53 protein-coding genes and 1 pseudogene (2 of these 54 only partly in view) are annotated in these 56843 nt (G+C 65.4%); 34 read left to right on the forward strand and 20 right to left on the reverse strand.

Features of this window, described 5'->3' with window-relative positions:
• Positions 1–2852, forward strand: partial view of a bifunctional cytochrome P450/NADPH--P450 reductase gene (locus E4K64_RS04620; RefSeq protein ID WP_135162374.1) — the 3' portion only. 382 nt of this gene lie to the left of the window's left edge; 2852 of the gene's 3234 nt are visible here — the last part of the coding sequence; the start codon falls outside the window, past its left edge; its stop codon occupies positions 2850–2852.
• Positions 2853–2882: 30 nt separating this feature from the next.
• A complete protein-coding gene (locus E4K64_RS04625) occupies positions 2883–3557 on the forward strand; it encodes a spermidine synthase (RefSeq protein ID WP_135162375.1) in 675 nt (224 codons plus the stop codon).
• On the opposite strand, the gene E4K64_RS04630 is transcribed toward E4K64_RS04625, so the two are convergent.
• On the reverse strand, positions 3554–4468 hold the full coding sequence (locus E4K64_RS04630) for an alpha/beta fold hydrolase (protein WP_135162376.1): 915 nt from the start codon (positions 4466–4468) through the stop codon (positions 3554–3556). The genes E4K64_RS04625 and E4K64_RS04630 overlap by 4 nt on opposite strands.
• A 160-nt stretch (positions 4469–4628) precedes the next feature.
• Between E4K64_RS04630 and E4K64_RS04635 the strand changes: the two genes are divergently transcribed.
• The 16 genes from E4K64_RS04635 (at position 4629) to E4K64_RS04710 (ending at position 18838) form a co-directional block, all read left to right on the forward strand.
• The gene (locus tag E4K64_RS04635; RefSeq protein WP_126256460.1) at positions 4629–5012 is read left to right on the forward strand and encodes a hypothetical protein; all 384 of its coding nucleotides are present in this window, start codon (positions 4629–4631) and stop codon (positions 5010–5012) included.
• Complete coding sequence (locus tag E4K64_RS04640) at positions 5009–6091, forward strand: PHA/PHB synthase family protein (protein ID WP_135162377.1); 1083 nt, start codon at positions 5009–5011, stop codon at positions 6089–6091. The genes E4K64_RS04635 and E4K64_RS04640 overlap by 4 nt, the downstream gene beginning before the upstream one ends.
• Positions 6088–6681, forward strand: coding sequence for a GNAT family N-acetyltransferase (locus E4K64_RS04645; RefSeq protein ID WP_167771803.1), 594 nt, complete (start codon positions 6088–6090; stop codon positions 6679–6681). The genes E4K64_RS04640 and E4K64_RS04645 overlap by 4 nt, the downstream gene beginning before the upstream one ends.
• A 204-nt stretch (positions 6682–6885) precedes the next feature.
• Entirely contained in the window at positions 6886–7341 is a 456-nt protein-coding gene (locus E4K64_RS04650) for a phasin (RefSeq protein WP_135162379.1), read from the forward strand.
• Between the two features lie 218 nt (positions 7342–7559).
• Entirely contained in the window at positions 7560–8846 is a 1287-nt protein-coding gene (locus E4K64_RS04655) for a DUF445 domain-containing protein (RefSeq protein WP_135162380.1), read from the forward strand.
• Between the two features lie 200 nt (positions 8847–9046).
• Positions 9047–9817: an esterase/lipase family protein gene (locus tag E4K64_RS04660; RefSeq protein WP_135162381.1), complete on the forward strand. Its 771-nt coding sequence runs from the start codon at positions 9047–9049 to the stop codon at positions 9815–9817.
• A gap of 98 nt (positions 9818–9915) precedes the next feature.
• Entirely contained in the window at positions 9916–10782 is an 867-nt protein-coding gene (gene paaX, locus E4K64_RS04665) for a phenylacetic acid degradation operon negative regulatory protein PaaX (protein ID WP_135162382.1), read from the forward strand.
• Positions 10783–10858: 76 nt separating this feature from the next.
• Positions 10859–11851, forward strand: coding sequence for a 1,2-phenylacetyl-CoA epoxidase subunit PaaA (paaA, locus tag E4K64_RS04670; protein ID WP_167771804.1), 993 nt, complete (start codon positions 10859–10861; stop codon positions 11849–11851).
• A 10-nt stretch (positions 11852–11861) separates the two neighbouring features.
• A complete protein-coding gene (paaB, locus tag E4K64_RS04675; RefSeq protein ID WP_015687593.1) occupies positions 11862–12149 on the forward strand; it encodes a 1,2-phenylacetyl-CoA epoxidase subunit PaaB in 288 nt (95 codons plus the stop codon).
• Positions 12150–12286: 137 nt separating this feature from the next.
• Complete coding sequence (paaC, locus tag E4K64_RS04680; RefSeq protein WP_135162384.1) at positions 12287–13063, forward strand: 1,2-phenylacetyl-CoA epoxidase subunit PaaC; 777 nt, start codon at positions 12287–12289, stop codon at positions 13061–13063.
• Positions 13057–13560: a 1,2-phenylacetyl-CoA epoxidase subunit PaaD gene (gene paaD / locus E4K64_RS04685; RefSeq protein WP_135162385.1), complete on the forward strand. Its 504-nt coding sequence runs from the start codon at positions 13057–13059 to the stop codon at positions 13558–13560. The genes paaC and paaD overlap by 7 nt, the downstream gene beginning before the upstream one ends.
• 2 nt (positions 13561–13562) lie before the next feature.
• Entirely contained in the window at positions 13563–14645 is a 1083-nt protein-coding gene (gene paaE, locus E4K64_RS04690; RefSeq protein WP_135162386.1) for a 1,2-phenylacetyl-CoA epoxidase subunit PaaE, read from the forward strand.
• 101 nt (positions 14646–14746) lie between these two features.
• Positions 14747–15196: a hydroxyphenylacetyl-CoA thioesterase PaaI gene (paaI, locus tag E4K64_RS04695; RefSeq protein ID WP_167771805.1), complete on the forward strand. Its 450-nt coding sequence runs from the start codon at positions 14747–14749 to the stop codon at positions 15194–15196.
• Between the two features lie 48 nt (positions 15197–15244).
• Positions 15245–16576, forward strand: coding sequence for a phenylacetate--CoA ligase PaaK (gene paaK, locus E4K64_RS04700; RefSeq protein ID WP_126256448.1), 1332 nt, complete (start codon positions 15245–15247; stop codon positions 16574–16576).
• A 178-nt stretch (positions 16577–16754) separates the two neighbouring features.
• A complete protein-coding gene (locus E4K64_RS04705; RefSeq protein ID WP_135162388.1) occupies positions 16755–17759 on the forward strand; it encodes a quinone oxidoreductase family protein in 1005 nt (334 codons plus the stop codon).
• A 2-nt stretch (positions 17760–17761) separates the two neighbouring features.
• On the forward strand, positions 17762–18838 hold the full coding sequence (locus E4K64_RS04710; protein ID WP_135162389.1) for a YeeE/YedE family protein: 1077 nt from the start codon (positions 17762–17764) through the stop codon (positions 18836–18838).
• Between the two features lies 1 nt (position 18839).
• Here E4K64_RS04710 and E4K64_RS04715 read toward each other — a convergent pair whose 3' ends face one another.
• From E4K64_RS04715 to E4K64_RS04730, 4 genes are all read right to left on the reverse strand, one after another.
• Positions 18840–20063, reverse strand: a complete 1224-nt coding sequence (locus tag E4K64_RS04715) for a bifunctional alpha/beta hydrolase/OsmC family protein (RefSeq protein ID WP_135162390.1) — start codon at positions 20061–20063, stop codon at positions 18840–18842.
• Positions 20064–20088: 25 nt separating this feature from the next.
• Positions 20089–20751 (reverse strand): sulfite oxidase-like oxidoreductase, encoded by a 663-nt coding sequence (locus E4K64_RS04720; RefSeq protein ID WP_126256444.1) that lies wholly within the window; start codon positions 20749–20751, stop codon positions 20089–20091.
• A gap of 116 nt (positions 20752–20867) precedes the next feature.
• Positions 20868–22088, reverse strand: coding sequence for a cytochrome P450 (locus tag E4K64_RS04725; protein WP_135162391.1), 1221 nt, complete (start codon positions 22086–22088; stop codon positions 20868–20870).
• Between the two features lie 57 nt (positions 22089–22145).
• On the reverse strand, positions 22146–22355 hold the full coding sequence (locus E4K64_RS04730; RefSeq protein WP_028135239.1) for a ferredoxin: 210 nt from the start codon (positions 22353–22355) through the stop codon (positions 22146–22148).
• A gap of 158 nt (positions 22356–22513) precedes the next feature.
• Here E4K64_RS04730 and E4K64_RS04735 point away from each other — a divergent pair, with 158 nt between their 5' ends.
• Complete coding sequence (locus E4K64_RS04735) at positions 22514–23161, forward strand: TetR/AcrR family transcriptional regulator (protein ID WP_135162392.1); 648 nt, start codon at positions 22514–22516, stop codon at positions 23159–23161.
• 97 nt (positions 23162–23258) lie between these two features.
• On the opposite strand, the gene E4K64_RS04740 is transcribed toward E4K64_RS04735, so the two are convergent.
• From E4K64_RS04740 to E4K64_RS04755, 4 genes are all read right to left on the reverse strand, one after another.
• Positions 23259–23909 (reverse strand): aspartate/glutamate racemase family protein, encoded by a 651-nt coding sequence (locus tag E4K64_RS04740; RefSeq protein ID WP_135162393.1) that lies wholly within the window; start codon positions 23907–23909, stop codon positions 23259–23261.
• 145 nt (positions 23910–24054) lie between these two features.
• Positions 24055–25068 carry an amino acid ABC transporter substrate-binding protein gene (locus tag E4K64_RS04745; RefSeq protein ID WP_135162394.1) on the reverse strand — a complete coding sequence of 338 codons (1014 nt, stop codon included), beginning with the start codon at positions 25066–25068 and terminating at the stop codon, positions 24055–24057.
• 10 nt (positions 25069–25078) lie between these two features.
• Positions 25079–26428, reverse strand: coding sequence for an aspartate aminotransferase family protein (locus E4K64_RS04750; protein ID WP_135162395.1), 1350 nt, complete (start codon positions 26426–26428; stop codon positions 25079–25081).
• A 2-nt stretch (positions 26429–26430) separates the two neighbouring features.
• Positions 26431–27303 (reverse strand): MurR/RpiR family transcriptional regulator, encoded by an 873-nt coding sequence (locus E4K64_RS04755; protein WP_135162396.1) that lies wholly within the window; start codon positions 27301–27303, stop codon positions 26431–26433.
• Between the two features lie 87 nt (positions 27304–27390).
• Between E4K64_RS04755 and E4K64_RS04760 the strand changes: the two genes are divergently transcribed.
• A complete protein-coding gene (locus E4K64_RS04760) occupies positions 27391–28575 on the forward strand; it encodes an amino acid ABC transporter permease (protein WP_135162397.1) in 1185 nt (394 codons plus the stop codon).
• Positions 28576–28577: 2 nt separating this feature from the next.
• Positions 28578–29684 carry an amino acid ABC transporter permease gene (locus E4K64_RS04765; RefSeq protein ID WP_135162398.1) on the forward strand — a complete coding sequence of 369 codons (1107 nt, stop codon included), beginning with the start codon at positions 28578–28580 and terminating at the stop codon, positions 29682–29684.
• Between the two features lie 148 nt (positions 29685–29832).
• Here E4K64_RS04765 and E4K64_RS04770 read toward each other — a convergent pair whose 3' ends face one another.
• Positions 29833–31254 carry an amidase gene (locus E4K64_RS04770; protein WP_235884542.1) on the reverse strand — a complete coding sequence of 474 codons (1422 nt, stop codon included), beginning with the start codon at positions 31252–31254 and terminating at the stop codon, positions 29833–29835.
• A gap of 140 nt (positions 31255–31394) precedes the next feature.
• Positions 31395–32171, reverse strand: coding sequence for an SDR family oxidoreductase (locus tag E4K64_RS04775; RefSeq protein WP_135162400.1), 777 nt, complete (start codon positions 32169–32171; stop codon positions 31395–31397).
• Between the two features lie 154 nt (positions 32172–32325).
• Here E4K64_RS04775 and E4K64_RS04780 point away from each other — a divergent pair, with 154 nt between their 5' ends.
• Complete coding sequence (locus E4K64_RS04780) at positions 32326–33399, forward strand: tartrate dehydrogenase (RefSeq protein WP_135162401.1); 1074 nt, start codon at positions 32326–32328, stop codon at positions 33397–33399.
• 183 nt (positions 33400–33582) lie between these two features.
• On the opposite strand, the gene E4K64_RS04785 is transcribed toward E4K64_RS04780, so the two are convergent.
• The 5 genes from E4K64_RS04785 to E4K64_RS04805 all read right to left on the reverse strand — a co-directional run bounded on the left by E4K64_RS04785 (position 33583) and on the right by E4K64_RS04805 (position 38704).
• Positions 33583–34224 carry a suppressor of fused domain protein gene (locus E4K64_RS04785; protein WP_135162402.1) on the reverse strand — a complete coding sequence of 214 codons (642 nt, stop codon included), beginning with the start codon at positions 34222–34224 and terminating at the stop codon, positions 33583–33585.
• Between the two features lie 155 nt (positions 34225–34379).
• The gene (locus tag E4K64_RS04790) at positions 34380–35453 is read right to left on the reverse strand and encodes a malate/lactate/ureidoglycolate dehydrogenase (RefSeq protein WP_135162403.1); all 1074 of its coding nucleotides are present in this window, start codon (positions 35451–35453) and stop codon (positions 34380–34382) included.
• 11 nt (positions 35454–35464) lie between these two features.
• Positions 35465–36376: an NAD(P)-dependent oxidoreductase gene (locus tag E4K64_RS04795; protein WP_135162404.1), complete on the reverse strand. Its 912-nt coding sequence runs from the start codon at positions 36374–36376 to the stop codon at positions 35465–35467.
• Positions 36377–36388: 12 nt separating this feature from the next.
• Positions 36389–37639: a Zn-dependent hydrolase gene (locus tag E4K64_RS04800; protein ID WP_135162405.1), complete on the reverse strand. Its 1251-nt coding sequence runs from the start codon at positions 37637–37639 to the stop codon at positions 36389–36391.
• A gap of 147 nt (positions 37640–37786) precedes the next feature.
• Positions 37787–38704, reverse strand: a complete 918-nt coding sequence (locus E4K64_RS04805) for a LysR family transcriptional regulator (protein WP_135162406.1) — start codon at positions 38702–38704, stop codon at positions 37787–37789.
• Between the two features lie 119 nt (positions 38705–38823).
• On the opposite strand from E4K64_RS04805, the gene E4K64_RS04810 reads away from it, so the two are divergent.
• From E4K64_RS04810 to E4K64_RS04835, 6 genes are all read left to right on the forward strand, one after another.
• The gene (locus tag E4K64_RS04810; protein WP_135162407.1) at positions 38824–39639 is read left to right on the forward strand and encodes a putative hydro-lyase; all 816 of its coding nucleotides are present in this window, start codon (positions 38824–38826) and stop codon (positions 39637–39639) included.
• An 89-nt stretch (positions 39640–39728) separates the two neighbouring features.
• Entirely contained in the window at positions 39729–40973 is a 1245-nt protein-coding gene (locus E4K64_RS04815) for an ABC transporter substrate-binding protein (RefSeq protein WP_135162408.1), read from the forward strand.
• A 150-nt stretch (positions 40974–41123) separates the two neighbouring features.
• The gene (locus E4K64_RS04820) at positions 41124–42002 is read left to right on the forward strand and encodes a branched-chain amino acid ABC transporter permease (protein WP_135162409.1); all 879 of its coding nucleotides are present in this window, start codon (positions 41124–41126) and stop codon (positions 42000–42002) included.
• A complete protein-coding gene (locus E4K64_RS04825; protein WP_126256423.1) occupies positions 42002–42985 on the forward strand; it encodes a branched-chain amino acid ABC transporter permease in 984 nt (327 codons plus the stop codon). The genes E4K64_RS04820 and E4K64_RS04825 overlap by 1 nt, the downstream gene beginning before the upstream one ends.
• Positions 42982–43713: an ABC transporter ATP-binding protein gene (locus tag E4K64_RS04830; RefSeq protein ID WP_028135253.1), complete on the forward strand. Its 732-nt coding sequence runs from the start codon at positions 42982–42984 to the stop codon at positions 43711–43713. Before E4K64_RS04825 ends, E4K64_RS04830 begins: the two co-directional genes overlap by 4 nt.
• Positions 43697–44401 carry an ABC transporter ATP-binding protein gene (locus E4K64_RS04835; protein WP_135162410.1) on the forward strand — a complete coding sequence of 235 codons (705 nt, stop codon included), beginning with the start codon at positions 43697–43699 and terminating at the stop codon, positions 44399–44401. The genes E4K64_RS04830 and E4K64_RS04835 overlap by 17 nt, the downstream gene beginning before the upstream one ends.
• 370 nt (positions 44402–44771) lie before the next feature.
• On the opposite strand, the pseudogene otnC reads toward E4K64_RS04835, so the two are convergent.
• Positions 44772–45455, reverse strand: a pseudogene (otnC, locus tag E4K64_RS04840) (3-oxo-tetronate 4-phosphate decarboxylase); the annotation flags it as partial.
• Here otnC and ltnD point away from each other — a divergent pair.
• The 5 genes from ltnD to E4K64_RS04865 all read left to right on the forward strand — a co-directional run bounded on the left by ltnD (position 45454) and on the right by E4K64_RS04865 (position 52352).
• Positions 45454–46479 (forward strand): L-threonate dehydrogenase, encoded by a 1026-nt coding sequence (gene ltnD, locus E4K64_RS04845; RefSeq protein ID WP_283812311.1) that lies wholly within the window; start codon positions 45454–45456, stop codon positions 46477–46479. The pseudogene otnC and the gene ltnD sit on opposite strands and share 2 nt — an antisense overlap.
• A 14-nt stretch (positions 46480–46493) precedes the next feature.
• Positions 46494–47276, forward strand: coding sequence for a 2-oxo-tetronate isomerase (gene otnI / locus E4K64_RS04850; RefSeq protein WP_135162412.1), 783 nt, complete (start codon positions 46494–46496; stop codon positions 47274–47276).
• Complete coding sequence (gene otnK, locus E4K64_RS04855) at positions 47273–48562, forward strand: 3-oxo-tetronate kinase (protein WP_135162413.1); 1290 nt, start codon at positions 47273–47275, stop codon at positions 48560–48562. The genes otnI and otnK overlap by 4 nt, the downstream gene beginning before the upstream one ends.
• 171 nt (positions 48563–48733) lie before the next feature.
• Positions 48734–50425, forward strand: coding sequence for a methyl-accepting chemotaxis protein (locus E4K64_RS04860; RefSeq protein WP_135162414.1), 1692 nt, complete (start codon positions 48734–48736; stop codon positions 50423–50425).
• Between the two features lie 232 nt (positions 50426–50657).
• Positions 50658–52352, forward strand: a complete 1695-nt coding sequence (locus tag E4K64_RS04865) for a methyl-accepting chemotaxis protein (protein WP_135162415.1) — start codon at positions 50658–50660, stop codon at positions 52350–52352.
• A 91-nt stretch (positions 52353–52443) separates the two neighbouring features.
• Here the strand turns inward: E4K64_RS04865 and E4K64_RS04870 are convergent, their stop codons facing one another.
• A complete protein-coding gene (locus E4K64_RS04870) occupies positions 52444–53958 on the reverse strand; it encodes an acetyl-CoA acetyltransferase (RefSeq protein ID WP_135162416.1) in 1515 nt (504 codons plus the stop codon).
• Positions 53959–54143: 185 nt separating this feature from the next.
• Positions 54144–55277 (reverse strand): nitronate monooxygenase, encoded by a 1134-nt coding sequence (locus tag E4K64_RS04875; RefSeq protein ID WP_135162417.1) that lies wholly within the window; start codon positions 55275–55277, stop codon positions 54144–54146.
• Between the two features lie 375 nt (positions 55278–55652).
• Here E4K64_RS04875 and yghU point away from each other — a divergent pair, with 375 nt between their 5' ends.
• Positions 55653–56534: a glutathione-dependent disulfide-bond oxidoreductase gene (yghU, locus tag E4K64_RS04880; protein ID WP_135162418.1), complete on the forward strand. Its 882-nt coding sequence runs from the start codon at positions 55653–55655 to the stop codon at positions 56532–56534.
• Positions 56535–56649: 115 nt separating this feature from the next.
• Here the strand turns inward: yghU and E4K64_RS04885 are convergent, their stop codons facing one another.
• Positions 56650–56843, reverse strand: partial view of an acyl-CoA dehydrogenase family protein gene (locus E4K64_RS04885; RefSeq protein ID WP_128967436.1) — the 3' end only. The gene runs 1084 nt beyond the window's last position; the window shows 194 of its 1278 coding nt (coding positions 1085–1278); its start codon lies beyond the right edge, outside the window; the stop codon is at positions 56650–56652.

Below are 56843 nucleotides of genomic sequence, written 5' to 3' on the forward strand. Positions count from 1 at the left end.
CCGAGCAGCTGGTCCAGAAATGGGAGCGGCTCAACGCCGACGACGAGATCGACGTCGTGCACGACATGACCGCGCTGACGCTGGACACGATCGGCCTGTGCGGCTTCGACTATCGCTTCAATTCGTTCTATCGGCGCGACTACCATCCCTTCGTCGAGTCGCTGGTGCGCTCGCTCGAAACCATCATGATGACGCGCGGCTTGCCGTTCGAGCAGCTCTGGATGCAGAAGCGGCGCAAGACGCTGGCCGAAGACGTCGCCTTCATGAACAAGATGGTCGACCAGATCATTGCCGAACGGCGCAAGAGCGCAGAGGCCATCGACGACAAGAAGGACATGCTCGCCGCGATGATGACCGGCGTCGACAGGGCGACCGGCGAGCAGCTCGACGACGTCAACATCCGCTACCAGATCAACACGTTTCTCATTGCGGGCCACGAGACCACCAGCGGCCTGTTGTCGTACACGCTCTATGCGCTGCTCAAGCACCCGGACATCCTCAAGAAGGCCTATGACGAGGTCGATCGCGTCTTCGGCCCCGACGTCAATGCGAAGCCGACCTATCAGCAGGTGACGCAGCTCACCTACATCACGCAGATCCTGAAGGAGGCGCTGCGGCTGTGGCCGCCGGCGCCGGCCTATGGCATCTCGCCGCTGAACGACGAGACGATCGGCGGCAGATACAAGCTTCGGAAGGGCACGTTCACCACGATCCTGGTGACCGCCCTGCATCGCGATCCCTCCGTCTGGGGTCCGAATCCCGATGCCTTTGATCCCGAGAATTTCAGCCGTGAGGCGGAAGCGAAGCGGCCGATCAATGCCTGGAAGCCGTTCGGTAACGGCCAGCGCGCCTGCATCGGCCGCGGCTTCGCCATGCACGAGGCCGCGCTTGCGCTCGGCATGATCCTGCAGCGCTTCAAGCTGATCGATCACCAGCGCTACCAGATGCATCTGAAGGAGACACTGACGATCAAGCCGGAGGGCTTCAAGATCAAGGTGCGTCCGCGCGCCGATCGCGAGCGCGGTGCCTATGGCGGACCGATTGCGGCCGCCGGTTCGGCGCCGAAGGCCCCGCGCCGGCCGACGGCCCGGCCCGGCCACAACACGCCGATGCTGGTGCTCTATGGCTCCAATCTCGGCACCGCCGAGGAGCTCGCGACGCGCATGGCCGACCTTGCGGAGATCAACGGCTTTGCCGTGCATCTCGGCCCGCTCGACGACTACGTCGGCAAGCTGCCGCAGGAGGGCGGCGTGCTGATCATCTGCGCATCCTACAACGGCGCGCCGCCCGACAATGCGACGCAGTTCGTCAAATGGCTTGGCGGCGATTTGCCGAAGGAGGCCTTCGCCGGCGTGCGCTACGCCGTGTTCGGTTGCGGCAACAGCGACTGGGCCGCGACCTATCAATCGGTGCCTCGACTGATCGACGAGCAATTGTCGAAGCATGGCGCCCGTGCGGTCTATCCGCGCGGCGAAGGCGATGCGCGCAGCGATCTCGATGGCCAGTTCCAGAAATGGTTCCCCGCCGCCGCCCAGGTCGCGACCAAGGAATTCGGCATCGACTGGAATTTCACCCGCACCGCGGAGGACGATCCGCTCTATGCGATCGAGCCGGTCGCGGTCACGGCCGTCAACACCATCGTTGCCCAGGGCGGCGCGGTGGCGATGAAGGTGCTCGCCAACGACGAGCTTCAGAACAAGAGCGGGCCCGATCCATCCGAGCGCTCGACGCGCCACATCGAGGTGCAGCTGAGGGCCAACGTCAGTTACCGGGTCGGCGATCACCTCAGTGTCGTCCCGCGCAATGATCCGACGCTGGTGGATTCGGTGGCCCGTCGCTTCGGTTTCCTTCCGGCCGACCAGATCAGGCTGCAGGTTGCCGAGGGGCGCCGCGCGCAATTGCCGGTCGGCGAGGCCGTGTCGGTCGGCCGCCTGCTCAGCGAGTTCGTCGAGCTGCAGCAGGTCGCAACCCGCAAGCAGATCCAGATCATGGCGGAGCACACGCGATGCCCGGTCACCAAGCCGAAGCTGCTGGCCTTTGTCGGCGAGGAGACCGAGCCGGTCGAGCGTTACCGCGTCGAGATTCTCGCCAAGCGCAAATCGGTGTTCGACCTGCTGCTCGAATATCCGGCCTGCGAATTGCCGTTCCACGTCTATCTGGAGATGCTCTCGCTGCTGGCGCCGCGCTATTATTCGATCTCGTCCTCGCCGTCGGTCGATCCCGCGCGTTGCAGCATCACGGTCGGCGTGGTCGAAGGGCCGGCCGCCTCCGGGCGCGGGGTCTACAAGGGCATCTGCTCGAACTATCTCGCCAATCGCCGCGTCGGCGACGTCGTCTACGCCACCGTGCGTGAAACCAAGGCCGGCTTCCGGCTTCCCGAGGATCCGTCGGTGCCGATCATCATGATCGGCCCGGGCACGGGCCTCGCGCCGTTCCGCGGCTTCCTCCAGGAGCGCGCCGCGCGCAAGGCCAAGGGCGCGACGCTTGGGCCATCCATGCTGTTCTTCGGCTGCCGCCATCCCGACCAGGATTTTCTCTACGCCGACGAGCTGAAGGCGCTAGCCGCCAGCGGCATCACCGAGCTGTTCACGGCGTTCTCGCGCGCCGACGGACCGAAGACCTATGTACAGCACGTGCTGGCCACGCAGAAGGACAAGGTCTGGCCGCTGATCGAGCAGGGCGCGATCATCTATGTCTGCGGCGACGGCGGCAAGATGGAGCCCGACGTCAAGGCGGCGCTGGTCGCAATCCACCGCGAGAAGAACGGCGGTGACGCGGCCGCCAGTGCCCGCTGGATCGAGGAGATGGGCACGAAGAACCGCTATGTGCTCGACGTCTGGGCGGGTGGGTGATTGTTCGTCCGATCGTGCTAAACGTCGGGGATGATTCCCTGGGAAAAGATCGACACCGCCAGGATTCCCGGTTCCGACGAGGAGCTCCGGCTGATGCGGCGGGGCAAGGAATTCTCCATCAAGCTCGGCACCAACGAGCTGATGAACAATCGCTTGTCCGGCTCGGAAGCCGCGCTCGCAACGCTCGCGGCGAAGCAGATCGAGAAGGTCGCCAAGCCCGTCGTCCTCATCGGCGGCCTCGGCATGGGCTTTACGTTGCGTGCGGCGCTCACCGTGCTTGGGCCCAAGGCGAAGGTCGTGGTGTCCGAACTGGTGCCGGCGGTGGTGGCCTGGGCGAAAGGTCCGATGGCGGAGGTCTTCGGCGACAGCCTGGATGATGGCAGAGTGAAGATCCGGGAAATCGACGTTGGCGAAATCATCCGCGCGCAGCGGTCGGCCTTCGACGCCATTCTCCTCGACGTCGATAACGGGCCGGAAGGGCTGACCCGCAAGGGCAATGACGCGCTCTATAGTGCGAGCGGGCTCTCGGCAGCGAAGACGGCGCTGCGCCCGGGCGGCGTGCTCGCGGTCTGGTCGTCGGGACCCAACCCCGCCTTCACCAGGCGTCTCCGCACCGCCGGCTTGGTCGTCAACGAAGTCAATGTCCGCGCCACCGGGCGAGGCGGTGGCGCGCGCCATGTAATCTGGATCGCGAAGAAGAGTTAAGCGGCCTGCGCGGCCGCGCCATGGGCGTGCTTGTCGATGGCGTCGATGATCTCCGGCCAGAACCGCATCGGCAGCGCGTGGCCCATGCCTTCGATCATCAACAATTTGGCGTTCGGGATTGACGCCGCCGTGTCCTTGCCGCCTTCGGGGCGGACCAGCGGATCGACGGTGCCGTGAATGACCAGTGTCGGTGTGATCACCGCGTGCAGCCGCTCCTTCCGGCTGCCGGACGCCAGCACGGCGCGGAGCTGACGGCCGACGCCGGCCGGATTGAGTCCGCGCGCGAACACGCGCTCGGCACGCTCGGGGTCGAGCGCTTCCTCCTCCGGAAAATGTCCGGCGCGCAACACCTTCCAGGTCTGGCCATAACGGACGATGAACTCCTCCTTGCTGCGCGGCGGCGGCGCCATCAGCATTGCGGCGGCTTCGCGCGACGGCGGCGGGATGCGCGGATTGCCTGTGGTCGACATGATCGATGTCAACGAACGGACGCGGTGCGGAAACGACAGCACCACCTCCTGGGCGATCATGCCGCCCATGGACGCGCCGACCAGATGCGCCGACTTGATGTCGAGCGCATCCATCAAGGCGACCGTGTCCTTCGCCATGTCGATCAGCTTGTAGGTCGTGGCGACCGGAATCCTGAGGAAGCGCAGCTTCAGCAGCTCGAGCGGCGTCAGGCGCTTGCCGCCGGTGAGATGGCTCGACTTGCCGATATCGCGATTGTCGAAACGGATCACGCGGAAACCCCGCGCGGCAAGCTGCTCGCAGAACGCATCGTCCCAGTGGATCATCTGCGCTCCCAAACCCATGATCAGCAGCAGCGGTTCGGCATTGTCGTTGCCAAAGATCTCGTAGCAGATGTCGATGCCGTTGGCGCGGACGGTCTGGGGCGGCTGATGGGTGGTCACGGATCCCTCCTGCTGATCGGTGTTGTATCGCACGGTTTCCCGCCGCAAAGAAGCGGCGCGCCGAGCAGCGAGTGCGCTTGCCGGTTGACCGGCACCGCGCAACGGTGTGGTATGGCGGGAAAAGAAGGGCATCGCAGCTCTCGATTTCAGGAGGACGCCGATGACCGACAAGACCAACGACCCCGTTGCCACGTGGCAGAAGATGGTCGGCGAGATGGAGAAGGGGTTCAACTCTTTCGCCAACCAGGCGATGTCGTCGCCGGAATTTTCACAGGCGATGAACCGCGCCGGCGGAGTTGCTGCAGGTGCTCAGAAGCAGCTCGGCGAACTCATGGAGAAATATCTCGTCACGATGAACCTGCCGAGCCGGGAGCAGGTCACTGGTCTTGCGGAACGGCTCCAGTCGGTCGAGGCGCAGATCGGCGAGATCAAGGCGATGCTGAGCCAGATGGCGGCGAATTCCGGCATCACGCAAGGCTTCGATAGCACCCCGCGGCCGCCACGGACGAAGCGCCCGCCTTCCGAGCCCGGAGAGCCGACATGAACGGGCCGGCGGGACTTGATCTCGCGTCCATCCCGGAGCGGATCCAGACCGAGGTGCAGCGCGCGATCCAGCGCAGCATCAAGGGCGTTGAATATTTCTCGACCTCGGGCCCTTCGCTCGGCTCGACGCCGAAGGACGTGCTGCATTCGCGCGGCACCATGAACCTTTATCACTACCGGCCGATGTCGGACGAGATCTACCGGGTGCCGGTGCTGATCGTGATGGCGACCACCAATCGCGGCTACATCCTCGACCTCGTCCCCGGGCAGAGCTTCATCGAGTTCCTGCTCAAGCGCGGATACGACGTCTACATGCTCGACTGGAGCGCGCCGCGGCCGGAGGAGAAGAGCCTGCGGATGGAGGACTATGTCCTCGACTTCATCCCGGACTGCGTCCGCCGCGTGCAGGCGGACTCCGGAGAGCAGGACGTCTCGGTCATCGGCTATTGCTTCGGCGGCGTGCTGTCGCTGCTGTACGGCTCGATCCACAAGGACGGGCCGATGAAGAACCTGATCTGCTTCACCACGCCGATCGACTTCCGCGAGATGAAGCTGTTCTCGAACTTCTCCGACCGTCGTTATTTCGACGTCGACCGTCTCGTCGACAGCGTCGGCAACGTGCCGCCGGAAATGATCCTGTCTTCGTTCGAGATGCTGCGCCCGGCCTCGCGCACGGTGAGCCAGATCCAGCTCTGGGAGAACATCTGGAACGACGAGTTCGTCAAATCCTACCGCATGTTCGACCGCTGGGCGACCGACACGCTGCCGCTGGCCGGCGAATATTTCCGCACCATCACCAAGGACCTGATGTGGGACAACAAGCTGTTCAACGACGCCATGTCGGTCGGCGGCCGTGCGGCGAAGCTCGAGAGCATCAAGGTGCCGATCCTGCACGCGGTCGCCGAGCACGACCACATCGTGCCGTATGAGGCCGCCAAGCACCTGATCGCGAAGATCGGATCTGCGGACAAGGAAGAGGTGATCCTGAAAGGCGGTCACGTCTCGCTGGTCGCGGGCGCCAACGCCGTGAAGCGGCTATGGCCGAAACTGGATTCCTGGCTGGGAAAGAGATCGATATGAGCGAGCAGCGTTCCTATCCGCGTCACGTCAAGACCGACGCCGGCGATATCGAGATTCGTCTGATGGCGCCCGCGGACGAGGCCGCGGTGCTCGCCTTCGGCAAGGGTCTGCCAACCCACGATTTGCTGTTCCTGCCGCGCAATATCAGCGAGCCGAAGGTGCTGTCGGCCTGGGTCAAGGAGATCGAGCGGGGCGCGATCACGAGCCTGCTCGCGGTCAGGGACGGCAAGGTCGTCGGCTGCGGCACGCTGGTGCGCGATCCCCATTCCTGGTCGCCCCATGTCGGCGAGATCCGGATGGTGGTCTCGCTCGATGTGCGCGGGAAGGGGGTGGGGCGGGCGCTGTCGCAGGAGACCTTTGCACTCGCACTCGGGGCGGGCCTGGAAAAGCTCTCGGTTCAGATGACGGTCGATCAGCAGGCGGCGATCGCCGTGTTCGAGAGCCTCGGCTTCAAGGCCGAAGCGTTGCTGCGGGCCCACGTTCGGGACGTCGACGGCAAGACCCACGACATCGTCGTGCTCGGTCACAACATCGCGCAGGTCCAGGCCCAGATGGAGGCCTATGGGCTGCCGGGCGCGGTGCAGCACTAGGGATCGCCAAAAGGGGGTCGGTAGGGGCCAAGTGGCCAAGGAGGCATCAGGATGCCTCTTATTCAGCTTGATCACGATTTCGTGATATCGCAGTGCAATATGAATATTGCATCGCACAATTAACTATGCCATATAGGTCGTGCCCCGGGCCAATGCGGACGGGGTGAGCCCATAGCTCAGAGCAATGAGGATGGAGAGAACCCCATGACCACTGAAACCAACACCGCTTTCGAGGGCTTCAAGGACGCTTTCAAGAACATCCAGAATCTGGAAGTTCCCGAGGCTGCCCGCGAGTTCGTCAAGAAGACCGCCAACACCGCCAAGGACCGTGCTGCCGAGGCTTTCGCAGGCTCCGAGCGCGTGACCGCCGCCGTCGAGAACGCGGTGACCGAATCCGTCGCTGAAGCCGGCAAGATCAGCCGCAACATCCAGCAGGCGATCTACGAGGACGCCGAGGCGTTCCTCGCGAGCATCGACAAGCTCGCGTCCGCCAAGTCGTTCAGCGAGGCCGTCGAGATCCAGTCGGGCCTGCTCCGCTCGCGCGGCGAAGTGTTCGTCTCGCGCGCCAAGGCGACCGCCGACTATTTCGGCAAGCTCGCTGCCAACGGTGCGAAGTCCGCTCAGGACAATTTTGCCAAGGTCTACAACAAGACCGCCTGATCTGGCGCCCTGAGCAGAAAACTGAATTTGAGGCCCGCTTCGGCGGGCCTTTTGTTTTTGGTCGGCGTTCCCCGGATCAGCAGTGCGCACCGCCGTCTTGCGGCGGGGTGCACTGCTGATCCGGGGTCCATCGTTTGCCTGGTCCCGGCTCTGCGGCGCATCGCTTCGCGCTGCACCGCGTCCGGGACACGGGCAGATCGACGCGCTAAGTATCTACAATGAACGCACCCGCCACCTTCACCTTCGACACCCCCGGCGACGCCGAACGCGCGGCCGAGCTGCGCCGCGTCAAGGCGCTGGCGACGCTGGTGCTTGCCTCGACGCTTGCGCTCTTCATCGTGGCAAAATGGCTCCTGCCGGTGCATCCGTTGTTCGGCTTCATCGCCGCCTTCGCGGAAGCCGCGACCATCGGCGGCCTCGCCGACTGGTATGCCGTGGTTGCCCTGTTCAAGCGGCCGCTCGGCCTGCCGATCCCGCATACCGCGATCATCCAGAGCAACCAGGCCCGCATCGCCGACAAGCTCGGCGAGTTCATCCAGGTGCATTTCCTCGAGGCCGGTCCCGTCGAGGCCAAGCTGAAGGAAATCGATTTCGGCTCCTTCATTGCCGACTGGCTGCGCGACCGCAAGCGCAGCGATGATCTGGCTCGCTTCGCGCTCCGCCTGTTGCCCGAGGCCTTCTCGGCGACGGAGACCTCCGGCTTGATGACCTTCATCATCCGCCGCATGTCATCGCAGCTCCAGGCGATCGACCTTGCGCCGCTTGCCGCCGGCACGCTGCGCGGCTTCGTGGCGGAGGGGCGGCACCAGATTCTGTTCGACGATCTCCTGCGGGTGATGCACGAGACGCTGAATCAGAAAGAGACGATGGCGATGATCCGCGAGAAGGTGCGCGCGGAATTGCCGACCCTGCTCAGGCTCTACCGTGCCGACAAGTTTCTGGTGAACAAGATCGTCGCGTCCGCCACCGCGTTCTTCAACGAGGTGCGCAGCGATGCCAAGCACCCGTTCCGCAGCGAGTTCGATCGCATGGTGCTGAGCTTCGTCGACCGGCTCGGCACCGATCAGGCCTATATCGACCGCATCGCCGGATTGAAGCGTGACCTGCTGGCGCGGCCCGAGCTCGCCGATCTTGCCCGCACGGTCTGGGCCAACACACGCTCGTTCATCGAGCGCAGCGCGAGCGGCGAAACGCAGGTGCTGCAGCATCATCTCGCCGGCATGTTCGTCGCGGCAGGCGAAGCGCTTGCCGGCGATGCCGAGCTGCGCGGCGAGATCAACAAGGGCCTGGTGACGGTGTTGCGCAGCTTCATTGCCGATCAGAAGAGCGGCGTTTCGATCTTCATCTCCGATCAGGTCAAGGCGTGGGATATGGCGCAGCTGATCTCGCTGATCGAAATCAACATCGGTCGCGATCTGCAATACATCCGCTTCAACGGCTCGCTGATCGGCGGCCTCGCCGGCCTGGCGCTCTACTCCGTAGAATTCCTGCTCCGATGGCTGTGACTTTTGCGTCACGGCTTCCGGCATTAGCACACAAGCCTATTGTCGCCTGGGGTCTGCCCGGCTTCAATGCCGGGAACCGACGGCGCAGCTGATTCATGTTGCAATGCGGAACGATCAAGAAGCCGGAGAGTTAGAATTCAGACCTATTTGCCGGCCTCGTTCTGGCGTCCTTTATCCAGTTCTTCCCAGGGGAAATATTGATGACCGCTACTGCCCAGACGCTGCGTCCGCCGTCCCGCACCTTGATGTTTCTGGAGGGACGCGCGATCCACGAGTTCGGCGCATTCCTCGGCGCACTTCCGCTGCTGAGCCTCGCGCCGCGCGGCGATGGGCACCCCGTGCTGGTGTTGCCGGGCCTCGTGGCTTCGGACGCGTCCACGCGTGCGCTGCGTTCATTTCTGACCAGCAAGGGCTACGCGGTGAGCGGTTGGCGCCAGGGCCGCAATTACGGCCTGCGCGACGGCGTGCAGCACGCGATGGTCGATCTGGTCGAGGAGCTCAGCGAAACGCACGGCCGCAAGATCAGTCTGGTCGGCTGGAGCCTCGGCGGCCTCTATGCCCGTCAGCTCGCCAAGATGATGCCCGACCGCGTGCGCCAGGTGATTACGCTCGGCAGCCCCTTCGCCGGCAATCCCCGCTCCACCAACGCCTGGCGCGTCTATGAATGGGCCAGCGGAAGGAAGGCCGATGAGGTCGATCCGCGGTTTGGCGGCGAGCTCGCCGTCCCGCCGCCGGTGCCGACCACCGCCATCTTCAGCCGCACCGACGGCGTCTGCGCCTGGCAGGGCTGCATGGAGAAAACGGGAGCGCAGACCGAGAGCATCGAGGTCGAGAGCAGCCATTGCGGCATGGGCCATCATCCGGCCGTGGTCTATGCAGTGGCCGATCGCCTCGCGCAAAAGGAAGGCCAGTGGCGTCCGTTCGATCGCAGCGGCTGGCGCAGCCTGGCGTATCCCGATCCGCACCGGTGATTCCTTCTTCGCCTCGCCCGTAAGAACGGGGAGAGGGAGACTAAGAGCGTCGCTCGCGTCCATTGTCGCGCCGGCGCCAAACGCGCTATGCCTTTGGCATGGCGCATCCGCTCTCCCGCATCATCGACCAGCTCAAGCGTGAACCGTCGCGCACCGGCTCCATCGTCATCACCGTGTTCGGCGATGCCATCGTGCCGCGCGGCGGCGTGGTGTGGCTCGGCACGCTGCTGGAATTCTTCGAGGGTCTGGACATCGACAGCGGCGTCGTCCGCACCGCGATGTCGCGCCTTGCGGCCGACGGCTGGCTCACCCGGGAGAAGGTCGGCCGCAACAGTTTCTATCGGCTTGCCGACAAGGGACGCCAGACATTCGAAGCCGCCACGCGCCACATCTACGACCCGCCGCCGTCGGACTGGACCGGGCGCTTCGAGCTGCTGCTGATCGGCAACGGCGAGGATCGTGACGTCTCGCGCGAAGCGCTACGCAACGCCGGCTTCGGCAGTCCGTTGCCGGGGGTGTGGGTTGCGCCGTCGGGTGTGCCGGTGCCGGAGGAAGCCGCGGGCGCCATCCGGCTCGAAGTCTCGGCGGAGGACGACAGCGGGCGTCGTCTGCTCAGCGCGAGCTGGCCGCTGCAGCGCACTGCGGACGCCTATCTGAAATTCATGAAGACGTTCGAGCCGCTGCGCGCCGCGATCGCGCGCGGCACGGAGCTGTCCGAGGCCGAGGCCTTCACCGCGCGCATCCTGCTGATCCACTATTATCGCCGTGTCGTGCTGCGCGATCCGCTGCTGCCCGAAAGCCTGTTGCCGGCGGATTGGCCGGGCAGGGCGGCCCGCGAGCTTTGCGGCGAAATCTATCGCGCGCTGCTCGCTCCGTCCGAGCAATGGCTCGATGGTCATGGAACCAATGAAAAGGGGCCATTGCCGCCGGCGCGAAAACTTCTGGAACGGAGGTTCGAGGCCTGATCTTTATGTTACAGAAATATCTTGCATGAGCTAGTTCTTGTTATATATTGCCTCTCAATGAAATGGGAGGATGCGCATGTATACCCAGGCGCTGAACACGGCCGAGACCGACGACCGCGGTCTTGAGGACGCGGCCAAGGCTGCGCAATTCCAGGCCCGCATCGACGCCGAGGAGCGCATCGAGTCGAACGACTGGATGCCGGCGGCCTATCGCAAGACACTCACCCGCCAGATCTCCCAGCACGCCCATTCCGAAGTCGTCGGCATGCTGCCGGAAGGCAACTGGATCACGCGCGCGCCGACCCTGCGCCGCAAGGCCGCGCTGCTCGCCAAGGTGCAGGACGAGTGCGGTCACGGCCTCTATCTCTACGCCGCTGCCGAGACGCTTGGCGCCTCGCGCGAAGAGCTGGTCGACGCGATGCTCGCCGGCAAAGCCAAGTACTCCTCGATCTTCAATTATCCGACGCTGACCTGGGCCGATATCGGCACCATCGGCTGGCTTGTCGACGGCGCCGCTATCATGAACCAGATCCCGCTGTGCCGCTGCTCCTACGGCCCCTATGCGCGCGCGATGATCAGGGTCTGCAAGGAGGAGTCCTTCCACCAGCGCCAGGGCTACGAGATCATGCTGACGCTGTGCCGGGGCTCGGACGAGCAGAAGGCGATGGCGCAGGACGCGCTGAATAGATGGTGGTGGCCGGTGCTGATGATGTTCGGCCCGCCCGATGCGGCGAGCCAGCACAGCGACACCTCGACGAAGTGGAAGATCAAACGCTTCTCCAATGACGAGCTGCGCCAGAAATTCGTCGATGCCACCGTGCCGCAGGCGCAATATCTCGGCCTCACCATTCCCGATCCGGGCATGACGCAGGATGCCGACGGGCACTGGCGCTACAGCGAGATCGACTGGGCCGAATTCAAGCAGGTGCTCGCCGGCAACGGCCCATGCAATCGCGACCGCATCGCGGCGCGACGCAAGGCCCATGCGGAGGGCGCCTGGGTGCGAGAGGCGGCCGCAGCCTATGCGGCCAAGCGCGCGCAACGCCAGACCGCGCAAGCCGCGGAATAGGGAGACCAATATGGCCACGCCGAATACGCCGCTGTGGGAAGTCTTCATTCGAAGCCGCAACGGGCTCGCGCACAAGCATGTCGGCTCGTTGCATGCGAGCGACGCCACCATGGCCCTGCAAGCCGCCCGCGACATCTACACCCGCCGCGGCGAAGGCCTGTCGATCTGGGTCGTGCCGTCGAGCGCGATCACCGCGAGCGATCCCGCCGAGAAGGGCATGATGTTCGAGCCGGCGGAATCGAAGATCTATCGCCACCCCACATTCTACGAGGTGCCCGAGGAAGTGGGGCATATGTAGCGCTCTCTCCCCTCATGGTGAGGAGCGCGAAGCGCGTCTCGAACCATGAAGGGCCGTGAACTGCGGCCATCCTTCGAGACGGCGTTGCGCGCCTCCTCAGGATGAGGTCGGAACAAGTGGCAAGATGGATAGGACAGATGCCCGTCGCCAACATCCAGGTTTCAGAAACGCCGCTGGTGCTCTACACGCTGCGCCGCGCCGACGATGCGCTGATCCTCGGCCACCGGCTGTCGGAATGGTGCGGACATGCGCCGATGCTGGAAGAGGACATGGCGCTCTCCAACATCGCGCTCGACCTGATCGGTCAGGCGCGCGAGCTCTACAGCTACGCCGCCAAGGTCGAAGGCAAGGACAACGACGAGGACAAGCTCGCTTACTTGCGTGACGTCAGGCAGTACCGCAATCTGCTGCTGGTCGAGCAGCCCAACGGCGATTTCGCCCAGACCTTGGTGCGGCAGTTCTTCTATTCCGCGTTCGCCGACCTCTATTGGCGCGCGATGATGACCTCGCGCGATGCGACGTTGGCTGCGATTGCCGCCAAATCGGAGAAGGAGAGCGCCTACCATCTGCGCCACGCCTCGGAATGGCTCATCCGGCTCGGCGACGGCACCGATGAGAGCCACGCCCGCGCGCAAGCCGCAATCGATCACCTCTGGGCTTTCACGGGCGAGATGTTTGATGTGGACGAAGGCGAGCGCGCCCTGATCAATGCCGGTATCGCCATCGATCCCGGGCTATTGCGCGGTCGCTGGCTGCAGACGATCTCCGATGTCGTCAGCGAAGCCACGCTCGTCCTGCCGCAGAACAACTGGATGCAGCAGGGCGGCCGTACGGGTCGGCACAGCGAACATCTCGGCCATCTCCTCTCCGAACTGCAATCGATGCAGCGCACCTTCCCGGGGCTGACATGGTGAGCGTGCTGGAGCGCGATAGCGAGCTGCGCACGCGCGCCTGGGCCGCGGCGGCGAGCGTGGTCGACCCGGAGATTCCGGTCTTGACCATCGCCGATCTCGGCGTGCTCCGTGAGGTCGTTCTCGACGGCGACCAGGTCGAAGTCAAAATCACCCCGACTTACTCGGGTTGTCCGGCGATGAACATTATCGCGCTGGAGATCGAGCTGGCGCTGGAGCGCGCCGGTTTCCGTCATCCGAAGGTGCGAACCGTGCTGTCGCCGGCGTGGACCACCGACTGGATGAGCGAGGACGGGCGCCAGAAGCTGCGAGCCTACGGCATCGCGCCGCCACAAGCGTCGAGCTCGCGCCGCGCGCTGTTCGGCGCGCAGGCTGTGGCCTGCCCGCAATGCGGCTCTGAGAACACCGAGCTGCTCTCCGAATTCGGCTCGACCTCCTGCAAGGCGCTGTGGCGCTGCAAGTCCTGCCGCGAACCTTTTGACTATTTCAAGTGTCATTGATCATGTCAGCAGCCGCACCACGCTTCCATCGCCTGGCCGTCAGCGACCTCCGCCGCGAGGCGTCCGACGCCGTTTCGATGACCTTCGCCATTCCCGGCGAGCTCGCTCGCGATTACGCCTTCACGCCCGGCCAGTACCTCACGCTCCGCACCACGCTGGACGGAGAGGAGGTGCGCCGCTCCTATTCGATCTGTTCCGGCCCTGACGACGGCGAGATCCGCATCGCCGTGAAGAAGGTCGACGGCGGCGCGTTTTCGAGCTGGGCAGCCGAGGATCTCAAATGCGGCGACGAGCTCGACGTGATGACGCCGACCGGCCGCTTCGGCGTGGTCCCCCCGGCAGACCAGGCGCGCATTCATGTCGGCTTCGCCGCAGGCTCCGGCATCACCCCGATCCTGTCGATCGTGAAGGGCGTGCTCGCGCGCGAGCCGGACAGCCGCTTCTTCCTGTTCTACGGCAACCGCACCACCGACAACATCATGTTCCTCGAAGCGCTCGAGGAGCTCAAGGACCGCTTCATCGATCGGCTCTCGCTGTTCCATGTCATCTCCGGCGAGGAGCAGGACATCCCGATCCTGCATGGCCGCCTCGACGGCGACAAGGTGAGGGTGTTGCTGCGCTCGCTGGTGCCGGCCGCAAGCGTCGATCATGTCTATATCTGCGGGCCCCTTGGCATGAGCGAGGACATCGAGGCCACCTGCCGCGCGCTCGGCATCGTGCAGGACCGCATCCACGTCGAGCGCTTCGTTTCCGAATTCGGCGGCAAGCCGCGGCCGAAGAAGGAGGTTGCTCCCGACGCGCCGCCGAAGGCGATCGCCTCGCTGATCATCGACGGCAAGCGCCGCGAGGTGCCGGTGGCCGAGGACGAGGCGATCCTCGATGCCGCGTTGCGCGCCGGCGTCGATCTGCCCTTTGCCTGCAAGGGCGGCATGTGCTCGACCTGCCGCGCCAAGCTGGTCGAGGGCGAGGCACCGATGGACATCAACTATTCGCTGGAGCCGTGGGAGCTCAAGGCGGGCTTTGTCCTGACCTGCCAGGCCAAGCCGTCGTCGGAGCGCGTCGTGGTCGATTATGACCATGTCTGAGCGGGCGCATCAGACGCCGGCGATGCAAATGCGTCGCATTATTTGACAGTTTTGGCCAACCAGCAGAACATCATGTGCAAGCATTTGACCGGGAGAGGCGCGTGAACCTCAAAGCCGCTTTGTCGCCTGACGATGTTGCCCGCGCCTGCGCCGACGCGATGTGGGCGGAGGACGACGCCTCCAAGGGCCTCGGCATGGAGATCGTCGAGATCGGTCCGGGCTTTGCGACGCTCGCGATGACGGTGCGGCCGGACATGGTCAACGGCCAGCGCATCGCCCATGGCGGCTTCATCTTCACGCTCGCCGATTCCGCCTTCGCCTTTGCCTGCAATTCGCACAATGACCGCGTCGTTGCCGCGCAGGGACAGATCACCTTCATCAAGCCGGGCCGGCTCGGGGATCGCCTCGTCGCGAAGGCGCGCGAGATCACGCGCAGCGGGCGCTCCGGCATCTATGACGTGCGCGTCACTGTCGGCGACTCCGTTATTGCGGAATTCCGCGGACATTCACGCGTCATTCCCGGAACCTGGCTGCCGACCCAGGAACCGTAAGCCCAATAAGACAATAAAAAAGAAAACCGATGATGTGGGGAAACGAAGATGAACCTGACGAGGCTCAAGCAAGGCGGCAACGCCTATAGCCCCGAGATGGACGCGCATGAGCGTGCCTCGCGCGACGAGATCATGGCGCTGCAGACGCAGCGGCTGGCCTGGTCGCTGAAGCATGCCTACGACAACGTCGCGCATTATCGCAAGGCCTTCGACAAGGCCGGCGTGCACCCGTCCGATTTCCGGGAGCTATCCGATCTCGCTAAATTTCCGTTCACGGTAAAGACCGATCTGCGCGACAATTATCCGTTCAACATGTTTGCCGTGCCGCGCGAGAAGCTGGTGCGTGTGCATGCTTCCTCCGGCACGACGGGCAAGCCGATCGTGGTTGGTTATACGCAAGCCGATATCGACACCTGGTCCGAGGTGATGGCGCGTTCGATCCGCGCCGCCGGCGGCCGCACCGGCATGATCATCCACAACGCCTATGGCTATGGCCTCTTCACCGGTGGGTTAGGGGTGCACTACGGCGCCGAGAAGCTCGGCTGCACCGTGGTGCCGATCTCCGGCGGCATGACCGAGCGGCAGGTGCAGCTCATCAACGATTTCCGGCCCGACATTATTACGGTGACGCCGAGCTACATGCTGGCGATCCTCGACGAGTTCAAGCGCCAGAAGCTCGATCCGCGCCAATGCTCGCTCAAGGTTGGCATCTTCGGCGCCGAGCCCTGGACCAACGCCATGCGCGGCGAGATCGAGGACGCCTTCGACATGGACGCGACCGACATCTATGGCCTGTCCGAGGTGATAGGCCCCGGCGTCGCGCAGGAATGCATCGAGACCAAGGACGGCCTGCACATCTGGGAGGATCATTTCTACCCCGAGGTGATCGACCCCGAGACCGGCGCGGTGCTGCCCGACGGCGAGAAGGGCGAGCTGGTCTTCACCTCGCTCACCAAGGAAGCGTTCCCGGTGATCCGCTATCGCACCCGCGACCTGACGCGGCTTCTTCCTGGCACGGCACGCCCCGGCATGCGCCGCATGGAGAAGGTGACCGGGCGCTCCGACGACATGATCATCCTGCGCGGCGTCAATTTGTTCCCGACCCAGATCGAGGAGGTGCTGCTCGCGACCGATTGGTGCGGCGGCCACTTCATTCTGGAGCTGACCCGCGAAGGCCGCATGGACGAGCTGACCATCATCGCGGAGGCGCGGCCGGAGAGCTGGGACGGCCGGGGCCTCGTCGACCACGCCGACCGCATCTCGACCCACATCAAGAACACGATCGGGATCAGCTCGAAGGTGAAGGTGGTCGCGCCGGCCACGCTGGAACGCTCGCTCGGCAAGGCCAAGCGGCTCTACGACAAGCGGCCCAAAGACTAGGTCTCGCCCCTCGGTGAGCAGGCGCGTATGCGCCGTCTCGAGCCATGCAGGCCCGGCTCGCGCTGCGGGCCTTCATCCTTCGAGACGCCTGCTTCGCAGGCTCTTCAGGATGAGGGGAGGCGGTTGACTCGCCCGGTCCCAAAGGCGACAAGGCCCGCGAGAAATCGCGGGTCTTTTCATGTCGTCACTGGATGCCAAATCCGTCGAAGCGCGCTGCGTGCGCCTCAATGCCAAGGCTGAAAACGCCGCCGCGCTTGCGCCGATGGTCGAGCGTCACACGCTGACGCGCGGTCCGAACGATCTCCTGATCGAGGTGAAGGCTGCCGCCGTCAATCCCTCCGACGTGAAGGCCGCGACCGGGCTGATGCCCTATGCGGTATTCCCGCGCACGCCGGGCCGCGATTATGCCGGCATCGTCATCGAGGGGCCGGCCGGCACGGTCGGCCGCGAGGTGTTCGGCTCCTCCGGCGACCTCGGCATCCGCCGCGACGGCACCCATGCCAGCCATCTCGTCGTCGAGGCCGATGCCGTGGTGGAGAAGCCAAAGATGGTGTCGTGGGAGGAGGCTGCCGGCATCGGCGTTCCCTTCGTCACCGCGATGGAAGGCTTTCGCCGTGCGGGCTTGCCGAAGAAGGGCGATACCGTGCTGGTGTTCGGCGTCAACGGCAAGGTCGGCCAGGCCGCGGTGCAGATCGCGACGTGGCAGGGTGCAAGCGTCATCGGCGTGGTTCGCAAGGCGGAGGCCTATGAAGGCCACGCCAATGCGCCGATCGAGGTGATCGATGCCTCCGCGACCGACGTTGCCGCGCGCGTGCGCGAATTCACCGGCGGCAAGGGCGCCGACATCGTCTTCAACACGGTGGGCGATCCCTATTTCGAGGCAGCGCACAAGTCGCTCGCCTTGCGCGGTCGCCAGATCCTGATCGCCGCGATCGAGCGCATCGTGCAGTTCAACATCCTCGAATTCTATCGCGGCCAGCACACCTATGTCGGCATCGACACGCTCGGCCTGTCCTCGGCGGCAACCGGCGCGGTGCTGCGCGACCTCGGCCCGGGCTTTGCGAGCGGCCACCTCAAACCGTTTCCGATCAAGGCGAATGCCGTCTATCCGCTCGAGCGCGCCAAGGAAGCCTATGTCGCGGTCGCCGGCGCTTCGCGCGACCGGGTGATCCTGAAGCCGTAATCATGGAATCGTCCGCCCTCGTCATCCTCGCCGGCCTCGGCATCGGTCTCGTCTACGGCGCCGTGGGTCTGCTCAGCGGCTTCTGCCTGATGAGCAGCATGCGCGGCTGGCTCGCCGAGGGAGACGGACGGCTGGTGCGGACCTATGCACTGGCGATCGCGGTGGCAATCGCCGCGAGCCAATTCCTCGCCGGCAGCGGCATGGTCGATCTCGGCAAGACGATCTACCTGCAACCATCGTTCTCGGCGCCGGTGCTGTTCCTCGGCGGCCTGCTGTTCGGTTACGGCATGGTGCTGTCGAACGGCTGCGGCTCGCGCGCGCTGGTGCTGCTCGGCCGCGGCAATCTCCGCTCGTTCGTCGTCGTGATCGTGCTCGCCATCGCCGCCCAGATGACCCTCAAGGGCCTGATCGCGCCGGCGCGCATCGCGCTGGTTCAGGCCTCGCAAACGACCGTCAACCCGAACTCGCTGCCGTCCTTGCTGGCGACGCTCGGTTTGACGGAAGCGCTTTCGCGCGCGCTTGCCGCCGTGCTGATCGTGCTCGCATTGATCCTGTTCGCTTTCGCGCACCCTGGGTTCCGCCGCTCGCCCGGCCAGATCGCAGCGGGGATCATCGTCGGCGTCCTCGTCGCCGGCGGCTGGTACGTCACCGGCCATCTCGGCGCCGACGACTTCAATCCGATCCCGGTGACCTCCCTGACATTCATCGCACCGATCGCCGATAGCCTGCAATACGCCATGCTCTCGACCGGCCTGACGCTGAACTTCGGCATCGCCACGGTCGCCGGCGTCTTCGCCGGCAGCCTGGCGACGGCGCTCGCAACTCGCCGCTTCAAGCTCGAAGGCTATTCCTCGCCGCGCCACATGCTGCGCTCGGGCAGCGGCGCCGCACTGATGGGGATCGGCGGCGTGATGGCGTTCGGCTGCTCGATCGGGCAGGGGCTCACCGGCGTGTCCACGCTCGCGCTGGGTTCGTTCGTCGCGCTCGCCGGCATCCTGCTCGGCACGACGGCGGGCTTGCGCGGAGCGCTGCGGGTTCAGCCGGCCCAGAGCGCCGAAGCGGGCGCGCCGGCCGCTTGAGCTAATCCACCGCCTTCGTCACGATGCGGATCTCCGACGTCAGTGTCCGGTGCACCGGGCACTTGTCCGCGATCTCCATCAGCTTCTTGCGTTGCTCGGCATCGAGCGCGCCGTCGATTGTGATGTCGCGTTCGATCTGGTCGAGCATGCCCTCGCGGGTCTCGCATTCTTCACAGTCTTTTGCGTAGATCTTGGAATGCTTCAGCGTGACGGTCACGCGGTCGAGTGGCAGCGACTTGCGGTCGGCATAGAGGCGCATGGTCATGGACGTGCAGGCCCCGAGGCCGGCAAGCAGGAAGTCGTAGGGCCCGGGGCCGGCGTCCTCGCCGCCGGCCGCGACCGGCTCGTCCGCCACAAGCCGATGCGGGCCGACGGTGATGATCTGGTTGAACTTGCTCTTGCGGGTCTCCTGCACCACGACCTGCCGCGGCGCCTCGGGCAGATCCACCGCCTTCGCGGGCTTTGCGGTGTCGATGTAGCGGCCCGCCCAGGCCGCGATCACGTCGGCCGCGTAGAGCGCGTCGGCGGGCTTGCTCAGCAGATGATCGGCGTGATCGAGCGAGACGAAGCTCTTGGGGTGCTTCGCCGCAACGAAGATCTTCGTCGCGTTGTCGATACCGACGGTGTCGTCGACAGGCGAGTGCATCACCAGCAGCGCCTTGTGCAGGCCGGTGATATCGCTCATCAGCTCGTGCTCGGCGATGTCCTCGAGGAATTCGCGCCTGATCCGGAACGGACGTCCCGCAAGCGAGACCTCGACCTCGCCCTGCGCGCGGATATCGTCGACAAGCGCCTTGAAGAGGCCGGTTACGTGCGCCGGGTCGGATGGGGCCGCGATGGCCGCGACGGCCCTGGCTTCCGGGATCTGTCCGGCGGCCGCAAGGATCGCGGCGCCGCCGAGGCTGTGGCCGATCAGGACCGACGGCGCCTTGCGGACGCTGCGCAGATGGTCGGCGGCGCGGACGAGATCGGCGACGTTGGAGGAGAACGTCGAATTGGCGAAATCGCCTTCGCTGGAGCCGAGCCCGGTGAAGTCGAAGCGCAGCACCGCGATGCCCTTGGCGGCGAGCGCGACCGAGATGCGCTTGGCCGCCAGCGTATCCTTGCCGCAGGTGAAGCAGTGTGCGAACAGCGCGTAGGCCGCGGGCTCGCCGTCCGGCAATTCCAGCGCGGCCGCAAGCTGATGGCCGCCTTCGCCCGTGAATTGAAAGCGCTCCGTCGGCATGGCTTCCCTCGTTCCAATCTGAACTCTAATCGTCCGAATAGCGCTGCTCGGCCCAGGGATCGCCGCGGTTATGATAGCCCCGGACCTCCCAGAAGCCCGGCGCGTCCTCGGTCAGGAATTCGATGGCCTGGAGCCATTTCGCGCTTTTCCAGAAATACAGATGCGGCACGACCAGCCGCACCGGGCCGCCATGCTCCTCCGTCAGCGGCTGGCCGGACCAGCTATGGGCGAGCAGGGCATCCTCGGCGGCAAAGTCCTCCAGCGCGAGGTTGGTGGTGTAGCCGTCATAGGAATGCAGCGTCACGAAGCGTGCATCCTCGCGCGGCTGGCAGGCCGCGAGCAACTCTCGCGTGGCGAGCCCTTCCCACTCGTTGTCGTAGCGCGACCAGGTGGTGACGCAATGGATGTCGGAGGTGAACCGGGCCTGCTTCTGGGCCGCGAACTCCGCAAAGGTCCAGAACACCGGAGTCTCGATCGCACCATAGACGTCGAGCCGCCAGCGCTCGCGCGAAATTGGCGGCGTGACGCCGAGATCGAGCACCGGCCAATCCTTGGTGAGATGCTGGCCCGGCGGCAGGCGCTGGTCTTCCGGCCGCGCGATCTTGCCGGTCAGGAAGCGGCCCTCGCGCGCCCACTTCTCCTTGGTGCGGGTCAGCTTGCTGTCGGGCGGCTCGTTGTCGTCAGCCATGGCCAACTCGTGCCGATGCCTTGATCCGCCGCTTGGCATCGGCAGGGTCAAAATGCTCGGAGACCGGTTGGGTTGCTTGCTCTGTCACGTCCGGCCTCTCCGCTGTCTGGAAAGGCTTACATCGCCTTTCCCAGCAGAAATGGCAACTGGCGGGGGCCTCGCACCGTGCCTTGCGACCAGGTCACCGTGCCTGCCGGATCGAGCCGGAAGTCCGGAATGCGCTTCAGCCATTCCTCCAGCGCAACCTGCATCTCCATACGCGCCAGGTTGGAACCGACGCAGCGGTGGATGCCGAGGCCGAAGGCGGCATGGCGGTTTTCGCGGCGGTCGATCACGACTTTGTCGGCATCCGGAAACACCGTGGGATCACGATTGGCGGCCGGGAAGGACAACAGCACCATGTTGCCCGCCTTGACCGGACAGCCCGAGATGGTCGTGTCCTTGACCACCTCGCGGGCCATCGTCACCGGCGAATAGGCGCGTAGCAGCTCCTCCACCGCGATCGGCATCAGGCCCGGCTCGGCGATCAGCCGCTCGCGGTCGGCCGGCGTCTTCGCCAGATGCCAGAGCGAGGAGCCGATCGCGCTCCAGGTGGTGTCGATGCCGGCGATCAGCAGCAGGCGCAGCGAGCCAAGGACGTGGGAGTCTTCGAGCGGGTTGCCCTCCTTGTCCCTGGCGTTCATCAGGTAGGAGATGAGATCGTCGGTCGGGTTGGTCTTGCGCTGCTCGATGTGCGCGCCGAAATAGGCGCTCATCTCCTGCACGGCCTGGAGCAGCTTGCTCTCGTCCTTGATGCCGAGCTCGAGCACCATGTGGATCCAGTTGATGAAGAGGTCGCTGTCGCTCTCGGGGATGCCCAGCATGTGCGCAATCGCCCGAACCGGAACGTACTTGCTGTAGCGCGCGGCGGCATCGACCTTGCCGTCGGCGATGAACCCGTCGATCAGCTCATTGCAGATCGCGCGCATCCGCGGTTCGAGCTTCTTCATCGCGTCCGGCGTGAACGGCGGCAGCAGCAGCTGCTTGGCCGGCTTGTGCACGGGCGGGTCGGAGGTGATCGGCGGAGCTGCATTCCTGGCGACTTCGGGCCGGACGTCGCGCACGATGATGCGGCGCGAGGAGAAATGCTCGGTGTCGTTGGCGATCTCGCGCACGGCTTCATAGGTCGTCGGCATGTAGCAGCCGAGAAAGCGCTTCGTGTGCACGACCGGGCTTGCGGTGCGCATCTCCTCCCAGATCGGGAACGGGTCTTCCGTCCACTGCGGATCGGTGTGGTCGAAATCGTTGACCCAGTCGGTGACGGGAGGATGGGCGACAGGTTGGCTGACGTCGGACATGACGGGGAATCCTCGGGCTGGCGGTCGAATCGCGCTCGGGCACACAGGGAGCCTGCGCTACTCCTCGATCACATCGATTGCGATTTCCGGGCAATTGGCTTTGGCAAGCCAGGCCTTGTCTTCGAGCCCGGGTGGGACCGTGCCGTCGCCGGCTTCGTGCGCGTTGCCAAATTCGTCGAGCTCGAAGAGCTCCGGCGCGAGTGCTTTGCAGCGTGCGTGGCCCTGGCATTTGTCGGGATCGACGTGAACCCTCAGTCGCTCTGTCATGGCGGCATCCTTGGTCGTATGCGCGCGTGGCCCGCAGGGCGGCGCGTTCCTCATGTCATTTTTTGTCCGCGGCATTTACCGCGGGCTTTAAGTTATATGCTATTACATTCGCGGCAGGCTTTCCCTGTCAAGGGCAAACTTGTAGGCTTGGCCACAACATGCGCCCCCAACTCGCCCGCAAGCCCGAAAACACCTACCATCATGGCGATCTTCGCGATGCTTTGATCAAGGCCGCGCTACGCGAGGCGGAGCGGGGCGGCGCCGAGGCGATCAGCATCAAGGCGTTGGCCAAGCAGCTTGGCGTCTCTCAGCCGGCGCCGTATCGTCACTTTGCCGATCGCGAGGCGCTGCTTGCGGCGGTGACGGCGGAGGCGTTCCGGCAGCTCAGCGCGATCCTTCGCGAGGCGATGGCCAAGCCGTCGAAGCAATCGAAGTTGTCGCTTCTGGCACAGGCGACCCTGGATTTCGGCCTGCGCCGCAACGGCATCTACCGCCTGATGTTCGCCTCGCGCACCGTCTCATGCGCGGCCAAGGGCAGCGAGCTGCACGAGGCCACGCGCGAGACGTTCGCGCTCGTGATCGAGGCGCTGGAAGCGCCTGCCGTCGGCTATTTGCGCGAGCGGCAAGCGCTCAAGATCTGGGCGGCGCTGCACGGCGTCGTGATGCTGGCCGAGCAGGGCCTGTTCACCGGCGAGGCGGCCCATGCCACGCGCGAGGAGCTGGTCGAGGATTTCGTCAACGAGACGAAGGCCGCGCTCGCGCTCGCGATCAGGGCCGCGCGGCGTCGAAAAGCGATGAGCGCCTAAAGCGCGATGCGATTAGGATGAATCGTCATCGCGCTTTAGGTTGTTGTTTAAGCATGATCTTTTCGGAAAACCGCTGCGCACTTTTCCGGATCATGCTTTAGGCCTTCGCTCCCAGCAGCATCATCAGTTTGTCGACGGCACTGTCAGGCGTGGTGACGACGGGACGGCCGGTGGCTTCTGCGACCAGCGGTGCCGTCGATGCGATGCTGAACTGCGCCAGCGCGATGACGTCGCAATCGCGCAGGTCCTTTGACGCTTCGACGATCAGGCGGTCGTGCGTGGCGCGGTCGCCGCGGTCGAGCGCCGCCAGCGCGCCCTCGGCAAGTTTCGGAACGACCTGAACCGAGGCCGGAAACTCCGGCGGCATCGAGGCCAGCGTCGGCGGAAAGGTGGAGAGCAGGCCGATGCGCCCGCCCATCGTCACCGCGCGCTCGATCATCGCTTCGTTCGGCTTGAGCACCGGCATCGGCGCCTGCGCGCGCGCGACCGCCTCGATGCAGGGGCCGAAGGCCGAGCAGGTGAACAGGATCCCGTTCGCGCCGGTCGCCGCCGCATAATCGCCGAGTGCCAGGAAACGCTCGGTCATGGCGTCGTCGAGCTTGCCGTCACGGGCCAGATCCGCCGACAAGCTGTCGTCGAGCAGGTTCATCAGCCGCGCCGCCGGCCACGCCTTCGCGAACGCGGCCTCGATCGGGGCGATGGAGTGCTTGAGGGCGTGGATCAGGGCGATGCGAGGGGGCGTCGTCATGGAGCGTGACTATCTGGTTCCCGTGCCCCGGACGCAGCGCAGCACGAAGTGATGCGCTGCTGAGCCGGGGCCCATTGTGGCAGCTCGGTCCCGGCTCTGCGCAGCAGCGTGGCACGCTGCAGCGCGTCCGGGACACAGGAGACGTCTACTTGAACGGCAGCGCGTACATCAAGCCGCCCTTGCTCCAGGGGCCGTTGAGGCCGCGATCGAGCTTGAGGGGGCTGGTCTTGCCGACATTGCGCTCGTAGATCTCGCCGTAATTGCCGGTGGCCTTGATGGCGGTGACCAGCCATTTGTTGTCGAGCCCGAGCCGCGAGCCGAGATCGCCGGAGGCGCCAAGCAGGCGCTGGATCGCAGGCGTCTGCGATTTCGTCATCTCGTCGACATTGGCTTGGGTGACGCCGAGCTCTTCGGCCTCGATCAGGCCGTAATGCAGCCAGGTGATGATGTCGCTCCAGACCTCGTCGCCGTTGCGGGTGAAGGGGCCGAGCGGCTCCTTGCTGATGGTCTGCGGCAGCACGACGTAATCGGCGGGGTTGGGCGCCGCGGTGGTCACCGCGCCGGCGAGCGCGGAGGCATCCTGGGTCATCGCATCGCAGCGGCCGCCGAAGAAGGTCTGGTACATGGTGTCGACGCGGTCGAACACCAGTGGCTTCCAGTCGATGCCGTTGGCGCGGCCGTAATCGCCGAGCGTGACTTCGTGCGTGGTGCCCTGAGCCACGCAGACCGTGGCGCCCTTGAGGTCCTTGATGTCCTTGACGCCCAGATCCTTCTTCACGACAAAGCCCTGGCCGTCGTAGAAGTTGATCGGGCCCTGCCGCAGGCCCAGCGTCACACCGCGCAAATAAGTTTGTGTCGAGTTGCGGTAGAGCACGTCGATCTCGCCCGATTGCAGGGCGGTGAAGCGGTTCTGCGCGGTCAAGGAAACGTAGCGGACCTTGCTGGCGTCGCCGAGCACGCCGGCCGCGAGCGCGCGGCAATAATCGACGTCGAGACCCTTGTAATTGCCTTGCGAGTCCGGCGCGGAGAAGCCGGCAAAGCCGGCGCTGACGCCGCACACCAGCGTGCCGCGGCTCTTCACCGTGTCGAGCGTCGCGGCGGATGCGACAATTGTCGATACGGCGAGCACACTCGCCGCGATAACCACTTTCCTCATCATGCTACTCCCCTCAGTGATTGACACTACGCAACACGTTGTCGACGGCCGAGCCGAGCTTGTCGACGATCAGGTCGATCTCGTCGGCGGAGGCGATGTAGGGCGGCGCCAGCAACACGTGGTCGCCGCGCACGCCGTCCACGGTGCCGCCGCCCGGATAGCAGCCGAGCCCAGCAGCGAAGGCTTCCGCCTTGATCTTCTGATGGAGCTTGAGCGCAGGATCGAACGAGGCGCGGCTGGCGCGATCGGCGACCAGCTCGATCGCCCAGAACAGGCCGCGGCCCCTGATATCGCCGACATGGCGGTGATTGCCGAAGCGCTCGGTCAGCCGCTGCTCGAGCTGCTTGCCGCGCTCCCTCACGCGGTCGAGCAGGCGATCCTCGCGGATCACATCCTGCACCGCGAGCGCGGCCGCGCAGGCGAGGGGATGTGCCAGGTAAGTATGGCCGTGCAGGAAGGCGCCCGAGCCTGAGCGGATCGTGTCGATGATCTTGCCGCTCGCGAGCATCGCCCCGATTGGCTGGTAGCCGCCGCCGAGCCCCTTTGCGATGGCCTGGATGTCGGGCGCGACGCCTTCCTGCTCCCAGGCGTGCGTAGTGCCGGTGCGGCCCATGCCGCACATGACCTCGTCGAGGATGAGCAGCGCACCGTGCCTGTCGCAGATCTCGCGCACCGCCCTGAAGTAGCCGTCCGGTGCCGTCACCGCGCCGGCAGTGGCGCCGACGACCGGCTCGGCGAGGAACGCTGCGACGGTGTTGGGGCCGAGCCGCTCGAACTCGGATTCCAGCTCGGCCGCCAACCGTGCCACGAACTGCGCGTCCGACTCGCCATCGTGCTTCTCGTGATAGGCGAAGGCCGGTGTCACGTGGCTGAAGGCGCCGGAGAGCAGCGGCGCGTAAGGCGCACGCCGCCAGGCATTGCCCCCGGCGGCGAGTGCGCCAAGCGTGTTGCCGTGGTAGCTCTGACGCCGCGCGATGAAATGCTGCCGCTGCGGCTCGTCGCGCTCGATAAAATATTGCCGCGCGAGCTTGATGCTCGCCTCGATCGCCTCGGATCCGCCGCTGACGAAATAGGCATAGGCGAGACCGCCGGGCTCGTGCCCGACCAGCGTCTCGGCGAGGGCTTCGGCGGGCTCGGACGAGAAGAACGCGGTATGCGCATAGGCCAGGGTCGAGGCCTGTTTCGCCATCGCCGCGATCACGCGCGGATGCTGATGGCCGAGGCACGAGACGGCCGCGCCGCCGGAGGCGTCGATCACGCGCCGCCCGTCCTCGGCGAAAAGATAGACGCCTTCGCCGCCGATCGCCTTGGGCGGCGTCTCGCGCAGCGAGCGGTGCAGCACGCGGCTGGTGCGGACGGCCATGGTCAACCTTTCTCTGAAACGTAGATGGAGGCAGCAGCGAGCCGCGCCTCGGTGTTCTCCAGGCGCTTCTTCGCGGCCACGCCGCCGAGCGAGAACGTCACGGCTGCCAGCGCCTGCGCGATCGCGATCGCGCCGGTGAGGCTGGGGAAGAAGCCGGGAGAGGAGGCCGCCTCGAACAGCAGCACGTGGTCGGCGCCCTCGGCCATCGGGGCAGAGAGGCTGTCCGCGATCGCGATCAGTGTCGCGCCGCCGCGATATGCGGCCTGTGCGACGCCGACGCTCGCATGGGTATAGGGCAGAAAGCCGATGACGATGACGGCCTCGCCGGACCGGAAGGCGCCGAGATCGAGATCGTCGGGGCCGGATGCGCCGATGATTTGCACCTGTTCGGGCCGGAATAACCGCAGTTCATAGTTCAGCAATTCCGCAACGCTGCGGCAACTCCGGTAGCCCGCGATCCAGATCCGCTTGGCCTCGTGCAGCGCACGGGCCGCCTCCGCAATCGGCTGGGCGGGAATCCGCGGAAGACCGGCGGCCTCGGCCTCGAGCTTGTCGGTGACGAGCGCGACGTCGGCGTTCGGGCCGGACCGGCGGCCTCTGGCACGACCGGAGAAGGGAGAGGTTGGCGATGGTCGCCGTGCCTCGGTCAGCGCCGCGCGCAATTCGTCCCAGCCCGAATAGCCTATCGCCTTGGCAAGGCGCGTGAACGCGGCGGGATCGGCGCCGGCTTCCGCCGCGAGGTCGCGCATCGAACGGGTGGTGGCGTCGTAGTCGTTGGCGGCAACGAAGCGTCCGACCTCCTGCAGCCGCATCGGGAGCGATGGCAATGCAATGCGCAGTTCGCTCAGGGGCGAGGATTTCGCGGGCTCGGCCATGAAACATTTGTTGCATGAATTTTATATCGGTGCAACACTTGACGTGCGCTGCCGGAAATCGTCGCTCTCGAGAAGGATTCTTGCGCTGTGACCACGGACGCCCGGAGACCGCCGCCGCGCCGCCTGTTCGGCGCATGGGGACGCCGCGAGCTGCAAGGCCTGTTCTGGCAGGTGCTGGTGGTCGGGATCGCGGTCGCGGTCATCGGCTTCCTCTGGTCCAACACCGTCACCAACCTCACGGCGCGCCGCATCACGACCGGCTTTGCCTTCCTCGGCCGCGAGGCCGGCATGCCGATCGCCGACAGCCTGTTCGCGTACAATCCGAAGGACACGTATCTCTGGGCCTTCGTCGTGGGCGTCGGCAATACCTTGCGCGTCGCCGTGATTGGGATCGTGCTCGCGACGGTCCTGGGCACGCTGATCGGCATCTCGCGCTTGTCGGCCAACTGGCTGCTGTCACGACTTGCCGCCGTCTATGTCGAAACGCTCCGTGACATCCCGCTGCTGCTGCAACTCCTGTTCTGGTACGTCCTGATGCAGGCGCTGCCGGCCGCGCGCGCGGCGTGGCGGCCGATCGAGGGCGTGTTCCTGTCCAATCGCGGCCTGATCCTGCCCGCCATTCCGATTGGCCCGCTGCAGCTGTGGGTGCTCGGCGCCGCTGTGCTCGGATGTGCCGCGTTCTATCTCGTCAGAAGGCAGCTTATCGCCCAGCAGTTGCGCGACGGCAGGCCGCGGCCGGGCTGGCCGTTTGCGCTTGCCCTGATCGTCGGACTTCCGGCGCTGGTGTCGGTGCTGCTCGGGGTGTCCTGGACAATCGAACGGCCGGAGCTGCGCGGCTTCAATTTCGTCGGCGGGCTGACGCTCGCTCCGGAATATTTCGCGCTGCTGATCGCGCTCGTGACTTACACCTCGGCCTTCATCGCCGAGATCGTGCGCAGCGGCATCCAGTCCGTGCCGCGCGGGCAATGGGACGCCGCCAACGCACTGGGCCTGCGCCGCAGCTTCATGCTGCGGCAGATCATCCTGCCGCAGGCGCTGCGTGTCATCGTGCCGCCGATGACGAGCCAATATCTCAACTTGACCAAGAATTCCTCGCTTGCGGTGGCGATCGGCTACCAGGACGTGGTCTCGATCGCCAACACCACGCTGAACCAGACCGGCCAGGCGATCGAAGCCATCGCGCTGATCATGGCGGTGTTCCTGACGATCAGCCTTTCCATCAGCTTCTTCATGAACTGGTACAATGCGCGCATCGCACTGGTGGAGCGCTGACGATGACGGCGATCGCCGATGTTCCGGAGGCACCGCGCGCCGCACGCCGTCCGCAGATCGGAAACCCCGTGCTGCGCTGGCTGCGCGCCAATTTGTTCTCGTCGATCCCGAACGGCATTTTGTCGGTCGTGCTGCTGGCGCTTCTCGCCAAGGGCATCTTCAGCTTCGTGCAGTGGGGTCTCGCGAATGCAGTGTGGCTGACGCCTGCGAACGATTCCAGCGCCTGCCGCGCGGCGCGTGGCGTCGGCGCCTGTTGGGCGATCATTCCGGAAAAGTACCGCTTCATCCTGTTCGGGACCTATCCGTTCGACGAGCAGTGGCGGCCGGCGCTGTCTGTGCTGCTGTTCATCGCGCTGTTCTATCTCTCGAGCCGCCGCGCTCTGTGGCGGCGCGAGCTCGTCTTGGTCTGGATCGGAGCGCTCGTGCTGATCAGCGTATTGATGTGGGGCGGGGTGCTCGGGCTTTCCTTCGTCTCGCAGGATCGCTGGGGTGGTTTGCCGGTGACGCTGATTCTGGCGACCTTCGGCCTTGCATTCGGCTTTCCGCTCGGCATCCTCGTCGCGCTCGGCCGGCGCTCCAAGCTGCCTGCGATCCGCTCGCTGAGCGTGCTCTATGTCGAGCTGATCCGCGGCGTGCCGCTGGTGAGCCTGCTGTTCATGGCGAGCGTGATGTTCCCGCTGTTCATGCCCAGCGGCTTCAACATCGACAAGCTCTTGCGCGCGCAGATCGCGATCATCCTGTTCGCGGGCGCCTATCTCGCCGAGGTCATCCGCGGCGGCCTGCAGGCGGTGCCCCGCGGACAATACGAGGCTGCCGAGGCACTCGGGCTATCCTACTGGCGCAAGAACCGGCTGATCATCCTGCCGCAGGCGATCCGTCACGTCATACCGCCGCTGGTCAACACCTTCATCGCCTTCTTCAAGGACACCAGCCTCGTCCTCATCATCGGCATCTTCGACCTGCTGACGACGGCGAAGACCGCGATCATCGATCCGGCGTGGCAACAATTCTCGGTCGAGGTCTATATCTTCGTCGCCGCGATCTACTTCGTGTTCTGCTTCGCGATGTCGCGCTACAGCCGCGGCCTGGAGGCGACGAGCGGGCAGTGACATCCCGTGTCCCGGACCAAGCGCAGCGCGCCAGCGCTGCACCGCAGAGCCGGGACCCAGGGACGCACGGGAAGTCTCGGCGAGATGGGCCCCGGCTCTGCAGCGCACCGCCGAAGAGGCGCTGCGCTGCGTCCGGGGCACAGATAGGCTACGTCTTCACCTTCGGATCGATCGGCGTGGTGCCGCGCAGGCCCAGAATATCCTCCAGCACCTTTGCGCCGGCGATCACTTGCGCATCCGCGCGCGGTGCGCCGACCACCTGCACGCCGACCGGCAGGCCGGACGCCGTGAAGCCGCACGGCAGCGACAGCGAGGGGCAGCAGGCCAGCGTGATGGCGTAGACGATGCCGAGCCACTCGACGTAATTGTCGAATCTCTTGCCGGCACATTCGGCGACATAGCGGTGCTCGATCGGGAAGGGCGGCACGATCGTGGTGGGTGTCAGCAGCAGATCGTAGGTCTTGAAGAATTCGACCGCCCGCGCGGTCATGCCGACGCGCTGCGCCTCGGCGCGCGCGAGCTGATCGACGGTGAGCTTGAGGCCTTCCTCGATGTTCCAGATCACCTCGGGCTTGAGCATGTCGCGCTTCGTGCGCAGCAGGTTGGCCTTGGTGATCGCGAAATCGAACGCGCGCAGCACGTGGAAGCACTCATGCGCCTCGCGCCAGTCCGGATGAGCTTCCTCGACGATGGCGCCGGCCTCGGCAAAGCGTTCCGCCGCTTTCCGCGTGATCGCCTTTACCTCGGGATCGACAGGCGTGATGCCGAGATCTGGCGAATAGGCGATGCGTTTCGGCCTTTTGCCTGACTGTGCCGCCGACAGGAACGAGATCGCGGGCGCCGGCAGCGACAGCGGATCGTCCGCATAGTCGCCGCTCATGGCATCCAGCAGCAGCGCGAGATCCTCGACGTTGCGCGCCATCGGGCCGACCACGCCGAGATTGCGATCGATGCCCGACTTCGGGGTATGCGCGACGCGGCCGATGCTCGGCCGCATGCCGACGACGCCGCAGAAGGACGCCGGGTTGCGCAGGCTGCCCCCCATATCGGAGCCCTGCGCGAGCCAGGCCATCCCGGTTGCGAGCGCGACGGCCGCGCCGCCGGAGGATCCCGCCGCCGATTTCGTCGTATCCCAGGGATTGAGCGTCGCGCCGAACACCTCGTTGAAGGTGTTGGCACCGGCGCCGAATTCCGGCGTGTTGGACTTGGCGTAGACGACCGCGCCGTTGGCCTCGAGGTTCTCGACCATGAGGTCCGACTTGGCGGGAATGTTGTCCCTGAAGATCGGCGAGCCCTGCGTGTTCAACACGCCTGCAACGTCGGTCAGATCCTTGATCGGCACCGGCAGGCCCGCGAGCAACCCCCGCGCGCCCGCGGGTTTGCGCATCAAGGCCTTGGCGCTGTCCCGGGCGCGATCGAAACACAGTGTCGGCAGCGCATTGACCTTGCCGTCGACCTCACTGATGCGCTTCTCCAGCACGTCCAGCAGCTCGAGCGGCGAGACGTCGCCGGAGCGCAGCTCATCGACGACGGCACATGCGGTTTTCCGGATCAGGTCTTCACTAGGCAATTGTCTTGCTCCTCTGTAACCAAGCATTCCGTCATTGCGAGCGCAGCGAAGCAATCCAGACTGTCTCCGCGGGGGCATTCCTGGATTGCTTCGCTGCGCTCGCAATGACGGTGTGTGGTGCGGGCCGCGGCACGCGTCAACTAACCCCAGCCCGCGCTGATGCCGCCGTCCACCGTGTAGATCACGCCCGACGTATAGCCGGCGCGGTCCGAGGCCAGGAACGCCATGAGGTCGCCGATCTCGCGCGCATGCGCGGGGCGGCCGAGCGGCAGGCTCTTCTGGAATTCCTTGTAGCGGCTCTCGTCGCCGAACTGCTGCGTCGCCCGCGTCTTCAGCAGCGTGACGTGGCGATCGGTGCCGACAGGGCCCGGATTGATGCCGACCACGCGGATGTTGTCGGCGAGACTTCTTCCCCCGAGCGCGCGGGTGAAGGCCATCAGCGCGGCATTGCCGGCGCTGCCGCAGATGTAATTGGCATCGAACTTCTCGCCGGCCGCGCCGATGTCGTTGACGATGACGCCGCCGCCCTTGGCCTTCATCTGCGCGTAGATGTGCCGCGTGAGGTTGATATAGCCGAACACCTTCAATTCCCAGGCGTGACGCCAGGCCGCCTCGTCGATCTTGTCGATCGGGCCGCCGGGGATGTCGCCGGCATTGTTGACGAGCACGTCGATGTCGGCGGCCTCTTTCGCCAGCCGCGCCACGTCTTCTTCCTTGCGCAGGTCCACAATGCTCGTTGCGGCATCGATCTGGTGGGCGGAACGCAAGCGCTCGGCCAGCACCTTGAGCTGGTCGCCGCTACGGGCGGCGAGCAGGAGATGAGCGCCTTCCTCGGCAAACGCCTCGGCCGCGGCAGCGCCAATGCCCTTGGACGCGCCCGTGATCAGGACGCGCTTGCCACGCAGATGTAGATCCATGAGGGTACTCGCGGGATAGGAACAGGATCAAACCAGTAGGCGCTTGGTCGCGCCATGGTCAACATTGCAGTGCAGCGTTGCACTGCCGACGCGTTTGGTCCATTGCAGTGCGGTCAAAAGGCGGCGGCTGCCGGACCAACCAAGGACGTTCTCGATGAGCAAGAAACAATACCGGATCGCGGTCATTCCCGGCGACGGCATCGGCAAGGAAGTGATGCCTGAGGGCCTGCGCGTGCTGGAGGCGGCGGCGAAGAAGCACGGCGTCGCACTGCATTTCGACCATTTCGACTTCTCGTCCTGGGACTATTACGAGAAGCACGGCCAGATGATGCCCGATGACTGGAAGGAGAAGATCGGCAGGCACGATGCGATTTATTTCGGTGCGGTCGGCTGGCCGGCCAAGATTCCGGACCACGTCTCGCTGTGGGGCTCGCTGATCAAGTTCCGGAGGGAGTTCGACCAGTACGTGAACCTTCGCCCGGTGCGGCTGATGCCCGGCGTGCCGTCGCCCCTGGCGGGCCGCAAGCCCGGCGATATCGATTTCTGGGTGGTGCGCGAGAACACCGAAGGGGAATATTCCTCGGTCGGCGGCCGCATGTTCCCCGATACCGACCGCGAGTTCGTGACGCAGCAGACGGTGATGACCCGCATCGGCGTCGACCGCATCCTGAAATTCGCCTTCGAGCTCGCGCAGTCGCGGCCGAAAAAGCACCTGACCTCGGCGACCAAGTCCAACGGCATCTCCATCACCATGCCCTATTGGGACGAGCGCGTGGAGGCGATGGCCAAGAAATATCCGGGCGTGAAGTGGGACAAGTACCACATCGACATCCTGACCGCGAACTTCGTGCTGCACCCGGACTGGTTCGACGTCGTGGTCGGCTCGAATCTGTTCGGCGATATCCTCTCCGACCTCGGCCCGGCCTGCACCGGCACCATCGGCATCGCACCGTCAGGCAACATCAACCCCGAGGGCGACTTCCCCTCGGTGTTCGAGCCGGTGCACGGCTCGGCGCCCGATATTGCGGGGCAGGGGATTGCGAACCCGATCGGCGCGATCTGGTCCGGCGCGATGATGCTTGAGCATCTCGGCGAGAAGGAAGCCGGCAAGTCGATTGTCGAGGCGATCGAGCGCACGCTGGCCGAACGCACGCTGCGCACCAAGGACCTCGGCGGCAACGCCGACACCACGGCGTGCGGCAAGGCCGTTGCGGAGATGGTGGACTAAGGCTCGCTCGCGCAAGCAACTCCAGGGTCGTCCCTGCGAACGCAGGGACCCATAACCCCACGCAGAGATTGCTTGGCCGAGCCGGGCAACCCCTGAGTCCTCGCCAAACTACGTCCTGTGGTTATGGATCCCGGATCGGCGCGCGCTTCAGGCGCGCTTGTCCGGGACGACAGGGCGCGCGCCCTACACGTACGACTTCCGCTTGGGATCGAAGATCGGCGGATAGTCGTTGTCGTCGAGCAGGTCGAGAAAGGGATCCAGTCCCTCGGATTTGATCAGCGCGAGCTCTCGATCGGAAATCAGATTCACGGTCAAAATCTCGACCGGATCGCCCGCGACCTCCAGCGCTTCGGCGATCTGCTTGTCGGGACCGATGACCGGCGTGAGAAACAGAAAGGTCTGGAAGTCCGTTCCTGCGACCGGGGGCCACGGCAATGCGACCCGGTGACCGAACCCGAACCAGGTCGTGTCGATGAACGGCAGATTGGCCAGCCAGCGCAGATTGTCGCGAACGTCCGGCGTCGGCTCGCGGACATACCACATCAGCTCGGCCCGCAGTTTTGCATCCCCGCGCACCCCCGGCATTCGCTGCTGGCTCATGCCATTGGTCAGCAGGACGTAACCCTCGTCAGAACCCTCCTGGCACACCGGCACGAAATCGCGGCCGAAGGCGTGGATGTCGATGCGGCGTTCCGCGCTGTCCGTGAAGCTGTGCTCGGGCTCGCCAAGCTCGCTCTCGTAGATGGCAAGCCGATGCCGGTAGAGGTCGACGGCGGGTGACGGATCGGTGGAGCCCGATACGAGCTTTGCGGGACGGGAGAGCATGTGAACCTCTGGAGCGGATACGAGTCGGGATATCCGCGTTGTCGCAAGGCAACGAGGGCCGGTTCAAATCCGCTTCAAGAGCTTCGCCTTAGTCCATCGTCTTGCGCAATTGTGCACGAGACCGGCGCTATTCGAGCGATGCGCGGCGTTTCCGATCAGCTTGCGATCTTCTCGATCGCCGCCTGATCCAGCCCGAACTTCTTCCCGGCCTCGAGGATTTCCTGCCAGGTGGTCGGATCGACCGGAATGCCTTCGGCGAAGCGCTTCTGCTTGGTCTCGCGCTCCGGTTCGCCGGCGATTCTGACCTTGTCGACGCCGGGAGCGGGCGGCGAGCCGGTGTGCCAGGCGACGAAACTCTCGACTTCACGTGCGAGGTTTTCGCCGGTGCCGAGCTTGCCGGGATCGATGACGATCGAGAGCATGCCGTTGAGCACGTTGTACTTGCCGTCGGACGGGCCCTTGACCACCTGCCCGCCGGAGAGCGCGCCGCCGAGGATTTCGCAGACCAGCGCGAGCCCCGAGCCCTTGTGCTCGCCGAAGGGAAGGATGGCGCCGTACGGCGGGATCACGGTGTAGCGCGGGTTGACGGTGGGCTTGCCCTCATGGTCGATGATGGTGCCGGGCTCCAGCTCGACGCCCTTGTTGTGGGCGACGCGGGTCTTGCCCTGCGCGATCCTGCTGGTGGCGAAGTCGAGCACGATCGGGTCCTTGCCCCGTCGCGGGATGCCGACGCAGAACGGGTTGGTGCCGTGGCGGGCGTCGCTGCCGGCCCAGGGCGCCACGATTGGCCGCGAGATCACGTTGACGAAGTGGATCGAGACCAGGCCGTGGTCGATGCACTGTTCGGCCCAGTGGCCGATGCGGCCGATGTGGTGCGAGTTGGAAAGGCCGACCAGGCAGACGCCGTTTTTCTTGGCGCGCTCGGCCGCCAGTTCCATCGCCTCATGCCCGATCACCTGGCCATAGCCGGTGAGGCCGTCGAGCGTGAGCAGCGGGCCGGTGTCGAGCACGATCTTGACGTGCTGGTTCACGGCGAGGCCGCCATTGGTGACGCTCTGGACATAGCGCGGGATCATGCCGACGCCGTGCGAATCGTGGCCCTTGAGATTGGCTTCGACGAGATTGGTGGCCACGAGCTCGGCTTCGCGGTCCGAGGAGCCGCCGGCCTTGACGATGGCATGGATGGCACGGGTGAGCGGCTCAGCCTTGATGGTGCGGTAGTCGGCCATTGTTGTTGCTCTTATCCCTTCACGATCCGGCGGCAGTGCTCCCACGCCGCATGAATGAGGTTCTCGCTCGCTTCCGGCGTGCGGAACGCGGAATGCGCCGACAGCGTCACGTTCGGCAGCTTGGTCAGCGGATGATCGCCGGGCAAGGGCTCGGTGTTGAAGACGTCGAGGCCGGCATGGCGGATATGGCCCGACTTCAGCGCCTCGATCATGGCGGCTTCGTCGACGATCGCGGCGCGCGCGGTGTTGATCAGGATGACGCCGGGCTTCATTTTTCCGATCTTCTCGCGCGTGATCATGCCGCGCGTCTCGTCGTTGAGCAGCAGATGCAGCGACACCACGTCGCTCCTCGCCAGCACAGCGTCGAGATCGGTGAATTCGACGCCGGGGCAGCTCTTCGGCGAGCGATTCCAGGCGATCACCTTCATCCCGCTGCCGGACGCAATGCGCGCGACCTCGGCGGCGATGCCGCCGAAGCCGATCAGCCCGAGCGTCTTGCCGGTGAGCTGCATGCCGTCCTCGCGCAGCCAGTTGCCGCCGCGCATCTCGCGGTCCATCATCGCGATGACGCGGGCCGACGCCCACATCAGCGCAATCGCGGATTCGGCGACCGCGGTGTCGCCGTAGCCCTTGATCAGATGCACCGAGATGCCGAGGTCAGCGAGCTCCTCCGGGTTCATGTAGCTGCGTGCGCCGGTGCCGAGGAACACGACGTGCTTCAGCCCGGCGCATTTCTTGGCGACCGCGGTCGGCAGCGCGGTGTGGTCGACGATTGCGATCTCGGCACCGTCGAGGATTTCAGGGTATTGCTCCGGCTTGATGTCGGGATCCCGGTGGATCCGCACCTTGGGATCGCCGGGCTGCTCCAGCCGCTCCATGATCACGGCGAGGGCTTCGTTGGCGTCGACGAAAACTCCGCGCATGGCTCTCTCCGATCAGGACGCGACGCCGGCGATCGCCAGCACGGTATGCATGAGAACGTTGGTACCTGCGGCGCAGTCGCCCTGCGTGGCGTCCTCCAGCTCGTTGTGGCTGATGCCGTCCTTGCAGGGTACGAACACCATGGCGGCGGGCATCACGGTGTTGAGGTTGCAGGCGTCGTGGCCGGCGCCGGAGGTGATGCGGCGCGAGGAGTATCCGAGCGTCTTCGCCGCGTTCTCCACCGCCGCAATGAGCTTGGGATCGAAATGCGTCGGCGGCTTGCGCCAGACCAGATCGATCTTCACCTCGACCTTGCGGCGTGCGGCGATCTCGGCGATGGCGGCGCGCAGATCGCGATCGAGCGCGTCCATGATCGCGCCGTCCGCGCTGCGGCAATCCATGGTGAAGGCGATCTCGCCGGGAATGACGTTGCGCGAGGGGTTGGCGATCACGGCCTCGCCGATCGTGCCGACCGCGTTCGGGCCGTGCTTCTTTGCGATGGCCTCCATCGCCAACACGATCTCCGACAGCGTCGCCAGCGCATCGCGGCGCAGCTGCATCGGGGTCGAGCCCGCATGGCTCTCGAAGCCGGAAATCTTGCCGTCATACCACAGCACGCCCTGGCCGGAATCGACGACGCCGATGGTCTTGCCTTCAGCCTCCAGGATCGGGCCCTGCTCGATGTGCAATTCGACGAAGCAGCCGAGCTTCTGGAAGCCCACCGGTTTGTCGCCGCGATAACCGATGCTGTCGAGCGCCTGGCCGACGGTGGTGCCCTCGGCGTCCTTGCGCGACAAAATGTCGTCGGTGGTGAAGTCGCCGACGTAAGCCGCGGAGGCCATCATTGCAGGCGCGAAGCGCGAGCCTTCCTCATTGGTCCAGTTGACGACGCAGATCGGTGCGTCGGTCTCGATACCGGCATCGTTCAACGTACGGATCACTTCCAGCGCGCCGAGCGTACCCAGAATGCCGTCATACTTGCCGCCGGTCGGCTGTGTGTCGAGATGCGAGCCGATGCCCACCGGCAGTTTCGACATGTCGCGGCCCTTGCGCAGGCCGAATTGCGATCCGAGCGCATCGGTGTGCACCGCAAGGCCTGCCTCCTCGCAGGCCTTGCGGAACCAGTCGCGCACCTGCTTGTCTTCGGCACTCAGCGTCAGCCGCCGTACGCCGCCCTTGGCCGTCGCGCCGAATTGCGCGGTCTCATGGATGGAGCCCCACAGGCGGGCGGAATCGATTTGCAGGTTGGTGACGGCTCGGCTCATGCGTCTCTTCCATTGATCACTGTCATTCCGGGGCGCCCAAAGGGCGAACCCGAATCTCGAGATTCCGGGTTCGATGCTACCGGGGCCGCGCTTTGCGCGATCCCGTCGCATCGCCCCGGAATGACGGTAGAAAATCCGGCGCCTTTTTCAATGACGCGCCTGCGCGGGCGCGTCAACCGCGAGGCTGCTCTGCGCAATTTGCCGTGCAAGCTCGGCGACGCGCTCCACGGCAACGACGTCGGGCGAGGCGAGCCAGCTTGCGGTGAAGGTCAGCGGCGCGATCGCCAGATCGGTGTCGAGCAGTTGCAGCCGCCCGTCGGCGAGCTCGCTCTCGACGATGGCGTCGGGAATCACGGCGACGCCCAGTCCCTCGACCGCCATATGGATGACGGTGGCGAGCGAGGCGGATGCATGCAGGCGGATCGGCGGCAGCTCCGGCCGGTCGAACACCTCGCGCACCACCTCATAAGGCTTGGTCTTGCGCGGGAAGGTGATGATCGGAAACCGCGCGAGGTCGGCCGGCGTCACCGGGCCCTTGCCGAGCCCGAGCGAGGGACTTGCGAGAAAGCCGATCGGATAATCGGCGAGCACGCGGTTGTGCACGCCGGAGGCGGACAGCGGTCCCACCACGAACGCAAGCTCGATCTCCTGCGCGAGCAGGCGCGCGGTGAGGTTCGGCGTGATGTCGACCTCGATCTCCAGCGAAAGGTTCGGATAGACCTGATTGACGCTCTTCACGAGGCGCGGCAGCCAGGTGTGCACGATGGTCTCGGCGACGCCGAGCCGCATCACGCCGCGCATCGCCGAGGCATCGCCGATCTCCGCCATCATCTGGGCGCGCAGCCCGATCAGCTTCTCCGCATAGACCATCATCTGCCGGCCGCTCGGGGTCGGCGAGGCCACGCGATGTTCGCGGTTGAGCAGCTTCACGCCCATCTCACGTTCGAGCTGGGCGATACGCTGGGAGATCGCCGGCTGGGTGGTGTTGAGCCGTTGGGCGGCGCCGCGAAAGCTGCCGAGCTTCACCACCCAGAGGAACGTCTCGATCGACCTGAAGTCCAGCATGGAAGGGTTTTCCCAGTCGATAAATTAATTTTATCGAGATTGATTAGAAACGACGATTAGACTTTATAGCACGCTTGGTGTTGGCTTGTCTTTGTCGAGTTTATAGGCAGGTCGATCGCATGACTGTTTTGGTGGCAGCGCAGCAAACTGAAACACCCGACGCGCTCCCGAGCCGCAAGGCCCGGCTCGCTTACCGCGAGGGGCTGGTCGCCTCCACCGCCGGCGTCGCCCCCGGGTTTGTCCAGGGCAATTTGGCGATTCTGCCGGCCGACTATGCCGGCGCCTTTCACCGCTTCTGTCAGCTCAATCCCAAGCCGTGCCCGATCATCGGCATGTCCGATGTCGGCAGCCCTTTCATCCCGGCGCTCGGCGCCGACCTCGACATCCGCACCGACGTGCCGCGCTACCGCGTCTGGCGCGACGGCGAAATCGTCGACGAGCCGATTGATGTGACCAAGTATTGGCGCGACGATCTCGTCACCTTCGTGCTCGGCTGCTCGTTCTCGTTCGAAGAGGCGCTGCTCGACGAGGGCATGCCGATCCGCCACATCGAGCAGAACGTGCGCGTGCCGATGTACCGTACTAACATTCCTTGCGGCGAGGCCGGGCCGTTCGCCGGTCCCATGGTGGTGTCGATGCGCCCGTTCAAGCCGGCGGACGCGATCCGTGCGGTGCAGATCACCTCGCGCTATCCCGCCGTGCACGGCGCGCCCGTGCATCTCGGCCATCCGCATCTGATCGGCATCAAGGACATTTCCAAGCCCGACTACGGCGATCCGGTGCCCGTCGCCGACGACGAGATACCGGTGTTCTGGGCTTGCGGCGTGACGCCGCAATCGGTCATCAACGCCGCCAAGCTTCCGTTCGCGATCACGCATTCGCCCGGCCTGATGCTGGTGACGGATCTCAAGAACAGGACCATGGCCGTGATTTAACGGGCAGCATCTGCTGCTTCTTCGAGCTTTACCGCATCCATCAATCGTTTCATTCGATCAACCGAAATTCAGTCACAGGGGACTCTGCCATGACGATCACTCGCCGCGACGTGTTGTTAGGTGCCACCGCCACCGCTGCACTGGTGCCGCTCGCTGCACGTGCACAGACGTCGGAAGTCGTGATCGGCGTGATCTATCCGTTCTCCGGCGGCAGCGCGCAGCAGGGCGTCGACGCCCAGAAGGCCTACGAGACCGCGCTCGAGGTCATCAACAAGGATACCGATTTCGACCTGCCGCTGGCCAAGGGCGAGGGCCTGCCGGGCCTCGGCGGCGCCAAGGTCCGCCTCGTGTTCGCCGACCACCAGGCCGATCCGCAGAAGGGTCGCGCCGAGGCCGAGCGCCTGATCACGCAGGAGAAGGTCAGCGCCATCATCGGCACCTATCAGAGCGCGGTCGCCGTCACCGTCAGCCAGATCTGCGAGCGCTACCAGGTCCCGTTCGTTTCCGCCGACAATTCCTCGCCGAGCCTGCATCGCCGCGGCCTGAAATACTATTTCCGCGCCGCGCCGCACGACGAGATGTACTCGGCCGCCATGTTCGACTTCTTCGATGCCATGAAGAAGAAGGGCACCAAGATCGAGACGCTGTCGCTGTTCCACGAGGACACCATCTTCGGCACCGATTCCGGCAACGCCCAGGCCAAGATCGCCGGCGAGCGCGGCTACAAGATCGTCACCGACATCAAGTATCGCGCCAACTCGCCCTCGCTCTCGGCCGAGGTGCAGCAGCTCAAGTCTGCCAACGCCGACGTGCTGATGCCCTCGAGCTACACCACCGACGGCATCCTCCTGGTCAAGACCATGGCCGAGCTCGGCTATAAGCCGAATGCGATCGTGGCGCAGGACGCCGGCTTCTCGGAGAAGGCTCTCTATGACGCCGTCGGCGACAAGCTCGAAGGCGTGATCTCGCGCGGCACGTTCTCGCTCGACCTCGCGCAGAAGCGCCCGATGGTCGGCAAGATCAACGACATGTTCAAGGCGAAGTCGGGCAAGGACTTCAATGATCTCACCTCGCGCCAGTTCATGGGCCTGATCATCCTCGCCGACGCCATCAGCCGCGCCAAGTCGACGGACGGCGAGAAGATCCGCGACGCGCTGGCAGCGACCGACATCCCGGGCGAGCAGACCATCATGCCCTGGAAGCGCGTCAAGTTCGACGAGATGGGCCAGAACAACGACGCCGACCCGGTGCTGCTGCAATATATCGGCGGCAAGTTCGTCACCATCTTCCCGCCGCAGGCTGCGATCGCCGAGGCGGTCTGGCCGATGAAGTAAGACTGGGAAAGCGGGAGCTCAGACGTAGCTCCCGCCCTCATCCTGAGGAGCGGGCGTCGCCCGCGTCTCGAAGGACGAGGGCTGGGCCATCCTTCGAGACGCGCGCCGGTGCGCGCTGCTCGGGATGAGGATCTATTCGGGGGACGACTTTTGACAGCCCAAGCCATTATCCAAAGTCTTGCGAGCGGCCTGCTCATGGGGCTGCTCTACGGATTGATCGCGGTCGGCCTCGCGCTGATCTTCGGCCTGATGGACGTCACGAACTTCGCCCATGGCGAGTTTCTGATGATCGCGATGTATCTGTCCTTCTTCCTGTTCGCGTTCTTCGCCATCGACCCCTTGCTGTCCGCGCCACTGGTCGCTGCCGCGCTCTTCATCTTCGGAGCGGTGATCTACCTACTCATTGTGCGCTTCGCCATGCGGGCCAAGGCCAATGCCGGCATGGTGCAGATCTTCACCACCTTCGGTCTTGCCATCGTCATGCGCGGCCTTGCGCAATACTTCTTCACCCCTGATTATCGCAGCATTCCGCAGTCCTGGCTCGGCGGTAAGACCATCTCGATTGCCGGCATCTTCCTGCCGGAGCCGCAATTGGTCGGCGCGCTGGTCTCGATCGCAGCCTTCGCCGCCCTCTATTTCTTCATTCACCGCACCGATTTCGGTCGCGCACTGGAAGCCACCCGCGAAGATCCCGGCGCGGTCGCACTGGTCGGCATCGACAAGAACCGCGTGTTCGCGTTCGGCTGGGGCCTCGGCGCTGCGCTGGTCGGCCTCGCCGGCGCGATCATGGCGAGCTTCTTCTACATCTATCCTGACGTCGGCGCGTCCTTTGCCCTGATCGCCTATGTCACCGTGGCGCTCGGCGGCTTCGGCAGCGTGTTCGGCGCCTTTGCCGGCGGCATCATCGTCGGCCTCGTCGAAGCCACCACCGCCCTGGTGCTGCCGCCAGCGCTGAAGTCGGTCGGCATCTACGCGGTCTATCTGCTGGTCGTCTTCATCCGGCCGCGCGGCCTGTTCGGATCGATCTGATGGACAAGGATTTTGCAGCGCGGCGCCGCCGCGACCTCATCATCGCCGCGGCGCTCGCCGCCATCGCCGCGCTGACGCCATTGTTCGTGAAGGACGTCGTTGTCCAGAACATCCTGATCCTGACGCTGATGTATGCGGGTCTGTCGCAGAGCTGGAACATCCTGTCCGGCTATTGCGGCCAGATCTCGCTCGGGCACGCGCTGTATTTCGGTCTGGGTGCCTACACCACCGAGCTGCTGTTCACCAAGTTCGGCGTGCTGCCCTGGTTCGGCATGCTGGCGGGCGGCGTCGTGTCGGCGCTGATCGCGATGGGGCTCGGCTATCCCTTCTTCCGCCTGCGCGGCCATTACTTCGTGATCGCCACCATCGTCATCGCCGAGATCGGCTTGCTGCTGTTCCACAATTGGGAATGGGCCGGCGCCGCGATGGGCATCACCATTCCGATCCGCGGCGACAGCTGGCTGAAATTCCAGTTCCTGCGCACCAAGTTGCCGTATTTCTACTTCGCGCTCGCGCTGTGCTGCCTCGCCTGGTTCGTGACCTGGTGGCTGGAAAACTCCAAATGGGGATTCTGGTGGCGCGCGGTGAAGGACAATCCGGACGCGGCCGAGAGCCTTGGTGTCGACGTGTTCAATTCCAAGATGGGCGCGGCCGCGGTCTCCGCCTTCCTGGTTGCCGTCGGCGGCAGCTTCTACGCCCAGTTCGTCTCCTACATCGACCCTGAGAGCGTCATGGGCTTCCAGTTCTCGCTGCTGATGGCGCTGCCTGCCGTGCTCGGCGGCATCGGCACCCTGTGGGGGCCGGTGTTAGGGGCTGCCATCCTGATCCCGCTGACCGAGCTGACGCGCTTCAAGTTCGGCGGCTCGGGGCGCGGTGTCGACCTCATCGTCTACGGCACGCTGATCGTCCTGATCTCGCTGGCCCTGCCGCGGGGGCTGCTCAGCCTGTTTTCACGCCCGAAGAAGACGGGAGCCACGCGATGACCGCGCTCCTTGAAACCCGTGGCGTCTGGCAGCGTTTCGGCGGCCTCGTCGCCAACAGCGACGTCTCGATCTCGGTCGGACGCGGCGAGATCGTCGGCCTGATCGGCCCCAATGGCGCCGGCAAGTCGACGCTGTTCAATCTCATCGCCGGCGTGTTGCCGCCGACGCAAGGCTCGATTCTATTCGACGGCGAGGACGTCACCCACATGCCGGCAGCCGCGCGCTGCCAGCGCGGCATCGGGCGCACCTTCCAGGTGGTCAAGAGCTTCGAGACCATGACCGTCATCGACAACGTCATCGTCGGTGCGCTGGTGCGCAACACGGTCATGCGCGAGGCCCGCCGCAAGGCGCACGAGGTGCTGGAGTTCACCGGCCTTGCCGCGCGCGCCGACGTGCTGGCGAGCGACCTCGTGCCGGCCGAGAAGCGGCGCCTTGAAGTCGCCCGCGCGCTCGCGACCGAGCCGAAGCTGCTGCTGCTCGACGAAGTCCTCACCGGCCTCACGCCGACCGAGGCGCAGACCGGTGTCGCGCTGGTGCGCAAGGTGCGCGATGCCGGCATCACCGTCTTGATGGTGGAGCACGTCATGGAGATCGTGATGCCATTGGTCGACCGCGCCATCGTGCTCGACCTCGGCAAGGTGCTGGTCGAGGGCAAGCCATCGGACGTCGTCCGCGATCCCAAGGTGATCAAGGCATATCTGGGAGATCGTCATGCTGTCGGTGCGTGAAGTCACGACCGCCTATCAGGGCCTGGTCGCGATCTCCGCGGTCTCGATCGAGGTCCAGAAGGGCGAGATCGTCTGCGTCGCCGGTGCCAACGGTGCCGGCAAGTCGACGCTGCTGAAATCCATCGCCGGCGCCGAGCGCCCGCGCTCGGGCAGCGTGACGTTCGACGGCAAGCAGATCAACGGCATGGCGCAGCACCACATCACGGCGACCGGCATCGCCTATGTACCGGAGAACCGCCGGCTGTTTCCGCGTCTGTCCGTGCGCGACAATCTTCGTCTCGGCAGCTATCTCTACCGTGGCGAAGCCAACCGCGAAGAGCCGCTCGATCTCGTCTTCACGCTGTTTCCGCGTCTTCAGGAACGTTTGGAGCAGCGCGCCGAGACGCTGTCCGGCGGCGAGCAGCAAATGCTGGCCATCGGCCGCGCACTGATGACGCGCCCGCGGCTTCTGATGCTGGACGAGCCCTCCCAGGGCATCATGCCGAAGCTGGTGGACGAAATCTTCCAGGCCGTGAAACGCATCCGCGACGCCGGCATGACCGTGCTGATCGTCGAGCAGCGCATGGCCGAATGCCTCGAGATCGCCGACCGTGCCTACATCCTGCAAACCGGCCGCGTGCTGATGCAGGGCGCAGCAAGCGAGATCAAGGGCAATCCAGATGTACGAAAGGCGTATCTGGGGCTGTAGCGAGACTACAGCCGCAATCGCAGCCGTCATCCTGAGGTGCGCGCTCTTCGCGCGCCTCGAAGGATGGGCCGCGGGCGCCTGTAGCCCATCCTTCGAGGCTTCACCTTGCGATGCGTTGCATCGCAAGGCTCGCACCTCAGGATGACGGCGGAATGTGTGGCGCGCGAGCGAGCCAGGATCGTTATCGAGATCGCGTCTTCGATGTGGCGATCAGCATCTGTTCTACAATCCCTTCAAACTCGCTTTTGGCGATTGGGTCAGTGTATGGTTGTACCGATTTGTCCCACCAATGAAAGTGGCGTCCCGCCTCATCAAGAACTCGGGCCGCTGCTTCGATTTCGGCATCTGATGGCTTGGCTACACACTCTCGCTCATGTTCGCTGAGCTGAGGTAACTCTACCCCAAACACCTTCACCAGATCCGACACTTGCTCCGGTGACAAATACCGCGGGTTCATCCCGCGCAGCAGCAGGTACAGCTTCGCCGTCTCCTCCAGCTCCTCGGTCGCGAACACCGCGGCTTCCAGCGTGTCGCCCGCGACGACAGGTCCGTGATTGGCGAGCAGCACGGATGAGTATTTCCCCGCCAGTCCCTTGATCGCGTCGGCCACAGCCGGATCGCCCGGGCGGTAATAGGGCACGAGCGCGGTGGCGCCGCATTTCATCAGGTAATAGGCCGTCATCGGCGGCAGCGCGGCGCGCGGGTCGATCTCGGGCAGCATCGAAAGCGCGACCGAATGGGTGGAGTGCAGATGCACGATCGCACGCGCGCTGCCGCGCGTGTCGTAGAGCGCATTGTGCAGCGGAACTTCCTTGGTCGGCGCATCGCCAGAGACCAGCCGGCCCTGATCGTCCAGCCGCGACAGCCTTGCCGGATCGAGGAAGCCGAGCGAGGCGTTGGTCGGCGTCACCAGCCAGCCGCCGCCGTCCAGCCTGACGCTGATATTGCCCGAGGAGCCCGGCGTCAGCCCGCGCTCGAACAGGGACCGTCCGAAGCGGCAGATGTCCTCGCGCAGCCGCGTCTCGTTGCTGTTTTCAGTCCTCATGGCCGTCATGTCCGCTTGTCTCACGCTTTGGCAGCGCGGCCAAGCCGTGATATCGGTTCGCCGAGCCGCCGCAAAGGCCGGCCGTCCAGGAAACGTTCGCAAGGATCAGTTGCATATGTCCGCCTCCACGTCTCAGAATCAGCGCATCGCCGTGATCGGGCTCGGCTCGATGGGGTACGGCATGGCGACCTCGCTGAAGCGCGCCGGCCATGCGGTCACTGGCTGTGACGTCTCGGCTGACGCAGTGGCGCGCTTCATGACGGATGGCGGGGCGGGGGCAAAGACCCCGGCTGAGGCCGCCAAGGACGCCGACATCGTCGTCAGCGTCGTGGTCAATGCCGCGCAGACCGAGGCGATCCTGTTCGGCAAGGATGGAGCCGCCGAGACCATGCCGAAGGGCAGCGTGTTCGTCTCCTCGGCGACCATGGATCCCGACGTGGCGCGGCGCCTCGCCAAGCAGCTCGAGGCAACCGGCCGGCACTATCTGGATGCGCCGATCTCCGGGGGCGCGCAGCGCGCCGCGCAAGGCGAGCTGACGATTCTCGCCTCCGGCAGTCCGGCTTCCTTTGCAAAGGCACGGCCCGCACTCGATGCCATGGCCGCAAAGCTCTACGAGCTCGGCGATGCCGCCGGGCAGGGCGCTGCGTTCAAGATGATCAATCAGTTGCTCGCCGGCGTGCACATCGCCGCCGCCAGCGAAGCGATGGCCTTCGCGGCCAAGCAGGGCCTCGACATCCGCAAGGTCTATGAGGTGATCACGGCTTCGGCCGGCAATTCCTGGATGTTCGAAAACCGCATGCCGCATGTGCTCGACGGCGATTACACGCCGCGTAGCGCCGTCGAGATCTTCGTCAAGGATCTCGGCATCATCCAGGACATGGCGCGCAGTGCCCGCTTCCCGGTGCCGGTCTCCGCCGCGGCACTCCAGATGTTCCTGATGACATCAGCCGCCGGCATGGGCCGCGACGACGACGCGTCGGTGGCGCGGATGTATGCGCAGGTGACCGGCGTGAAGCTGCCCGGCGACAAGTAAGCAAGAGGACTCCGATGCCGCGTTTTGCCGCCAACCTCTCGATGATGTTCACCGAGGTGCCGTTCCTCGATCGTTTCGATGCCGCTGCGCAAGCCGGCTTCACCGCGGTCGAGTATCTCTTCCCGTACGAGCATCCCGCCGAGGCGGTTGGCGAGCGGCTCAAGCGCAACGGCCTGACCCAGGCGCTGTTCAATCTGCCGCCGGGCGACTGGAATGCCGGCGAGAAGGGCTTTGCGGCGCTGCCCTCGCGGTTCAACGATCTCAAGGCGAGCCTGGAGACGGCGCTGCCCTATGCCAAGGCGACCGGCGTCAAGCGCCTGCACCTGATGGCCGGAATCGCCAATCGCGGCGAACGCGTCGCGATCGAGGCCTTCTACAAATCGGTGGCATGGGCCGCGGAGTTCTTCGCCCCCCACGGCATCGACGTCGTGATCGAGCCGATCAATGCCCGCAACGTGCCGGGCTATTTCCTCAACGATTTCGGCTTCGCCCGCGACCTGATCCAGGAGCTGAGGCTTGCGAACCTCAAGCTCCAGTTCGACATCTATCACTGCCAGATCATTCATGGCGACGTCACCATGCGGCTGCGCGAGATGATGCCGATCATCGGCCACATCCAGATCGCCAGCATCCCCTCGCGCAACGAGCCCGACGGCGAGGAGCTGAATTATCCGTTCCTGTTCGCAGAGCTCGACCGCCTCGGCTATACCGGCTTCGTCGGCTGCGAGTACAATCCGCGCGGCAAGACCATTGACGGCCTTGCCTGGTTCAAGCCTTACGCCGGAGTGAAGCCGTGACACTTGCAGCAAAGATTTCTCTTGGCTGCATCGCCGACGATTACACCGGCGCCTCCGACCTCGCCAACACGCTGACGCGCGCGGGCCTGCGCACGGTGCAGACCATCGGTGTGCCCTCGGACGATCTCGCGCTGCCCGAGGTCGACGCCGTCGTGGTGTCGCTGAAGAGCCGCTCGATCGAGGCCGGCCTTGCCGTCTCGCGCTCGCGTGCGGCGGACAAATGGCTGCGCAGCCGCGGCGCGGGCCACGTGCTGTTCAAGATCTGCTCGACTTTCGATTCCACGGACGCCGGCAATATCGGCCCGGTGATGGACGCGTTGCGTGCCGATAGCGGCGAAGGTGCCGTTCTGGTGACGCCGGCGTTCCCGGAGACCGGCCGCACCGTCTACCAGGGCAATCTCTTTGTCGGCGCCGTGCCGCTCAACGAGAGCCCGCTGAAGGATCATCCGCTCAACCCGATGCATGATTCCAATCTGGTGCGCGTGCTGGCGCGTCAGAGCAGGACGCAGATCGGCCTCGTCGACCTCGCCACCGTCACGCGCGGCGCGGATGCCGTGCGGGCGCGGCTGGCCGAACTCGCCGGCAAGGGTATCGGCGCTGCCATCATCGACGCCGTGTTCGACCGCGACCTCGAAACCATCGGCCTCGTGGCCGGCGAACATCGCCTGTCGGTCGGGGCCTCCGGCATCGGCCTTGGGCTCGCGCGCGCGCTGGTGTCGACGGGCAAGGTCAAGCCCGGTGCCGCGAGCAGCGAGTCCCCAGCTGCCGTCGGCGGGCCGGCGGCGTGTCTTGCCGGAAGCTGCTCGCAGGCAACGCTTCAGCAGATCGCGAATGCCGAACGCATCATGCCGGTGCTCCATCTCGACCAGGACCGTATTATTACGGGAGCAAAAGAAGCCGAACGCGCGCTCGACTGGGCGAGGCCGCGACTTGCCGACGGCCCGGTGCTGATCGCCTCGAGCGCGAAGCCCGAAGACGTCGCCGCATTGCAAGCCCGCCACGGGCGCGATGCCGCGGGCCATGCCATCGAGCAGGCCATGGCCGATATCGCGGAAAACCTCGTGAAAGCAGGGGTCCGGCGGCTCATCGTCGCCGGCGGCGAGACGTCCGGCGCGGTCGTCGACCGCCTCGAAATCCCGGGCTTCCTCGTCGGCGCGGAGATCGCCGCGGGCGTCCCGGTGCTGCGTGCCGTTGGCGCCGAAGCAGGCGAGATGCTGCTCGCTTTGAAGTCCGGAAACTTCGGCGGCCCGGAGTTTTTCGCGGATGCGCTTAGGCTCATGCGCTGAGCGCTGGGCGTTCTTAGGCGCCTGTTCATTTCTTTCGACTTCCGTGCTTGCGCGGAGTCGCACTTAACATCTTTCGCAGACGGTCTGCTGTCTGATGTCGGCGCTGCTCCCCTTTGGTTGATTCCTTAGAGTTCCCGACGCGCGCCCGCGCCAGCACAACGAGACCCGATTATGTTTGCCAAGCTTTCCATCCGCGCCAAGATCATCAGTGTCGTGGCGTTCCTGCTGGTCGCGATGACCGGCATGGGCCTGCTCGCCGTCACGAAGATGCGGACGATGAACGCCAACACTCTCGACATCACCACCAACTGGATGCCGAGCGTCAAGGCGATCGGCGACCTGCGGGCCGCAGTCATCACGTATCGGAACGTGGTGCGCCAGCACATGCTGGCCGAAGCTTTGGACGACAAGCTCGCGGTGGAGAAGACCGCCGCCACCGTGACCGACGCGCTCGCCAAGACGCGCAGCAAGTATGAGGCCATGATCAGCTCCCCGGAAGAGCGGGCGCTCTACAGCCAGTGGTCCAAGCTCTGGGACGATTACAAGAAAGGCACCGAGGAGGTGATGGCCTTGTCGCGCAGGGAGGCCGGCAAGATCCCGCGCGAGGCGCAGGAGCTCAACTCCAAGACGGTCAACAAGATCGGGCTTCAGGCGGATGAGGTCCTGAACAAGGACATCGAGCTCAACACCAGGGGTGGCGAACAGGCCGCTCAGGATGCCGCCGACAGCTATTCCTCTGCCTTCATGCTGGTTTCGGTCATTCTCGGCGCCGCCGTCCTGATCGGCATCGGTCTCAGCTTCTATCTGGTCCGCGATGTCTCGAGCGGCATCAATTCGATCACACAGCCGATGCAGGCGCTGGGCCGGGGCGACCTTTCGGCCGAGGTGCCGCATCGCGGCGAGAAGACGGAGATCGGCGCGATGGCCGACGTGCTCCAGATCTTCAAGGAGGCGTTGATCGCCAAGAAGGCCGCGGACGAGGCTGCGGCCGCGGATGCCGAGGCCAAGATCGAGCGCGGCCGCCGCGTCGACGACATCACCCGCGAATTCGAAGCCATGATCGGCGAGATCGTCCAGACCGTGTCGTCGGCTTCGACCCAGCTCGAGGCCTCCGCCTCGACGCTGACGTCGACTGCCGACCGCTCTCAGAGACTGGCGACGACGGTGGCTGGAGCTTCGGAAGAAGCCTCGACCAACGTGCAATCGGTGGCCTCGGCCACCGAGGAGATGGCCTCGTCGGTCGGCGAGATCAGCCGTCAGGTGCAGGAATCGGCGCGGATGGCGGGCGATGCCGTCGGCCAGGCGCGCGCCACCACCGAGCGCGTCAGCGAGCTGTCGAAGGCCGCCGCCCGGATCGGCGACGTCGTCGAGCTGATCAACACCATCGCGGGCCAGACCAATCTGCTCGCGCTGAACGCCACAATCGAGGCGGCGCGAGCGGGCGAAGCCGGCCGCGGTTTCGCGGTGGTGGCCTCCGAGGTGAAGGCACTCGCCGAGCAGACCGCGAAGGCGACCGGCGAGATCGGCCAGCAGATCTCCGGCATCCAGGCGGCGACCAACGATTCCGTCGGCGCCATCAAGGAGATCTCCTCGACCATCGAGCGCCTCTCGGAGATCTCCTCGGCGATCGCGGCCGCGGTGGAAGAGCAGGGCGCGGCGACGCAGGAGATCGCCCGCAATGTGCAGCAGGCCGCGCAGGGCACCCAGCAGGTCTCCTCCAACATCACCGACGTGCAGCGCGGCGCGACCGAGACCGGAACGGCATCGTCGCAGGTGCTGTCGGCGGCGCAAATGCTGTCAAACGACTCGGGCCGGCTGAAGAACGAGGTCAGCAAGTTCCTGACCAACGTCCGCGCGGCGTAAAGTCTTTGTCCGATCGAGCGACGAGCGGCGCCACGTAGCACCGCTCGTTTCGTCTTGCCGGTAGCATGATGTCGCTCGCAGTAGAGCACTTCTGAGATTGTCCGTAGTGTTACGGGCGCGACGCTTCATCGATGGTTAAATCGGATTTACGATAGTTGGCAGAGGGCCGGCTCATGCCGGGCGCGTCCCGATTCGAATGACTTTTACTGAATCCGGTCTTTGGGGAGCCCCGATGCGCAAGAATTTTCCGGTCACTGCGGTCGAATATCCCGTCAGTGACGAGACGCTGATCGTTTCGCGGACCGATCTCAAGGGCAAGCTCACCTACTTCAACGAGGACTTCATTGCCGCCGCCGGCTTCGCGTCGGCGGAACTCATGGGCCAGCCGCACAACATCGTTCGTCATCCCGACATGCCGCCGGAGGCGTTCGACAACCTCTGGGACACGCTGAAGGCCGGCAAACCCTGGCTCGGCGCGGTGAAGAACCGCCGCAAGAACGGCGACTTCTACTGGGTGCTGGCGACGGCCTCTGCGATCCGCGAAAACGGCAAGGTCACGGGCTATACGTCGATCCGCACAAGACTGCCGGCCGACCAGCGCAAGCTCGCCGAAGAGGTCTATTCTGCGATCCGCGAGAAGAAGCCGCATGGCTATCGCATTGACGCCGGCATCATCCGCCGCCGCTCGTGGCTGGACAGCTTCAGCGTCTTCACGGGGACGCTGAAGGCGCGCCTCGTCACGACGATGGCACTCCAGGCGCTGTTCATGCTTGCGCTCGGCATCGGCGGCGCGCTCGCCGCCGGCGGTTCGGCCAGCCTGATTCTGGCGGCGCTGGCCGTCGTCGGCGTCGCCATCGTCGGTTTCGCCGGCGTCACGACCATGCGCGCGATCCGGAGGCCGATGCAGCAACTCAACGATACTTTGCTGAACCTCGTCCAGGACAAGCTCGACAACCGCATCGTGATCGAGCGCGACGACGAGATCGGCGAAGCGCTGCGCAACCTCCAGACGGTGCAGACCATCATCCGCTTCAGCCGCGACGATGTGCAGGCGGTTCAGCGCCGTGCCGAGATGCAGCGCAAATCCGACATGACCACACTCGCAAACGGCTTCGAGGCCGCTATCGGCGAAATCGTCGAGACGGTGTCGTCGGCCGCAACCGAGCTCGAGGCTTCGGCCTCGACGCTGTCCTCGACCGCGGGTCGGGCGCAGGAATTGGCGACGGCGGTCGCAACCGGCTCGGAAGCAGCCTCCACCAATGTCCACTCGGTGGCGTCGGCCGCCGAAGAGATGTCGTCCTCGGTGCGCGAGATCGGCCGCCAGGTGCAGGACTCCTCCCGGATCGCGAGCGAAGCGGTCAGCCAGGCCCATGCCACGACCGAGCGCGTCAGCGAATTGTCGCGCGCCGCATCGCGGATCGGCGACGTCGTCGAGCTCATCAATGCGATCGCCGGCCAGACCAATCTGCTGGCGCTCAATGCCACGATCGAGGCGGCACGGGCGGGTGAGGCCGGACGCGGCTTCGCTGTGGTGGCCTCCGAGGTCAAGGCGCTCGCCGAGCAGACGGCCAAGGCCACCGGCGAGATCGGCCAGCAGGTCGGCGGCATTCAGGCGGCGACCCAGGATTCGGTCAGCGCCATCGGCGACATCAGCGGCACCATCGCGCGTCTGTCGGAGATCGCTTCCGCGATTGCGGCAGCCGTGGAGCAGCAGGGCGCAGCAACCCGGGAGATCGCCCGCAACGTTCAGCAGGCCGCCCAAGGCACCCATCAGGTCTCGTCGAATGTCGGCGACGTCCAGCGCGGTGCCTCCGAAACCGGCTCGGCGTCTTCGCAGGTGCTGTCGGCGGCGCAAATGCTGTCGCGCGATTCCAACCGTCTCAAGCTCGAGGTCGGCAAGTTCCTGAGCTCCGTCCGCGCCGCCTGAGGCGGATGGCGCAGGGGGCTGAGATCGGTGCCCCGGACGCAGCGCCTCACTCCCGGCGATGCGCAGCATCGTCCGGTGTGATGCGCCGCAGCTACGCCACCCGCCACTCCGGCACCCCGTCGGCAGCCACCGCGATCTCGCCGAGCGAGCCGACCGGCGTGCGATCCATGTTGAGCAGGTGCGCCAGCGTCGCGCTGTCGCGCGCCGGGATCCGCGCCAGCGTTCGCCGGTCGTGCTCGGTGCGCAGCATCACGACGCCGTGCTCGACCTCGCCGCTACGGCCATAGAGCACCGTGAAACTCTCCACCTTGCCTTTGCCCGAGGCCTCGTCGACGAACTCCGGCACCGCGCGCTTGTTGCGATCGGCCTCGCCTTGCACGCTGGTCTCCTGCGCCAGCGCCGCGTGCGGCGGCGCCTTCGCGACCACCAGCGCGTGATGCTTGGTGACGAAGCCGCCCTGGCCATAGAGCAGGCCGAGCCTGGCGCCGTCGCGCAGCCGCCGCACCATCGCGCAGGCCGCATGCGTCATGTAGGTGTTGAGCGGCGCGCCGAAGAAGGTGAGCCCGCCGGTCACGGTCGGCTGCACGTCGGCGGAAAGCCCGAGCGTCCGCCGCGCCATCTTGGGCACGCAAGGGAAGCAGCTGTAGAGCTCGATCGCGTCGAACGTCTTGCCGTCGCCGCCGGCAAGGTCCATCACGGCTTGCAGCACCGCGTTCTGCGGATGGCTTTCGTAGAACTGGTCGCGCAACAGATAATCGCGCGGTTCCTCCGCCGAGGCGCCGCCGAGCGGATAGACCAGTCGGTCCTCCGCGATCCCGGCCGCACGGGCCTTGGCAAGGCTGGTGAGCAGCAGCGCGCCGCCCATGTTGACGCTGGGATTGGCGACCATCAGCTTGTTGTAGGGCCAGGCGATCAGGCGATTGTCCGCGGTCGGTGTCGTGATCTCCTCCGGCGCATAGCGCCGCTTCAGCCAGGCATTGGGATTTTGCGCGGCGGCTTCCGAGTAGCGCGACCACAGCACGCCGGACTCGGCCATCGCCTCGCGCGGCGTCTGGCCCCAATGTGCGGAGGAGGCGGCCTCGTAGAACGGATAGACCGTAACGGGTCGGAATACGCCGAGCTTCACCGCCAGCGGCTTCTGGAACGCCGCGCCGCGCTTGGGCTCCTCGACGTCATGGGCGAACGGGGTCCATGGCAGCTTGACGCCGGCACGTTCCGCCTTGGTCGCGGTCGACTGCGCTTCCGCGCCGCAGACCGCGGCGACCGTGCACTCGCCGCGCGCGATGCGCTTGGCGGCTTCGTGGATGTAGCGGATCGGGCTCTCGCCGCCGACCGGGCCGTAATAGCAATGCGCGGGCGTGACGCCGAGGCGCTGCGCCAACAGCTGCTCGGGATCGCGATAGCGCCAGCTCAGGAAGTTGACGACATCGAGCGACTGCACCTCGCCAAGCAGTTTTGCACCGGCGTCCGCCTCCGCGCGCCGCAGCGCCTGTTCGAGCAGATCGAGCGGTTCGAGGCCGTCGCTGATCTCCTTCGGGCGATCGACGATCTCGCCGACGCCGACGATGACGGGGATGCGGTCTTCGGGGACAGAGGAATTGGACATCTTTTCTTGCTTCGCGTTTTAGATTTCGGGCACGCCGTCGTCCTTCGAGGCCTTCGCTGCGCTACGGCACCTCAGGATGACGGCTACGGGGACAGCGTCATCCTGAGGCGCGAGGCCGGCGGCGCAACGCGCCGTCGGGCGAGCCTCGAAGGATGGGCCGCGGACATCACTCCGGCCACGCGCCGTCACTCCGCCACCAGCGCATTCATGTGCTCGACGGCTTCGGCGAAGTCTTCCTTGAACTCCTGCACCACGGCGCCGGCGGACTTTACGCTGTCGATCAGGCCGACGCCCTGGCCGACGAAATAGCTGACGAGATCGCGCGCCCGCGCGTTGCCGCCTGCCGCCGCGCGGTCGATCGAGTTGAAGGCGTCGCGGCTGATGATGCTTTGCAGCGGCATCGGCAGTGCGCCCGGGTTGTCCGGCGCGCGGTCCCAGGCGTCGGTCCAGACCGAGCGGAGCTGCCGCGCCGGCTTGCCGGTGCGGCCCTTGGAGCGCACGGCGTCGCGCGAGGACGCCGCGATCATCTTCTCGCGGAATATCTCGCTGGTCTCGGACTCGACGGTCGCCAGCCACACCGAGCCGGTCCAGGCGCCGGCCGCGCCCATCGCCATGCAGGCCGCCATCTGCCGGCCCGTCATGATGCCGCCGGCCGCCAGCACCGGCACGTCGCGGATTTTCCTGATCGCCTTGATCACCTCGGGCACCAGCACCATGGTCGAGACCTCGCCGCAATGGCCGCCGGCCTCGGTGCCCTGCACCACGAGAATGTCGACGCCGGCCGCGACCTGGCGCAGCGCATGCTCCTTGGCGCCGACGAGCGCTGCGACCGGCACCCCGTGTGTCTTGCCCATCTCGATCATCGCCTTGGGCGGCACGCCCAGCGCGTTGGCGATCAGGCGGATCGGATGATTGAAGGAGACCTCGAGCAGCTGCAGCGCGGTTTTTCCGTCGAACGGCTGCGGTTGATCGGCTGCCACCTCCGTGGTCGTGAGCTCGATGTCGTATTTCTTCAGCAGATCGCGCGTGTAGTTGCGATGCTCCTGCGGCACGCGCGCCTCCAGGCTCTTCCAGGTGACGTCCTTCTCGCCCGCGGTCGAGATGTTCTCGGGGATCAGCACGTCGATGCCGTAGGGCTTGCCGTCGATGTGATCGTCGATCCATTTCAGCTCGCGTTCGAGCGTATCGGGGGTGTGCACGGTGGCACCCAGCACGCCGAAGCCGCCGGCGCGGCTGACGGCGGCGACGACATCGCGGCAATGGCTGAAGGCCAGCAGCGGGAACTCGATTCCCAGCATGTCGCAGATCGGCGATTTCATGGCTCTCTCCCGGCGGCCTTCGCGTTTTCGTTGTTTTCGCTGGCAAAGCAAAGTGACGCGAGCCGATCGATGACATGCCGGATTCGGCGAGGCATCTTGTGTGTAGACGTCGCGCTCGTCCCACAGGCCGCTGCGTCCCGAATGACGCCGGTCATTCCGGGGCCCGCGTCAGCGAGAACCCGGAATCCATTTTTCGGAGCATTCCTGGCGGCGCGATGGATTCCAGGCTCGCCCTGCGGGCGCCCCGGAATGACGGGGCGGGAGCCTGCCATGACGAAACGTGAAGTTGCCCGGTTCGGGAATGCATTCGGCGCCCTTGTCATTCGGCGTTCGCGGTCTAATTAATGCAGACGCATCTTTCCGCCGGAGCCCCGCATGACCGACGCCCCTGCCTACGTGCCGCCCAAAGTCTGGACCTGGAACAAGGAGAATGGCGGGCAGTTCGCCAGCATCAACCGCCCGATCGCCGGCCCAACTCACGACAAGGAGCTGCCGGTCGGCAAGCATCCGCTTCAGCTCTATTCGCTGGCCACCCCGAACGGGGTCAAGGTCACGGTGATGCTGGAGGAGCTTTTGGCGCTCGGCCACAAGGGCGCCGAATACGACGCCTGGCTGATCAGGATCGGCAATGGCGACCAGTTCGGCAGCGGTTTTGTCGACATCAACCCGAACTCGAAGATCCCCGCCCTGATGGACCGCTCGGGTCCGGAGCCGATCCGGGTGTTCGAGTCCGGCTCGATCCTGTTCTATCTCGCCGAGAAGTTCGGCGCCTTCCTGCCCAAGGACATCAAGACCCGCACCGAGGCGATGTCCTGGCTGTTCTGGCAGATGGGCAGCGCGCCCTATCTCGGCGGCGGCTTCGGCCATTTCTACGCCTACGCGCCGTTCAAGATCGAATACGCCATCGATCGTTTCGCGATGGAGACCAAGCGCCAGCTCGACGTGCTCGATCGGCGCCTTGCCGACAACGAATATCTCGCGGGCAAGGAATACACCATCGCCGACATGGCGGTGTGGCCCTGGTACGGTGCGCTCGCCAAGGGGCTGGTCTATGGCGCCGGCGAATTCCTGTCGGTGCAGGACTACAAGAACGTGCAGCGCTGGACCGACCAGATCGCCCAGCGTCCCGCCGTGAAGCGCGGCCGCATGGTCAACCGCGTCTCGGGCGACCCCGCCAGCCAGCTCCACGAGCGCCACGACGCCAGCGATTTCGAGACCAAGACCCAGGACAAGATCGAGGCCGCGACGACTGCGTAACGTCGCTCGCGGATGTGGGTCGGGTGGGCAAAGCGACTTGTCCGCCGTAGCTCGAAGAGCGAAGGCGGAAGCGTGCCCACCACCCCTCGCGTTGGCCGCGACGGCATCTCGTCGATCACGCCATGCTCAGCTCGTGGCGTCCCACCACCATCCAATGCACCTCGTCCGGACCGTCCGCAAAGCGCAGGTGCCGCACGTCTTGATACATCTCCGCGAGCGGGGTCCAGTGCGAGATGCCGGTGGCGCCGTGCATCTGGATCGCCTGGTCGATGATCTTGCAGGCGCGCTCCGGCACCATGGCCTTGACCA

The organism is Bradyrhizobium frederickii (genome assembly GCF_004570865.1).
In the GTDB taxonomy this organism is placed as follows: domain Bacteria; phylum Pseudomonadota; class Alphaproteobacteria; order Rhizobiales; family Xanthobacteraceae; genus Bradyrhizobium; species Bradyrhizobium frederickii.

Coding starts and splice junctions, on each gene's coding strand:
- E4K64_RS04625 (WP_135162375.1), top strand. CDS start 2,883: ATGATTCCCTGGGAAAAGATCGACACCGCCAGGATTCCCGGTTCCGAC.
- E4K64_RS04635 (WP_126256460.1), top strand. CDS start 4,629: ATGACCGACAAGACCAACGACCCCGTTGCCACGTGGCAGAAGATGGTC.
- E4K64_RS04640 (WP_135162377.1), top strand. CDS start 5,009: ATGAACGGGCCGGCGGGACTTGATCTCGCGTCCATCCCGGAGCGGATC.
- E4K64_RS04645 (WP_167771803.1), top strand. CDS start 6,088: ATGAGCGAGCAGCGTTCCTATCCGCGTCACGTCAAGACCGACGCCGGC.
- E4K64_RS04650 (WP_135162379.1), top strand. CDS start 6,886: ATGACCACTGAAACCAACACCGCTTTCGAGGGCTTCAAGGACGCTTTC.
- E4K64_RS04655 (WP_135162380.1), top strand. CDS start 7,560: ATGAACGCACCCGCCACCTTCACCTTCGACACCCCCGGCGACGCCGAA.
- E4K64_RS04660 (WP_135162381.1), top strand. CDS start 9,047: ATGACCGCTACTGCCCAGACGCTGCGTCCGCCGTCCCGCACCTTGATG.
- paaX (WP_135162382.1), top strand. CDS start 9,916: ATGGCGCATCCGCTCTCCCGCATCATCGACCAGCTCAAGCGTGAACCG.
- paaA (WP_167771804.1), top strand. CDS start 10,859: ATGTATACCCAGGCGCTGAACACGGCCGAGACCGACGACCGCGGTCTT.
- paaB (WP_015687593.1), top strand. CDS start 11,862: ATGGCCACGCCGAATACGCCGCTGTGGGAAGTCTTCATTCGAAGCCGC.
- paaC (WP_135162384.1), top strand. CDS start 12,287: ATGCCCGTCGCCAACATCCAGGTTTCAGAAACGCCGCTGGTGCTCTAC.
- paaD (WP_135162385.1), top strand. CDS start 13,057: ATGGTGAGCGTGCTGGAGCGCGATAGCGAGCTGCGCACGCGCGCCTGG.
- paaE (WP_135162386.1), top strand. CDS start 13,563: ATGTCAGCAGCCGCACCACGCTTCCATCGCCTGGCCGTCAGCGACCTC.
- paaK (WP_126256448.1), top strand. CDS start 15,245: ATGAACCTGACGAGGCTCAAGCAAGGCGGCAACGCCTATAGCCCCGAG.
- E4K64_RS04705 (WP_135162388.1), top strand. CDS start 16,755: ATGTCGTCACTGGATGCCAAATCCGTCGAAGCGCGCTGCGTGCGCCTC.
- E4K64_RS04710 (WP_135162389.1), top strand. CDS start 17,762: ATGGAATCGTCCGCCCTCGTCATCCTCGCCGGCCTCGGCATCGGTCTC.
- E4K64_RS04715 (WP_135162390.1), bottom strand. CDS start 20,063: ATGCCGACGGAGCGCTTTCAATTCACGGGCGAAGGCGGCCATCAGCTT.
- E4K64_RS04720 (WP_126256444.1), bottom strand. CDS start 20,751: ATGGCTGACGACAACGAGCCGCCCGACAGCAAGCTGACCCGCACCAAG.
- E4K64_RS04725 (WP_135162391.1), bottom strand. CDS start 22,088: ATGTCCGACGTCAGCCAACCTGTCGCCCATCCTCCCGTCACCGACTGG.
- E4K64_RS04730 (WP_028135239.1), bottom strand. CDS start 22,355: ATGACAGAGCGACTGAGGGTTCACGTCGATCCCGACAAATGCCAGGGC.
- E4K64_RS04735 (WP_135162392.1), top strand. CDS start 22,514: ATGCGCCCCCAACTCGCCCGCAAGCCCGAAAACACCTACCATCATGGC.
- E4K64_RS04740 (WP_135162393.1), bottom strand. CDS start 23,909: ATGACGACGCCCCCTCGCATCGCCCTGATCCACGCCCTCAAGCACTCC.
- E4K64_RS04745 (WP_135162394.1), bottom strand. CDS start 25,068: ATGATGAGGAAAGTGGTTATCGCGGCGAGTGTGCTCGCCGTATCGACA.
- E4K64_RS04750 (WP_135162395.1), bottom strand. CDS start 26,428: ATGGCCGTCCGCACCAGCCGCGTGCTGCACCGCTCGCTGCGCGAGACG.
- E4K64_RS04755 (WP_135162396.1), bottom strand. CDS start 27,303: ATGGCCGAGCCCGCGAAATCCTCGCCCCTGAGCGAACTGCGCATTGCA.
- E4K64_RS04765 (WP_135162398.1), top strand. CDS start 28,578: ATGACGGCGATCGCCGATGTTCCGGAGGCACCGCGCGCCGCACGCCGT.
- E4K64_RS04775 (WP_135162400.1), bottom strand. CDS start 32,171: ATGGATCTACATCTGCGTGGCAAGCGCGTCCTGATCACGGGCGCGTCC.
- E4K64_RS04780 (WP_135162401.1), top strand. CDS start 32,326: ATGAGCAAGAAACAATACCGGATCGCGGTCATTCCCGGCGACGGCATC.
- E4K64_RS04785 (WP_135162402.1), bottom strand. CDS start 34,224: ATGCTCTCCCGTCCCGCAAAGCTCGTATCGGGCTCCACCGATCCGTCA.
- E4K64_RS04790 (WP_135162403.1), bottom strand. CDS start 35,453: ATGGCCGACTACCGCACCATCAAGGCTGAGCCGCTCACCCGTGCCATC.
- E4K64_RS04795 (WP_135162404.1), bottom strand. CDS start 36,376: ATGCGCGGAGTTTTCGTCGACGCCAACGAAGCCCTCGCCGTGATCATG.
- E4K64_RS04800 (WP_135162405.1), bottom strand. CDS start 37,639: ATGAGCCGAGCCGTCACCAACCTGCAAATCGATTCCGCCCGCCTGTGG.
- E4K64_RS04805 (WP_135162406.1), bottom strand. CDS start 38,704: ATGCTGGACTTCAGGTCGATCGAGACGTTCCTCTGGGTGGTGAAGCTC.
- E4K64_RS04810 (WP_135162407.1), top strand. CDS start 38,824: ATGACTGTTTTGGTGGCAGCGCAGCAAACTGAAACACCCGACGCGCTC.
- E4K64_RS04815 (WP_135162408.1), top strand. CDS start 39,729: ATGACGATCACTCGCCGCGACGTGTTGTTAGGTGCCACCGCCACCGCT.
- E4K64_RS04825 (WP_126256423.1), top strand. CDS start 42,002: ATGGACAAGGATTTTGCAGCGCGGCGCCGCCGCGACCTCATCATCGCC.
- E4K64_RS04830 (WP_028135253.1), top strand. CDS start 42,982: ATGACCGCGCTCCTTGAAACCCGTGGCGTCTGGCAGCGTTTCGGCGGC.
- E4K64_RS04835 (WP_135162410.1), top strand. CDS start 43,697: ATGCTGTCGGTGCGTGAAGTCACGACCGCCTATCAGGGCCTGGTCGCG.
- ltnD (WP_283812311.1), top strand. CDS start 45,454: ATGTCCGCTTGTCTCACGCTTTGGCAGCGCGGCCAAGCCGTGATATCG.
- otnI (WP_135162412.1), top strand. CDS start 46,494: ATGCCGCGTTTTGCCGCCAACCTCTCGATGATGTTCACCGAGGTGCCG.
- E4K64_RS04860 (WP_135162414.1), top strand. CDS start 48,734: ATGTTTGCCAAGCTTTCCATCCGCGCCAAGATCATCAGTGTCGTGGCG.
- E4K64_RS04865 (WP_135162415.1), top strand. CDS start 50,658: ATGCGCAAGAATTTTCCGGTCACTGCGGTCGAATATCCCGTCAGTGAC.
- E4K64_RS04870 (WP_135162416.1), bottom strand. CDS start 53,958: ATGTCCAATTCCTCTGTCCCCGAAGACCGCATCCCCGTCATCGTCGGC.
- E4K64_RS04875 (WP_135162417.1), bottom strand. CDS start 55,277: ATGAAATCGCCGATCTGCGACATGCTGGGAATCGAGTTCCCGCTGCTG.
- yghU (WP_135162418.1), top strand. CDS start 55,653: ATGACCGACGCCCCTGCCTACGTGCCGCCCAAAGTCTGGACCTGGAAC.